Origin of the sequence: Streptomyces sp. Ru73 (genome assembly GCF_002920575.1) — a bacterium.
Lineage (GTDB): Bacteria > Actinomycetota > Actinomycetes > Streptomycetales > Streptomycetaceae > Streptomyces.
Genome location: NZ_PQSQ01000015.1, coordinates 1 through 55517 on the forward strand (window position 1 = coordinate 1; position 55517 = coordinate 55517).

Below are 55517 nucleotides of genomic sequence, written 5' to 3' on the forward strand. Positions count from 1 at the left end.
GGGGCACACGGCTCGGCGTCCGCCTCTAGGGTGCGGTGATGCGATATGACATCAGACCGGTCAAGGCCGATCAATGGCGCAGTCTCAAGGAGCTGCGTCTGACGGCGCTTTCGGATCCGGCAGCATCCCTCGCCTTCCTCACGACCTACGCACAGGCGTCGGCGTACCCCGATGAGCGCTGGCAGGAGAATGCCCGGTCGAGTGAGCTGGGGCTCGGCGCCGTCACTTACGTGGGAGTGGCGCCCGACGGCAGCTGGGCCGGCATGGTGACCGTCCTTCTCGAGTCTCCCGACCAGCCGAAGGCCCAGATAGTGGGCCTTTACGTACGCCCTGAACACCGGCGGACGGGGCTGGCCGAAGAGTTGCTGCTCGCAGCGGTGGCACGGGCCATGGAGGGGCCGGCGGGTGCGGAGAACGTCTTTCTGTCGGTACACGAGCAGAACGTCCGTGCGCAGCGGCTGTACGAAGCCCAGGGGTTCGTACGTACCGGCGACGACGATGTGGACGACACGGGGCAGATCTGGGAGTACGCACGGAAGCGGCTGCCGTGAGCAGTTGTCGTGAACGGCTGAGGTGAGCGGCGGTTCGCCGGCTCAGGCCGGCAGCGTGGCGTGCGGCCAGCGGGCGCGGGCCTGTTCGGGGGAGCGGAGCGTGGCGAGCGTCAGGAGGCCCTGGGCGGCGCCTGTTTCGAGGAGCCCGGGAAGCGCCGGGAAGGGCGCGAGGGCCGCGATGTCGTCGAGGACGAGGGTGAGTGGTGGGTCGAGCCGACCGTCAGATGACCGTTCGGCCATGCGGCGGCCGTGCTCGACCACGCTCGAGACGAGTGCGGTGAGAAGAGGCATCGCACCCGGTGCGGTACGCGGGTCCTCGATCGACTCGCCCACAACATAAAGCGTTCCCCCTTCCGCCACGAATGATTCGAGCGCGAGCGCATCCGCTCGCCCCGGATTGCAAGCGTCGCGGATGTGCACGGAGGAGAGGGCCGCGAGCGCGCGGGCGACCAGTTGTTGTGCCATGTCCCGGCGTTCGGGGTGCGCGGTCAGTACGGACTCCAGCTCGCCGGCGCGGCCGGACGCGGCCTTGGAGTTCGTACGGAGGATGCGTACGGGCTCGTGCGCTGCACCGCTGCCCTGGGCCCAGCGGTGGATCTGCCGGAACGGCCGGCCGTCCACGGCGGCGGCGTGCAGCCAGCAGCGCAGCAGCGTTTCCGCGGCGTCGGCCAGGGCCGAGTCGAGGCTGCTCATCGGGCGGACGGGGGCGAGCAGCGCGCTCGCGCGGGAGCCCGCGACGGCGATGTCCGTACAGCCGGCCGTGGGGGACCAGCGGAGGCGGGCGGGGGTGTCGAGGAGGTGCTGCGGGTCGTACACGTGCACCGGGCCGAGCTTGGCGCGTGCGTCCTTGGTCTCGGCCCAGAGCGCCGCGTCGGTCGTCGCCACGAGGAGCGGGCCCTCGGCGCCATGGATCACGTCGAGCGCGGCGGCACGGGCGGCGGGGCGCTCGGCACGGTGGTGGTAGTGGACGCGGGGGAGGGCGGGACCGGCCGGGCCGGTGAGGCCCTCCACGGCAGCAGCCGCTCCTGCGAGGACGGCACTGGCCTCCGCAGGAACGTCTGTGCGGGTGTCTGTCGAGCGCTGAGGGCCTGGTGCGGGCGTGGCGGCGGGGGCGGCCTCAGTGGCGGCTGATGCGCCGTCCGAGGCCGTCCAGGTGGCCTCCACGGGCGCCGAGGCGCCGACCGTGGCGCTGGCCGCGGCGCTGGCTGTGGTGGCGGCCGGGGCCGCCGGAGCAGGTACGGAAGCGGCCGGCGGCGCCGTAGGCCGCTGCTCGGCAGGCACCTGCCCGGCAGTCATCTGCGCGGCCGAGGTGTCCTCGGCGGCTGCTTCCTCGACAGCCGCTTCCTTGGCCGGCGCTTCCTTGGTCATGCGTACGGAACTCTGCTGCTCCTGGCCGCCTTGCGGGGCCCGGGCAGCGCTCTGCGGCCGCTGAGCCCCCCGTTCCGTGGTCCGCCCCGCCCGGCGCTCCGCCCGACGTTCGGCGCGTACCGCGCGGAGGCGGGTGATCGTGCCGAGCGCGAAGACGGTGAGGACGGTCAGGACCATCAGCTCGCTGATGAAGACGCCCCAGAAGAGGCCGTAGCCGGAGAGCTGGCCCTTGGGGGTGGCGGGCCAGGCCGTGGCCAGGTCGTGCGGCTCGGTGGCCAGTTCCCGCATGGCGAGCGGTGTACGCGTGAAGGACAGGTTGGCCGGCCAGCCGCCGTGGGCGAAGAGGCCGGAGAGGCCCGTGGCGAGCCACACCAGCACGGTCAGGCCGAGGAGGAAGGCCAGTACGCCGACGAGCAGGGAGTCGGGGATCCCGCGCTCCCGCCGCCGGGGTGCGGGCCCGCCGCCCGGTCCCGCCGGCCCGCCGGGGCCGTGCTCTCCGTACGCGTGCCCCTGCCGGTCGTACCGGTCGTACCCGTCGTTCACGCCACCGACCCGTCCTTCGTGCTGCCGTGCTTCTCGTCCTCGCCCGAGGCCGTCCGACTCGTCCTCGTCCGCGGCCGTCCGGCTCGTCCTCGTCCGGGGCCGTCCGACCGTCAGACCGTCAGGCCACCGTCTCGCTCGACTCGTTGCTGAGCTGGCGGGCCATGGCCAGTGCTTCGGCGCGGGCTTCGGCCTCGGCGTCCGCCGCGCGCTCCAGGGCGCGGGCCTCGGCCGTGGGCTGGGCCGAGGCGTCCGCGATGGAGGATTCGGTCATGGCGCGGTCGGTGTAGACCAGCGGGCGTTCGGCCTCGGTGATCAGGTGCTTGACGACCTGGACGTTGCCGTTGACGTCCCAGACCGCGATGCCGGGGGTGAGGGTGGGGATGATCTCCACCGCCCAGCGTGGCAGGCCCAGTACCCGGCCCGTGGCCCGTGCCTCGTCGGCTTTCTGGGCGTAGATCGTCCTGGTGGACGCCATCTTGAGGATGGCGGCGGCCTCGCGTGCGGCCGCGCCGTCGACCACGTCGCTGAGGTGGTGGACGACGGCGACGAAGGAGAGGCCGAGCCGGCGGCCGAACTTCAGCAGCCGCTGGAAGAGCTGGGCCACGAACGGGGAGTTGATGATGTGCCAGGCCTCCTCGACCAGGAAGATCCGTTTCTTCCGGTCGGGGCGGATCCAGGTGTGCTCCAGCCAGACGCCCACGATCGCCATCAGGATCGGCATGGCGATGGAGTTGCGGTCGATGTGGGAGAGGTCGAAGACGATCAGCGGTGCGTCGAGGTCGATGCCCGCGGTCGTCGGGCCGTCGAACATGCCGCGCAGGTCACCGTCGACCAGGCGGTCCAGTACGAGGGCCACGTCCAGGCCCCAGGCCCGTACGTCGTCCAGGTCGACGTTCATCGCCTCGGCCGACTCGGGCTTGGGATGGCGGAGTTGCTCGACGATGTCGGTGAGGACCGGCTGGCGGTCGGTGATCGTCTCGTTGACATAGGCGTGCGCGACCTTGAGGGCGAAGCCCGAGCGCTCGTCGAGGCCGTGGCCCATGGCCACCTCGATGATCGTGCGGAGCAGCGCCAGCTGGCCGGTGGTGGTGATCGACGGGTCGAGCGGGTTGAGCCGGATGCCGCCGTTCAGCGCGGCGGTGGGGTCCAGCCGGATCGGGGTTATGCCGAGCTGTTCGGCGATGAGGTTCCACTCGCCGACGCCGTCCTCGCCCTGCGCGTCGAGCACCACGACCTGGCGGTCGCGGAAGCGGAGCTGGCGCAGGACGTACGTCTTCTCCAGTGCGGACTTGCCGTTGCCGGACTCGCCGAGGACGAGCCAGTGCGGGGCCGGCAGCTGCTGGCCGTACAGCTGGAAGGGGTCGTAGATGTACCCCTTGCCGCTGTACACCTCGCGGCCGATGATCACGCCGGAGTCGCCGAGGCCCGGTGCTGCGGTGGGCAGGTAGACGGCCTGGGCCTGCCCGGTGGAGGTCCGTACGGGCAGCCGGGTCGTCTCCACCTTCCCGAAGAGGAAGCTGGTGAAGGCCTCGGTGATCGCGACGAGCGGATCGAGCATGGCCATGACGTACGCGCCTCCCAGCGGCTTAGCGGCGGATCCCGGTCGCGAACGGAAGCGTGTTGACGAAGGCCCGGTGGTGCTCGCGGTCGCACCACTCCAGCTTGAGGTAGGACTTGCCGGCCGAGGCGCGGATGGTCCGCTTGTCGCGGGCCAGTGCCTCGGGGGAGCGGGACGAGACGGTGATGTAACCGACGAGGTTCACCCCTGCCGCGCCGGACGCCAGGTCCTCGCCGCGCTGGTCGACGCGGCCGTGGTGGGCCACGTCGCGCGGGTCCACCACGCGGTTCATCTTGGCGGCGCGGCTGGCTTCCGCGTCGTCGTTGGTCTTCTCGGTCAGCATGCGCTCGATCGCCACCTCGGTCGGCTCCAGGTCCATGGTGACGGCGACCGTGCGGATGACGTCGGGGGTGTGGACGAGGAGCGGGGCCAGGAAGTTGACGCCGACCGGGGTCAGCGGCCACTCCTTGACCCACGCGGTGGCGTGGCACCAGGGCGCGCGGGTCGCGGACTCGCGCGTCTTGGCCTGGAGGTAGGTGGGCTCCATCGCGTCCAGCTCGGCCGGCCAGGCGTTGCGCTTGCTCATGGCCTGGATGTGGTCGATGGGGTGGTCCGGGTCGTACATGGAGTGCACGAGGGAGGCGAGGCGGGCCTGGCCGAGGGGCTGGCGTACGCGGATGTCGGCCTCGGCGAGGCGGGCGCAGATGTCGGTCAGCTCGCGGGCCATGACGACGGCGAGGCCGGCGTCCTTGTCCAGGCGCTTCCGCAGCAGTCCGCCGTTGTGCATGCGCGCGGCCCGGGCCATGGTCTCGGCCTCGGTGGCCAGCTCGCGGTTGTAGTGCATGCAGGCGACGAGGTACGCGCGGTGCTGCTCGGAGGAGGTGGAGACCATGGACTGCAGCTGGTCGTAGGAGTCCTGCAGCCACTGGGGGGAGTTGCGGTCGCCGCGCTGGGCGACGTCCTTGGCGTGCGCGTCCGGGTCGGCGGGGAGGGTACGGGCCAGCATCTGCAGGCGCGTCACGAAGCCGTCGCCGTTCGCCACGTGCTTGAGCAGCGTGCCGAAACGGTCGACCAGGGCCTCCTGGTCCTCGCTGTCGCGCAGGCCGACGCCCGGGCCCTCGATCTCTATGGCCGCGGTGACCGTGCGGCGGTCGGCGTGCAGCAGAACCGCGATCTCGTCCGGGCCGAAGGGCGCGGAGAGCCAGTTGATCCGGCCGATGCCGGGCGGCGGGCCGATCTCGACCTCACGTCCGTCGAGGCTGATGCCTGCCTCCTGTGCGCCGGAGCGGTACGTCGCGCCCTGGCGCAGCGTCCGCTTGTAGCTGCGGTTGATCTCGAACCACTTGTAGAACGTCCGGCCGCGGTACGGGACGTACACGGCGGCCAGGGCCAGCAGCGGGAAGCCGGTGAGCGTCACGATGCGCAGCGGCAGGACGGGCACCAGCAGACCGCACATCATGCCGAGGAACGCGCCGGCGATGATCAGGGCGATCTCGCCGGTCTCGCGGTTCTTGCCGATGACGGCGTTGGGCCGGGCGCGGCCGATGAGATACGTGCGTCGGGGCGTGACCGGGTGGGACTGGGTACTCAACGCCCATCACCTCCTGCTGTCTTGCCGGTGCGGGCGGAACCGCCCGAGGCCGCGCCGGGGCGCGGGCCGGGGTTGGTACGGGGAGCGGGCGGGCCGGCCGGGCCGGAGCCGCCGCGGGAGCTGTGTGCGGCGACGCCGCCGGCGACGGCGTCGGCCGGGCGGGACTGGGCGCCGCTGCTGTTGTTGTCTCCGCTGTTGCCGCCGCTGCCGCGGGAGCTGTGGGTCTTGATGCCCTGCGAGACGAGGGCGGCGGGGGAGGAGACGAGAGCCGCGGCCTGGCTGCCGTCGGTCGCCGCCTTCTTGTTGGTACGGGCGGCCATGATCTCGTCGCCGAAGCCGGGGACGAAGCGGTAGATCATGGCGCTCGCGAAGATGGCGAGCAGGATGATGGCGAGGCCGGAGACGACGGCGGAGAAGGAGTCGGGGCCCTTTTCGGAGGAGAGGGCGCCGGCGATGCCGAGCACGATCACGATGACCGGTTTCACCATGATCACGGCGATCATGATGCCGGCCCAGCGGCGGACGTGGCCCCACATGTTCTTGTCGACGAGGCCGGCGTAGACGACCGTGCCGAGCAGGGCGCCGACGTAGAGCAGGGCGGCGCGGATGACCAGCTCCAGCCAGAGGATGCCGGCGGCGAGCACGGAGACGAGGGCGACGACGATCAGCATGATCGGGCCGCCGCCGATGTCCGTGCCCTTCTTCAGGGCTTCGGAGAACGACCCGAAGAAGATGTCGGTCTGGGCGCCCGTGCCCTTCGCGATGATCTCGGTGACGCCGTCGGTCGCGGAGACGACGGTGTAGAGGATCAGGGGGGTGAAGGCGGAGGCGAGGACGGTGAGCCAGAGGAAGCCGACCGCCTCACTGATCGCCTCGGTGAGGCGGACGCCGCGTACGGCGCGCTTGGCGACGGCGAGCAGCCAGAGCACGAGCGTGAGGACGGTGGAGGCGGCGAAGACGACGGCGTACTGCCGCAGGAACGCGGCGTTCGTGAAGTCGACCTGCGAGGTCGCCTTCACGGCATCGGACAGCTTCGTCACGATCCACGCGGCGGCGTCGGCACAACCCTTGGCCAGCGACTGCAGGGGGTCTAGGGGGTTGCTGTCGCCGATGCCGGACGGGGAGGTCGGGGAGCCGCCGCTGCCGCCCGAGCCGCGCTCCTCGCAGAGCTCCTTGGCCTTGTCGGTGAGGAGGTCGCAGGGGTTGTCGGTGGGCTTCGGGGACGGTGCGGCGAAGGCCCGTGAGGCGAAGAGGACGGCCCACGTCTGAAGGCCGGCGAAGACTGCCGCGAGTGAGAGGGTGCGGCGCCCGGACGGACCGGTGCGGGGAGACTTACCGGGCATAGGTGAACCCTCCGAACCCTTCGACGGCCTTGGACATCTCCTCGGCCGTCGCGGCGGCCTGGTCGCGGCCGACCGGGGCCGGCCCCTTCTTCTGCGAGACGCCGGTGACCTTCCAGTCACCCCCGACCCACTGCAGCTTCATGGTGGTCGTGTACCAGCTCTCCGTGACCGGGTTCTCCGAACCCTCGCCGGCGAGGCCGAAGAGGGAGGAGTTCCAGACGGCGACCGTCGCGGAGGTCCCCCCGAACTTCTCGGTCTTCGTCCCGACCGGGTTCGCCCGGGACACGAACGTCATGCCGTCCGGTGCGCTGCCGTCCTTGTCGAGGCCGACGCCGGCCAGGAACTTGGGATCGTCGTAGACCTTGGCCAGCTCTTTCTTGCGGTCGGCGGCGGCTGACGGGGCGTAGACCGCCTCGATGATCGCGTCCCGGGTGTCCGGGCGGTACATGCCGTCGCTGGCGAGCGCCACCGCGTAGTTCGCCGCCGCCGACTGGGCCCCCTGTTCGGTCTTGGGGAAGCCCGAGGGGATGGTGGGGGCGGTGGAGTTCTTGCCGGAGACCGGGCGTTGGCCCGTGGGGGTGGTGGGCTGGGCGGCCGGGGCGCCGGACTTGGCGTCGGGGGAGTCCGGACCGGAGCCGTCGCCGCCGCGGTTGGCGAAGGCGATGGCCGCGATGAGCAGGACGACGACGCCGACGATCGTGACCAGGTTGCGGCTGGACATGCCGCCGCGCGGGCGGCGGCCGGCGCCGTAGACGTCGCCCTCGCCGCCGGGAAGTCTGGTGCGTGTCTGGCCGGGGCCCTGGTCCCTGTACTCCCCGCCGTACGCTCCGTCGTCACCGAGACTCATCGTGCCCTGCCCCCTCAACCGGCATCGCTGCCGTCTTCGCCGTCGCCTTGCCGCAACCCGGGTACGACCGTAGCCGCGTGGGAGGCGGCCCGGACGTCCTGATACGAGTACACCCCACTGTGACGGAACGGCGAACCGGACCGCACCGCCTGTGGACAACTGTGCGGGCGGTGCGGAGCGGGCTGTGGACGAGTGGGCGGAGTGGGCATCAGCATGTGGCCTCGGGCAGGGATATGGGCCAGGTGTGGCGGCCGTGCACAGACGACGACCATGGGACGTGAGCCGGGCCGCGGCGCGGAAGAGCGCGCGGCGGGCGCGTGGACGGACGGGCGGGGCGTACGGACGGGCGTACGACGGATGTACGGATCGGCGGCGGCGGGCAGGCGTACGGCGTCGGCCGCGCGGCCCGGCGGGGTGACGTTTCGGCCCGGCTAGACCGCCATGCCGTAGACGATGGTGAAGAGGGTGCCCAGGGACCCGATGATGAAGACGCCGGTCAGGCCGGCGACGATCAGGCCCTTGCCCTGCTCGGCGCTGAAGGTGTCGCGGAGCGCCGTCGCGCCGATGCGCTGCTTCGCCGCGCCCCAGATCGCGATGGCGAGGCAGAGCAGGATGGCCACGGCCATCACCACTTCGACCATCACCCGCGCTTCGTTGCCCAGCGTCCCGAACGGGCCCCAGTCCGGGGCGATTCCGCCGATAATGGTGGTGATGTCGCCCTTTTCGGCCGCAATGAACATTTCTGAACTCACCGCCCCTTGATGGGTAGTTGTCTCCCGTACCACACGGCACGGCCGGTCTCTATCTTCGCTGACGATTGCCCGTGGCAGTGTCGACTTGGCGTCAAACTTTGGCGGATCCCGTGTGGGCGGCGAGGGCTGGGATGCGAACGTCGCCCACAGGGCCCAGTATTCTCACCGTGTGTACCATGCGCGGTCACTCTGAGCAATATTGGGGCGGGAAGTGAACACGCAGAGCGGTCGGCGCGTTGCCGACGTGCGGTTCGTGTACGCGCGGCGCCGGGCAGGCGCCGCCGCTCCCGGCGGGGCGGACACGCGCACGGTTCGTCGGTAGCCTGACGGGGGTCGACGTGGGGGTGAGGGGCGCGGTGCGCAAGGTCTGGGTGGGGACGGGGATCGGCGCAGGAGCCGGTGCCGGCTTTCTCGCGCTGCTGGTCATCGGCACGTACGCCGCGGCCGGCGGCATCGGCGGCGCTGCGGGACGGGCCGTAGGGCTGGCCAAGGGTGCGGTGCCGGCGGCGTACCAGCCGCTCGTGCAGAAGTGGGGCACGCTCTGTCCCGCCATCAACCCGGCGCTCCTGGCCGCGCAGTTGTACCAGGAGAGCGGCTGGAACCCGAAGGCGCAGAGCCCGGCGGCGGCGCAGGGGCTCGCGCAGTTCATCCCCGGCACCTGGGCCACGCACGGCGTGGACGGGGACGGCGACGGCGACAAGGACGTGTGGGACCCGGACGACGCGATCGCGTCGGCGGCCTCGTACGACTGCGAGCTGGCGAAGTACGTGAAGAACGTCCCCGGGGACGCCACGCACAACATGCTGGCCGCGTACAACGCCGGCGCCTACCGCGTCATCCAGCACAACGGCGTGCCGCCGTACCGGGAGACGCAGAATTACGTCAAGATCATCACGACCCTCGCCAAGAGCTTCGAGGCGCCGACGCAGCGCGTGGAGCCCTCGCGGCAGGCGGCCGGGGCCATTTACTACGCACAGAAGAAGCTCGGCACGCCGTACCTCTGGGGCGGCAACGGAACGGCGGACCAGGGCGGCAGATTCGACTGCTCGGGCCTCACGAAGGCCGCGTACAAGTCGGTCGGCATCGAGCTGCCCCGCGTGGCCAATGACCAGTGGAACGCGGGACCGCACCCGAAGCGGAACGAACTGCTCCCGGGCGACCTGGTGTTCTTCGCCAACAACCTGAACGACCCGCGGTCGATCCACCACGTGGGCATCTACGTCGGCGGCGGCTACATGATCAACGCTCCGTACACGGGAGCGGTGATCAGGTTCGACAAGATCGACACCCCGGACTACATCGGCGCCACCCGCGTCACCGAAGATGGCGCAAAAGCGCTCCCCCGTGAGAACGCTGCGTGAATATGGGGCCTGAGCTGCGGCGATGAGTCAAGCTTCGATAACGTCCTGGTGATCATCCGGTGGAAAGTGGAACGTCGTGCGGGTGCATGACGTTTCCTTGGAGTGGGTGTGAGAGGCACTGCGGAGCGGGCTGACGGAGGACGCGGCCGGCACGGCATTGCTCGACGACCACGGGGGTTGGCAGCACTCGGACGGCGCTCGCGCGCGCGAAAGGTTAGGGGCCGCGGCACATGGCTGGACTCGCACTGGACGGGTCGAACCCCGACGTTGGTCTCCTGTACGAGGTCAACGGCCTCGCCAAGGACGCTCCGCACTGGTTCGACCAGGTCATGAAGTACGTCGGCGAGTACGGCATCATCGCCGGGCTCGCGGTCCTCTGCCTGGCCGCCTGGTGGGGCGCACGCAAGCGGACCGACGCGCCCGCCGCGGTGGCGGGCCTCGTCTGGGCACCGCTGGCCGCCGGCATCGCCCTGCTGGCCAACATCCCCATCCGCGAATTCGTCGCGCGGCCACGCCCGTTCCGGGACCACACGGGCCTGGAAGTCCTCGTGCACGGGAAGAACGACTTCTCGTTCGTCAGCGACCACGCCACGCTCACCATGGCCGTCGGCGTCGGCCTCTTCATCGCGCACCGCAAGTACGGGCTGGCCGGCATCGCGCTGGCGCTGCTCGAAGGGCTGTGCCGGGTCTACATGGGGGTGCACTACCCGACGGACGTCATCGGCGGATTCGCGCTGGGGACGGCGGTCGCGCTGCTGTTCGCACCGCTCGCCCAGGCGCTGCTGGTGCCGCTGATGAAGGCGATCGCGGCCTCCCGCGTCGGGGCGCTGGTCCAGACGCCCCGGGCGGGGACGGCGCGCGCAGGCGGAGCGGGCGAGGGGGAGAGCGCGGCTGTGACGGACGCGTTCGGGCCCGCGGGGGCGGCCGGTGCCGTCGGGGCCGGGGGCCCCGGCGGATTCCCGGAGCCGCCCGGCGCGCCGCACGACGGTGTACGGGGCGGCCGCGCGGAGCGGGACGAGGACCTCGCGGCCTGACGGCTCCCGCCGCCCCACGGAGCACCTGAAGCGTCGGCCCCGCCCGGATCACCGGGCGGGGCCGACGCGTTCGTACCTACGGGGCGGCGCGGGCGCTGCGGTGGCGCCCCGCGCCCTCAGAGTGCCTGCGGGAACGTCCGGAAGAGGTGCTGCGGGTCGTACGCCTGCTTCACCTCGGCCAGCCGGCCGGCGGCCGCCCCGTAGTAAGCCTGCTTCCAGTCCTTCAGGGCCGGGTCGGCGTAGTTCTGGTAGGCGGCGCCGGAGGCGTGCCGGCGCATCGCGGTGTGCATCCCGGCCAGCCAGGCGTTCTGCGCCTTGCCCGTACCGCTCGGCGCCCAGGAGGCGAGGTACTGCGCCAGGAACCGCGAACGGCGGTGCACGAAGGCGGTGGCGGTCGGCTGCACCCGGTTGATCGCGCCGCCCAGGGCGGTGAAGGCGACGTTGCCGTTGACGCCGCCGCGCCCCGCGCGCTCGATCTGGTCGATGACCGTACGGATGCCCGCGGCGCTCAGCGAGCGGTCGAAGAAGTCCGAGCGGGCCGCGTAGGTCTCCCGGCCCAGCTGCCCGGACGGGGTGCGGCCGGGAACGCTGCCCGGCTGGTGGCACTGGGCGGTGGTCTTCGTCGAGCAGCCCGCGTACGCCTCCATCGCGTCCAGGTACGCCTTCGGCTTCAGCGAGACCGAGGACGCGGGGCCGGGGCCGCCCGCGCGGTCGGCGAGCCGGTCGACGGCGTTCTGCAGGTCACGGTAGGAGCCGAGGGAGAAGGCGGCGACCGACACGGTCGGCGTGGCGCCGGGGCGCGCGTCCAGGTGGCAGCTGGACCAGATCTCGTCGGCCTGGTCCGGGCCCCACTCCTGCCAGGACCGCAGCACGGCGGCCGCCTTGGACCACGGCCAGGTCAGGTACGTCATCACGGCCTTCGGGGCCCTGTGCGTACGGAAGCGCAGCTCGGTGACCACGCCGAAGTTGCCGTTGCCCGCGCCGCGCAGCGCCCAGAAGAGGTCGGCGTGCTCCTTCGCGTCGCAGTGCAGGGTCTTCCCCGCGGCCGTGACGAGCGTGGCGCCGACGAGGCTGTCGCAGGTCAGGCCGTACGCGCGGGAGACGACGCCATGGCCGCCGCCGAGGGTCAGGCCGGAGACGCCGACCGTCGGGCAGGAGCCGCCGGGGATGGTCACGCCGTGCTTGCCCAGCCCCTCGTAGACGTCGATGAGCTTGGCGCCGGCCCCTATGCGGGTGGTGCCGCCGGACGGCGCGGAGACCTTGGAGAGCGCGGAGACGTCGACGATCAGGCGGTGGTCGCCGCTGGACCAGCCGGCGTACGAATGCCCGCCGTTCCGTATGGCGACGGGCGTGCCGTTGCGGCGGGCGAAGGCCAGGCACTCGGCTATGTCCCCGGCGTGCTGGACGTACGCGACGGCCGCCGGCTTCAGGGTGTCGAAGCGGGTGTTGTACAGGCGGCGCGCGGTGGCGTACGCGGCGTCGCCCGGCCGTATCAGCCGCCCGTCCAGACCCTTGCGGAGCGCTTCCCAGGGGCTCTTTTCGGCCACGCCCCCGGCGGCCGCGAGGCCCGTTCCCGTACCGCCCGTGGCCAGCCAGGCCGCCGTGGTCGCCGCGAGCCCGCCGCCCGCCTGCAGAATTGTGCGCCGCTTCACGGCCGCCCCCTTGTCGCGCGGCGCCGTGGCGCCCTGCCGATGACCTTCGCCCAGCCAGATGCGGATGCGGGGCGTCAGGTTCCGCGGGGAAGCCGGCGCGTGAAGTGACAGGGGTGGCGGCGGAAGCGCGCGGCGCGCCCGGCCGGGGCGCGCGAGCCGGAGCCGGTGGCGTCAGCCGTCGTCGCCGGAGTGCCGCCCGGCGTCCGTACGGGCCTGCGAGCGGGCGCGGCGGGCCGGGCCCGACCAGCCGCAGCTGCACCGGGCGAGGCAGAAAGCGCCGCGCTCGACGGTGGTCGTGCGGTGGCCCCCGGCTCCGCCGTTCCCGGCGCCGTGGCCGCTCCCGGGGATGTGGGGGTCGGCGGTCTGCTGCGGGTCCTTGGTCAGGTACGGCACGTGTCCACGCTACTGCGGGTTGTACGGGGCGGGCGTGACGGGCCAGATGAACGGTCGTTGAACGAAATGGTTGCCCGATGCCGGCCGCGCCGTGCGGCGGTGGGACGGCGGCACGACAGCGGCAGGGGGCCCGTGGCGATGGTGGTGCAGGACAGACGGACCGGCGGAGCCGTCGCAGCCGCCACGGCGGCGGGACTGGCACTGGGAGCGGGCCTGCTGACCTCGGGGTGTACGACGGATGGCGCGGCGGCCGACGACGCCCCCGCGGGGCCGCCCGCCTCGGTGACGCTCCGGCAGGCCGCCGACGCGCTCGTGCGCGAGGCCACGTCACAGGTCCGTACGACGCTGGAGACCACCAGCGGCGGCACCCGCGTCGCCATCAGCGGCAGCGGCCACTACGACTACCGTCGCGGTACGGGCCGGCTGCGCCTGGTGCTGCCGGAGCCGGCCGGCCCGGACGGCCGGGTGCGCAAGCCGATCACGGAGATCTTCGCGCCAGGCGCGCTCTACATGAAGAACCGCGGCGCGGGCGTGCCGGCCGACAAGTGGGTGCGGGTGGACACCACGGCGCTGTCCGACGGCAATCTCGTCACGGGGGGCGCCACCGACCCGCTGGCGGCGGCCGAGCTGCTGCGCGGCACCCGCCGGGCGGCGTACGCGGGCGAGGAGCGGCTGCGGGGCGTGCGGGTGCGGCACTACCGGGGCACGGCCGACATCGGGGTGGCCGCCGACGCCGCCTCGAAGGGCGTGCGGCCCTCGCTGGCCGCGGCGGAGAAGGGTTTCACCACCGACGCCGTGCCCTTCGACGCCTACCTCGACGAGTCCGGCCGGCTCCGGAAGGTGCAGTACCGGTTCTCCTTCGCCAACGGCTCGCCGCGCGGCACGGAGGTGACGTCCACGGTCGGCTACGGCGGGTTCGGGACCGGGGAGCCGGTGGAGCTGCCGGACCGCGGGGACATCTTCACCGGCCGGATCGCGGCCCCGGGCAGCGGCTGACGACGCGGAGGGCCGGTACGGAGAGCCGTTGCCCAGGGCCGGTGCGGGCGGGTCGGCAAGCGGAGCCGGTATGGGGCCCGTACGGAGGGCCCGGACCGGCACGTGCCGACCGGTCTTGCCGGGCGGCGTAAATGGTCCATCCGTGCCATGCGCGGGGCGTGTGCCCGTCCCTACTCTTGGTGTAACCGCCAGAAGAGTGGCATGGGCCTCGAAGGAGGAGGTGTTGTACGTGGCGCCGCACCGCAGTCAGATGGCTCAGGACCACGTGGCCCTCGTCGAGATCGACCTGGCTGGTGAGTTGATGATCGCGGCGGCGACGTCCCCCGAGGACCGCCTCAGTCCGGACCGGATCGACGAAGTCCTGGACGTCGACGCGGACCGTGGTGGCAGAGGGACTGCGGCGGAAGCGGGGCCGGGCTCCGCAGCCGCCGAGCGGCCGTAGGGAACGGTCGTTTTCGGCCGTGGCCCGGGCGTGGGATTCCTCACGCCGGATCACTCACCCGCACGACCGGGAATCGGGGCCCGGACCCTGCCCCGCCCTCCGGCTGCCGGATGCAGGCCCTCAGGTCCGCAGCATGCGCTCGATGGCCTTGGTCGCTTCCCTGACCTTCTCGTCGATGGCCTCGGGCCCCTTCACGGCCGCGTCGGCGACGCAGTGCCGCAGGTGTTCCTCGAGAAGCTGCAGGCCAAAGCTCTGCAGGCCCTTGGTGCTGGCCGAGACCTGGGTGAGTATGTCGATGCAGTAGACGTCCTCCTCCAGCATCCGCTGGAGGCCCCTGATCTGCCCCTCGATGCGGCGCAGCCGCTTGATGTGGGCGTCCTTCTGCTGTGCGTACCCGTGAATGCCCAGGTCGTGGTTGGTCACGGCGTCCGGGTCGCCCTGGGGCACGCCCTGCGGCTCCACGCCGTGGCATGCGCCGGCGGTTGCGGTGCTGCCATTGGGCTCGGCGTCCGTGGTCGACATGGGCTTCTCCCCTGGTACGTAGCCGGTTTCATATACCCCTGGCGGGTATATGGTACAGAATTCCGCGCGCGAGAGAGATACCCCGCGCACCTCGCGGGGCAGGTACCCCGTGCAGAGCATGCTGCCCGATGGGCGACACTGAGGTAATGCCGGTTAGCAGTGGCTGGATGATGCGCCTAGCATCATCCCGACCGAATCCGATGCACCCCGAGGATTTCACGTGCGCTTTCGTCTGACCCCCAGGGAGACGAGCTTCTACGACATGTTCGCCGCGTCCGCGGACAACATCGTCACGGGCTCCAAACTCCTGATGGAACTGCTCGGGGCGGACGCCTCCGCGCGGGCAGAGATCGCCGAGAGGATGCGAGCGGCGGAGCACGCGGGGGACGACGCCACCCACGCGGTCTTCCACCAGTTGAACTCCTCGTTCATCACGCCGTTCGACCGCGAGGACATCTACAACCTCGCCTCGTCCCTCGACGACATCATGGACTTCATGGAGGAGGCCGTCGACCTGGTCGTCCTCTACAACGTCGAAGAGCTCCCCAAGGGCGTCGACCAGCAGATCGAGGTCCTGGCGCGGGCGGCCGAACTGACCGCCGAGGCCATGCCCAACCTGCGGACGATGTCGAACCTCACCGAGTACTGGATCGAGGTCAACCGCCTGGAGAACCAGGCCGACCAGATCCACCGCAAGCTGCTCGCCCACCTCTTCAACGGCAAGTACGACGCCATCGAGGTGCTCAAGCTCAAGCAGATCGTGGACATCCTCGAAGAGGCCGCCGACGCGTTCGAGCATGTGGCGAACACCGTCGAAACCATCGCGGTGAAGGAGTCCTGAGCCCCGGCCATGGACACCTTCGCGCTCGTCGTGACCATCGCGGTCGCGCTCGGATTCACGTACACCAACGGCTTTCACGACTCGGCGAACGCGATCGCGACCTCGGTCTCGACGCGTGCGCTGACGCCGCGGGCCGCGCTCGCGATGGCGGCGGTGATGAACCTCGCCGGCGCCTTCCTGGGCAGCGGGGTCGCCAAGACCGTCAGTGAGGGCCTGATCGAGACGCCCAGCGGCAAGCAGGGGATGATGATCCTCTTCTCCGCGCTGGTGGGCGCCATCGCGTGGAACATGGTCACGTGGTACTTCGGTCTGCCCTCGTCCTCCTCCCACGCGCTGTTCGGCGGCATGGTGGGCGCGGCACTGGCCGGGTCCTCGGTCGTCTACTGGTCGGGCGTCTGGGAGAAGATCGTCCTGCCGATGTTCCTGTCGCCGGTGGTCGGCCTGATCGTCGGCTACTTCGTCATGGTCGCCATCCTGTGGATGTTCAAGGGCACCAATCCGCACAAGGCCAAGCGCGGCTTCCGTATCGCGCAGACGGTCTCGGCGGCGGGCATGGCGCTCGGCCATGGTCTGCAGGACGCCCAGAAGACGATGGGCGTCGTGGTGATGGCGCTGGTCATCGGCGGTGTCGAGGGCCACGGCGACCCGATCCCGATCTGGGTGAAGATCGCCTGTGCCGCCATGCTGTCGCTCGGTACGTACGCGGGCGGCTGGCGCATCATGCGGACGCTCGGCCGCAAGATCATTGAGCTGGACCCGCCGCAGGGGTTCGCGGCCGAGGCGACCGGTGCGTCGATCATGTTCAGCACCGCGTTCCTCTTCCACGCGCCGATCTCCACCACGCATGTGATCACCTCGGCGATCATGGGCGTGGGCGCCACGAAGCGGGTGAGCGCGGTGCGGTGGGGCGTCGCGAAGAACATCATCCTTGGCTGGTTCATCACGATGCCGGCTGCCGCGGCGGTGGCCGCCGCGGCGTATTGGGTCGTGAACCTGGCGTTCGGCTGAGTTTCGGCTGCGGGCCGGTGCGCGCGGGGCTCCGCCCCGGGCCCCGGTCCTCAAACTCCCCCAGCTACCGCTGGGAGGTGCCCCCAGACGGGCTCGATTTTTGCTGGGCGCCGTTCGTGGAGGACAGGAAAGAGGGCCCGCCCCCGGTAGCTGGGGGCGGGCCCTTCGTCCTTGCGGTGGCACCGCCATGCAGCACCGCAGGACGTACGGGAGGTCGGTCGGCCGTCGCCGTACGGCGACTCAGCCGAAGCGGCCGGAGATGTAGTCCTCCGTGTCCTGGACCGACGGGTTGGAGAAGATGCGCTCGGTCTCGTCGATCTCGACGAGCTTGCCGGGCTGGCCGACGGCCGCCAGGTTGAAGAACGCCGTACGGTCCGAGACGCGCGCGGCCTGCTGCATGTTGTGCGTGACGATCACGATCGTGAAGCGCTCCTTCAGGTCCCCGATCAGGTCCTCGATGGCGAGGGTGGAGATCGGGTCGAGCGCGGAGCAGGGCTCGTCCATGAGCAGGACCTGCGGCTCGACCGCGATGGCGCGGGCGATGCACAGGCGCTGCTGCTGGCCGCCGGAGAGGCCGGAGCCGGGCTTGTTCAGCCGGTCCTTGACCTCGTTCCAGAGGTTGGCGCCCTTGAGGGACTTCTCGACGATGTCGTTCAGCTCGGACTTCTTCTTCACCGTGCCGTTCAGCCGCAGGCCGGCCGCCACGTTGTCGAAGATCGACATGGTGGGGAAGGGGTTGGGGCGCTGGAAGACCATGCCGACGGTGCGGCGGACGGCGACCGGGTCGACGCCCGAGCCGTAGAGGTTCTCGTCGTCCAGCATCACCTTGCCCTCGACGCGGCCACCGGGGGTGACCTCGTGCATGCGGTTCAGGGTCCGCAGGAAGGTGGACTTGCCGCAGCCGGAGGGGCCGATGAAGGCCGTCACCGAGCGGGGCTCGACGGTCATGGAGATGTCGTCGATGGCCTTGTGGCTGCCGTAGAAGGCGGAGAGGCCGCTGACGTCGATTCGCTTGGCCATGGGAATCACTGCTTCTTTCTGGTGGCCCCGATTCGGCGGAGCCGCATCATCGGGTGCCTTAACGGCCGGTCTTGGGGGCCTTCCAGCGGGCGATGCCGCGGGCCACCAGGTTGAGGATCATGACGAAGGCGATCAGGACCAGGGCCGCGGCCCAGGCGCGGTCGTAGCTGGCGTCGGAGCCCTGCTGCCACTGCTGGTACACGTACAGCGGCAGGGACTGCTGAGCGCCTTCGAAGGGGTTGTTGTTGATCGTCTTGGCGCCCCACACCAGGAGCAGCACCGGGGCCGTCTCGCCGGTGATCCGGGCGATGGCCAGCATGACGCCGGTGGTGATGCCGCCGATGGAGGTGGGCAGGACGACCTTGAGGATGGTGCGCCACTTCGGTACGCCGAGGGCGAGGGAGGCCTCGCGCAGCTCGTTCGGCACCAGCTTGAGCATCTCCTCGGTGGAGCGGACCACGACCGGCATCATCAGGATGGCCAGTGCCATGGCGCCGGCGAAGCCGGAGGGGCCGAAGCCGAGGATCAGGATCCACACCGAGAGGATGAAGAGGCCGGCGACGATCGAGGGGACGCCCGTCATGACGTCGACGAAGAAGGTGACGGCCTTGGCGAGCTTGCCGCGTCCGTACTCGACGAGGTAGATCGCGGTCAGCAGGCCGATCGGCGCGGCGATCAGGGTGGCCAGGCCGACCTGCTCCAGGGTGCCGATGATCGCGTGGTAGATGCCGCCGCCGGCCATCTGGTCCGGCAGGGTGCCCATGGAGTGGGAGAGGAAGTACCCGTCCAGGACCTTCTGGCCGCGGACGATGGTCTCCCAGATGAGCGAGGCGAGCGGGAGGACGGCGAGCAGGAAGGCGACCCAGACCAGGCTGGTGGCCAGCCGGTCCTTGGCCTGCCGGATGCCCTCGACGGCCGTGGCGACCGCGAAGGTGCCGGCGACGAAGAGGACCGCGGCGATCAGGCCCCACTGGATCTTGCTGTCCAGACCGGCGCCCAGGCCGATGCCGCAGCCCACGGCGAGCGCGGCGAGGGCGAAGAGCGGCGGGGTCCAGCGCGGCAGCCGGGCCTGCTTGAGGGTGACGGGGGGCAGCGGCGCGCTGTCCGCGACGGGGCGCTGCTCGGTGATGACGTTGCTCATGCGTTGGCCCCCGAGTACTCCTTGCGGCGGGCGATGATCAGCCGGGCCGCGCCGTTGACCAGCAGGGTGATGACGAAGAGGACGAGGCCGGAGGCGATCAGCGCGTCCTGGCCGAAGGTGTCCGCCTCACTGAACTTGCTGGCGATGTTCTGGGCGAAGGTGCCGCCGCCCGGGTCCAGCAGGCTGAGGCCGATGAGGAAGCTGGGGGAGAGGACGGTGGCGACGGCCATGGTCTCGCCGAGCGCGCGGCCCAGGCCCAGCATGGAGGCGCTGATGATGCCGGAGCGGCCGAAGGGCAGCACCGCCATGCGGATGACCTCCCAGCGCGTGGCGCCGAGGGCGAGCGCGGCCTCCTCGTGCATCTTCGGGGCCTGGAGGAAGACCTCGCGGCTGACGCTGGTGACGATCGGCAGGATCATGATCGCCAGCAGGATGCCGACGGTGAACAGCGAGCGCGCTGCGCCCTGGGAGTAGCTGAAGATCCCGGTCCAGCCGAGGTAGGTGTCCAGCCAGCTGTACAGGCCGCTCAGGTGCGGGACGAGGAAGAGCGCGCCCCAGAGGCCGTAGATGATGCTGGGGACCGCGGCGAGCAGGTCGATGACGTAACCCAGCGGCGAGGCCAGCCTGCGCGGCGCGTAGTGCGAGATGAAGAGCGCGATGCCGACCGCGACGGGGACCGCGATGACCATCGCGATGACCGAGCTGACGACGGTGCCGAAGGCGAGGACGGCGATGCCGAACTTGGGCTCGGCGCCGGTGGGGTCCCACTCGAAGGTGGTGAAGAAGTTGGCCTTGTCGCCCTGGATGGCGAGGACCGAGCGGTAGGTGAGGAAGGCCGCGATGGCGGCCATGATCACCAGAAGCGTGATGCCGGAGCCGCGGGAGAGTCCGAGGAAGACTCGGTCACCGGGGCGTACGGACTTGCCGCTGACCTCGGAGGTCTCGGCGGGTGCTGCGGGGGGTGGGTTCTGGGGTATCGCAGAGGTATCCATGGGGTTCTCCGGTCTGCGGAGCCCGGGAGGCTCCAGGCGGCGGTGCACCGGACGGGCGGCGGCCCGCGCATGTCGCGCCGGCCGCCGCCCGGTGGGTCAGGAGAGCGACGAGACGGCCTTGCGGACCTTGTCGGCGATCTCGGTCGGCAGCGGCGCGTAGCCCTGCTCCTTGAGCGTGGCCTGGCCGTCCTTGCTGGCCAGGTAGGTCAGGAAGGACTTGGTGGCGGGCAGCGTCGAGGCCTTGTTGCCCTTGTCGCAGGCGATCTCGTACGTCACCAGCGTGATCGGGTAGGCGCCCTCGGCCTTGCTCTTGTAGTTCAGCTCCAGGGCGAGGTCCTCGCCCTTGCCGACCTGCTTGGCCTCGGAGATGGCCTTGGAGGCGTTCTCCACGGTGGCGTCGACGGGCTTCTGGGCGCCGGTGTTCAGCTTGACCGTGTCGATCTTGCCGGCCGTCGCGTAGGACAGCTCGAAGTAGGAGATCGCGCCGGCGGTCTGCTTGACCTGCGAGGAGACGCCGGAGGAGCCGGAGGCCGCCTGGCCGCCCTTGCCCTCCCAGGTCTTCGCGGGCTCGTGCGGCCACGCCTGGGGCGCCGCGCCCTTGAGGTACTTGGTGAAGTTGTCGGTGGTGCCGGAGTCGTCCGAGCGGTGGAACGCCTGGATCTTCAGGTCCGGCAGCTTGGCGCCCGGGTTCAGCTTCTTGATCGCCGGGTCGTTCCAGTTGGTGATCTTCGAGTCGAAGATCTTGCCGAGGGTCTCGGCGTCCAGCACGAGGTTGTCCACGCCGGGGACGTTGTAGCCGACCGCGATCGGGCCGCCGACCATCGGCAGGTTGATCGCCTGGCCGCCCTTGCAGATCTTCTTGGACTTCTCTACCTCTTCGGGCTTGAGCGCCGAGTCGGAGCCCGCGAAGGCGGTCTGGCCCTGCAGGAAGGTGGTGATGCCGGCACCGGAGCCCGTGGGCTGGTAGTTGATCTCGGTGTCCTTGCAGGCGCCGGAGTAGTTCTGCACCCAGACGTCCATGGCGTTCTTCTGCGCCGAGGAGCCGGAGGCGAGGAGCTTGCCCTTGCCGTCGCACTTGATGTTCGCGGACTTGGCGGACGAGGCGCCGGGGCCGCCCGTGGTGTCGTCCGAGCCGCACGCCGAGAGGGCCAGGGCTCCGGAGACGGCGAGAGCGCCAACGGCGAGGGCGCGAACCCGGTTCTTGCGCTGAAGCTTCACTGTCGAGAGTTCCTTCCTGGGGCCCGCCGTGGTCAGTGGCGTGCTGGGCCGTGAAATGAATCAGATTGCGAGGTGTCCAGCTATCCGGTGCCGCGGCTGCCACAGGGCGTGCCACGCACTCGGTAAGGCCGAAATTAGGCACATCAGGTGAAGGCGCCGATGGGCGAGAGTGAACGAGGGGTGAACCTCGGCCGTCGGATGGGTGCGGCCGGTATTGCCCGGTCCGCACCGGAGCGGACGGTGATCTCCCGGAAGAAGTGCTGCGCTGCTCTTCTGTATTACCGGCCGGTATGCCAGTATCCGCGCCTGAGGTCCGCTGCGGGCGGGGCACGAGCGCCCCGGACGACGCGTACGGCGAGTGACCGGAGGTGGCCCGTGAGGAGCCCGGTGGAACGGCGGAACGTGGGACGCGGCGCGGTGGTGGCCTGCGCGGCCGCGGTGCTGTGCGCGACGGGCGGACTGGCACTGCCGGCCCCGGCGTACGCCGACCCGGCCCCCGCGGGCGGGCGCGACCTGGAAGCGGTACGCAAGAAGATCGACGACCTCTACCGCCGCGCCGAGCGGGCCACGGACGCGTACAACGCCGCCGAGGAGCGGGTGAAGCGCCAGCAGAAGGAGATCGTGAAGCTGGCGAAGAACATCGTCAGCACCCAGGAGGAGCGCAAGGAGCTCAAGCGGCGGGCCGGCTCGCTGGCCAGCGCCCAGTACCGCGGCGGCGGGCTGCCCGCCGAGGCGCAGCTGATGCTGAACAAGGACCCGGAGGGATTCCTCGACAACGCCACGCTCGCGCGCAAGGGCCAGCACGCCGTCCGCACCGTGCTCGGACAGCTGGCCCGTACCGAGAGTGACCTGCAGGACTACGCGAAGGACGCCACCGACCGCTGGGACCGGCTGGAGAAGGAACGCAAGAAGAAGGCCGCGGCGAAGAAGGACATCGAGAAGAAGATCGACGCCGCCGAACGGATCGAGTCACGCCTGAAGGCCGAGGAAAAGGCACGGCTGAAGAAACTGGAGGAGGACCGGGCCCAGCGGGAACAGGCGAAATGGCTGGACTCCGGAATTCTCCAGGAGATCGGCGGCACCGCGTCCGCGCAGGGAAAGAAGGCCATTTCCTATGCCACCGCACAGATCGGCAAGGATTACGTGTGGGGTGCCGAGGGACCGGACACCTTCGACTGCTCCGGACTCACCATGCGGGCCTGGCAGGCGGCCGGCCGCACCATCCCGCGCACCTCGCAGGAACAGTGGAAACAGCTGCCGCACATCGACGTCGAGGACATGCGCCCCGGCGACCTGATCATCTATCACGAGGACGCCAGCCACGTGGGGATGTACCTCGGCGACGGCGCGATCGTGCACGCCCCGCGCCCCGGCCGCCAGGTGACCATCGCCGGGGCCGGTTCCATGCGGATCCTGGGCGTCGTACGGCCGGACGCCGGGCGCTGAGTCGACGCGCCGTATCGCGCCGGATGCGCGCCGTGCCCGCGCGGCCGTGCGGCATCCGGCCGGGAACGCCCCCGTCACCGTCCCGTCGCCCAGCGTGCGCCCGGGGTGATGTTCGTCATTCCGCATTTCTCCCGGGGACGGCCAAAACGCTTCCTCACTTCGGCATATGACGAGTGCGACGCCCCGTCCGCCATTCCGTACGGGCCCGTACTGCCGCTAAGGTCGCTTCCCGGTGCCCGGTGGCGCACCGCTCGGACGACCACGAGCGGCGCGGAACCGGGCACGGTGGTGCGCCGGTCGGCCACCGCCGCCGCACCCTCGGGGGGAGGGAAGGAAACAGAGGACATGTCCGTACCCGGTCCGCGTGAGCGCACGGCCGTGCTGCCGCCGGCGGCAGGCCCGGCCAGTGGCGCGCCCGAGTCCGTGCGCCCGGCGCAGGGGGACGCCGCGCGCCCGCAGGACGGCACGCGCCCGGGAGACCCGGACCCCGCAGCGCCTGCCCCGGATCCGGCGGACGCGCTCCGCCCGGCCGCCCCGGGCACCGGCAGCCACGGGCTGACCCTGCTGGTGATCGGCGAGGACCCCACCAGCTCCGTACCGGAGATGTCCGACGGCCAGGGCCACAAGGTCCGGGTCCGCACCGCACGCAACCTCACCGAGGCCCAGCGGCTGCTCACCGACGACGTGCACTGCGTCCTGCTCGACCTGGCCGCCATGCCGGGGCAGGAGACGCGGGAGGCCGGGGACCGGGAGAGCCGCCCCGAGGCCGACGACGCCGGGGCGCCGGACGAGCTGGAGCCGCTGCGCGCGGTCCTGCGGCTCGCCCCGCGCCACGCCGTGCTCGCGCTGACCGCCGAGGCGGACGCGGAACGCGGTGCGGAGGCGGTACGCGTCGGGGCCCAGGACTACCTCTCGCGCGAGCAGCTGGACGGCGCGGTGCTCAGCCGGGTCGTGCGCTACGCCGTGGAGCGCAAGCGCGCCGACCTCGCGCAGCGCCAGCTCACCGAGTCCCGGCTGCGGGCCCAGGAGAACGCCAGGCTGGAGCGCGGGCTGCTGCCCACGCCGCTGCTGGACGGCTCCGACCTGCGGTTCGCCGCCCGGTACCGGCCGGGGCGCAGCCGGGCCCTGCTCGGCGGAGACTTCTACGACACGGTCCGCACGCCGGACGGCACGGTTCACGCCATGATCGGCGACGTCTGCGGCCACGGCCCCGACGAGGCGGCCCTCGGCGTCGAACTCCGCATCGCCTGGCGCGCGTTGACCTTCGCCGGCCTGTGCGGCGACGAACTGCTCTCCACGCTGCAGCGGGTGCTGGACAACGAGCGGGACAACGACGAGATCTTCGCGACGCTGTGCACCGTGGACATCGCGCCGGACGGGCGGCACGCGGGGGTCTGCCTGGCGGGCCATCCGGCGCCGCTGCTGGCCCGGGCCGGCCGCCCGCCGCGGCTGCTGCCGTTCGAGAGCGGCGGCCCCGCGCTCGGCCTGCTGCCGCGCGCCCGCTGGCCGCGCCACCAGGTGACGCTGGGCGGCGCCTGGAGCCTGCTGATGTACACCGACGGCCTGATCGAGGGCCGGGTCGGGGACGGCAACCAGCGCCTCGGCCAGGACGGCATGGTCGACCTGGTGGCCGCCAAGATGGCCGCGGGCCTGCGCGGCGAGGAGCTGCTGGACGCCGCCGTGACCGAGGTGCGGGACCTCAACGGCGGCGAGCTGACCGACGACCTCGCGGTCCTGCTGCTGGATCGCGGCGGCGAGCGGAGCTGAGGGTCAGCGGCCGCCGTTCCACGGGCCGTACGGGCCGTCGGAGCTGGAGCCGCCGCGGCGCCACTTCTTGCCGCCGCCGGACACCCGCTTGAGCGCGGGCCGCACGTCGACCATGTACACGATCGTCGCGATCAGCCCGATGATCGGCAGGAACGCCATGACCCCGAACAGCACGTTCACCAGGGTCGCGAGACCCAGGATGATCAGCCAGAACGGCTTGGACTGCTTGTCGGCGGCGCGGTACGCGTCCTCGCGGCGGAGGGCGGAGTCGACGAAGGCGAAGCCGCTGAACACCAGCATGGCCAGCGAAAGCAGCCACAGCAGATTGTTGAACCCCTGGATCAGCACGCCGTTCCACCACCCGTTGACTGTCGGACTGTCCCCGTCACCGTACCGGTAGAACGGGCCGGGCACGTCGTACGTGCCCGGCCCGCTCCCTGGTGCCCGTCGCTCACTTCGACGGCGGCGTGGTCTTCTTCGCCGTCGTCGTCTTCCGCGCCGCGGGCGCCGGCGCGGTCTTCTTCGCGGCCGGAGCCGACGCCGGCTTGGACTCGGTACCGGCCTTGGCGGCGGCCGGCTTGGTCTCGGCGGCCTTGGCCGGCTCGCTCTTCACCGCGCCGGCCTTCGGCTCCTCCTTGGCCTCGGGCTCCGGCTCGATCGCGACGGCCAGCTCCTCGACCTCGTCGGCGACCTCGCCGCGCCAGGTCTGCACGGCACGCTGGCCGCGCTCGGCCAGCTCCTTGTAGGTGTCGCCCGCCTTCACGGCGTACTCGGCGGCCTGGCCCACGCCGCGGAGCGCGAGGTCCTGGGCCTGCTCACGGATCTTCTTCAGGTCGGTGTCCAGCGAGCCGAGCAGCTCGTAGAACTTGTCCTGCGCCTCCTTGGCCTGCTTGGACACGCGGTCCTGCACGGCCTTGGCGTCGGTGGTGCGCACCTCCTCGAAGCGCTTGGGCGCCTCGGTACGGATCCGCTCCACCAGCGCCGGCACCTCCTTGAGCTTCTCGCTCGCGAGGTCGGCGGTGCCGGCCAGGGCGTACAGGGGGGTGGGGTCGGTCACCCTCTTGACGATGTCGTCGGTGATGGCCATGCCGTTCTTCCTCCTGGGATCGAATTGCTCAGGTGGCGTGCGGGTCGCCGTCGGCCCCACGGGTGTCCTTCTTGCTCTCGCCCGTACCGTCCTGCCGCCGCTCGTCGCCGTCGCCGTCCTCGCCGTCCGGCGCGGTCCGGTCGAGGTCCAGACCCTCGGCGCGGGCGATGTCCGAGCTGTAGCCGTTCTCCTTGCGGAACGACTCGTAGATCTGCAGCAGGACCTGCTTCTGCTTCTCGTTCAGTGCCGGGTCGGTCAGGATCGCGCTGTGCACTTCCAGCCCGTCCGGCTCCCGCCGTTCGTCGAGGATCCCCGCCTGGACGTACAGGGTCTCGGCCGAGATCCGCAGGGCCTTGGCCAGCTGCTGCAGGATCTCCGCGCTGGGCTTGCGCAGACCGCGTTCGATCTGGCTGAGGTACGGGTTGGACACCCCGGCGGCATCGGCGAGCTGCCGGAGGCTCAGCTGCGCGTTGCGCCGCTGCTCCCGCAGGAACTCCCCGAGATTGCCGACGTTGAGTGATGCCATGCACCCGATCCTGCCCCCGATTGCTAACTTTTGCAAGCACGCTGCTAGCAAAAGTGTTTCGTGTCGCGTGGGCCCTCTTCCGGGCGGCCGTACGGGGCCGTCGTGGGATCCTGGTCGGGTGATGCTGTCGGACCTGGTCCAGCTGCGGCGGGCCCGTGACCTGATGGACCGCGACTACGCGGAGCCGCTCGACGTCCCCGCGCTGGCCCGCGCCGCCCACATGTCGCCCGGCCACTTCTCCCGCAGCTTCCGCGCCGCCTTCGGCGAGACCCCGTACAGCTACCTGATGACCCGCCGCATCGAGCGCGCCAAGGCGCTGCTCCGGCGAGGCGACCTCTCGGTGACCGAGGTCTGCTTCGCCGTCGGATGTACGTCGCTGGGGTCCTTCAGCTCCCGGTTCACCGAGCTGGTGGGCGAGAGCCCGAGCGCGTACCGGGCCCGTCGGCACGAGGCGGGCGAGACCATCCCGGCCTGCGTCGCCAAGATCTTCACGCGCCCGGTCAGGACGGGCGGACCGGCGGAGAACGGGGGGCCTTCCGGCAGTGCCGAACCCGCCGCGGAAACGGAATCCCCGGCACCGGCGCAACCGGTCAGGAATGGAGAAGCGAAGCACACGGCACGCCCGTAGCGTGAGCTTCGTGGACATCAAACTCTCGCAGTGTTTCATCGCCGTCGACGACCACGACAAGGCGCTCGCCTTCTACCGGGACGTCCTCGGCTTCGAGGTACGGAACGACGTCGGGTTCGAGGGAATGCGCTGGGTGACGGTCGGCTCGCCGTCCCAGCCCGACGTGGAGATCGTGCTGGAACCGCCCGCCGCCGACCCGAACGCCTCACCGGCCGACAAGCAGGCCATGGCCGAGCTGCTGGCCAAGGGCATGCTGCGCGGCGTGATCTTCGCGACCGACGACGTCGACGCGGTCTTCGAACGCATCCAGGCATCGGGCGCCGAGGTTCTCCAGGAGCCGGTCGACCAGCCGTACGGCGTCCGCGACTGCGCCTTCCGCGACCCGGCGGGCAACATGCTGCGCTTCAATCAGCCCCGCAAGAAGTGACCCGGAAGCCGGCCGGGGGACATGGGGACCGCCCGCCGGCCGGCGGAACCGGGGCCGACCGACGGGACTGAATGAGCTACGCGGACGAGTGCCGCAGGGGGCGGTCCGCGCGACAGAGCGTGAGGGATCGTGACAGAGGGAGACAGGATGAGCAGGGCCAGCAGAGCGGACTCGCAGCCGTCCGAAGCGCACATCGCCGACAGCCATGACCTGATCCGCGTGCACGGTGCGCGCGAGAACAACCTCAAGGACGTCAGCATCGAGATACCGAAGCGCCGCCTGACGGTGTTCACCGGCGTCTCCGGCTCGGGCAAGAGCTCCCTGGTGTTCGACACGATCGCCGCCGAGTCACAGCGGCTCATCAACGAGACGTACAGCGCGTTCGTACAGGGCTTCATGCCCACCCTGGCCCGGCCCGAGGTCGACGTCCTCGACGGCCTCACCACCGCGATCAGCGTCGACCAGCAGCGGATGGGCGCCGACCCGCGCTCCACGGTCGGCACCGCCACCGACGCCAACGCCATGCTGCGCATCCTCTTCAGCCGGCTCGGCACACCGCACGTCGGCCCGCCCGGCGCCTTCGCCTTCAACGTGCCCTCCGTCTCGGCGTCCGGCGCGATCAAGGTGGAGCGCGGCGCCAAGAAGGCCGAGAAGGTCACCTTCAACCGGGTCGGCGGGATGTGCCCGCGCTGCGAGGGCCGCGGCTCGGTCTCCGAACTCGACCTGACCCAGCTCTACGACGACAGCAAGTCGATCAACGAGGGCGCGTTCACCGTCCCCGGCTACACCGGCGGCGGCTGGAACTCCCGCCTCTACGCCGAGTCCGGCTTCTTCGACCCGGACAAGCCGATCAGCAAGTTCACCAAGCGGGAACTGCACGACCTGCTGCACCGCGAGCCCACCCGCATGAAGATCGCGGGCATCAACATGACGTACGAAGGGCTCATCCCGCGCATCCAGAAGTCGATGCTCTCCAAGGACAAGGAGGCGATGCAGCCGCACATCCGCGCCTTCGTGGAGCGCGCGGTCACCTTCGCCACCTGCCCCGACTGCGACGGCACCCGGCTCGCCGCACACGCCCGCGCCTCGAAGATCGGCAAGATCTCCATCGCGGACGCCTGCGCCATGGAGATCAGGGACCTGGCCGACTGGGTACGCGGACTGACGGACCCCTCGGTCGCGCCCCTGCTCACCGCCCTCCAGCAGTCCCTCGACTCGTTCGTCGAGATCGGCCTCGGCTACCTCTCGCTCGACCGGCCCGCCGGCACCCTCTCCGGCGGCGAGGCACAGCGCGTCAAGATGATCCGCCACCTCGGCTCCTCGCTCACCGACGTCACGTACGTCTTCGACGAGCCGACCGCCGGCCTGCACCCGCACGACATCCAGCGGATGAACGACCTGCTCCGCCGGCTGCGGGACAAGGGCAACACCGTCCTCGTCGTGGAACACAAGCCCGAGGTCATCGAGATCGCCGACCACGTCGTCGACCTTGGCCCCGGCGCCGGCACGGCCGGCGGCACCGTCTGCTTCGAGGGCACCGTCGACGGGCTGCGCGCCAGCGGCACCGTCACCGGCCGCCACCTCGACGACCGGTCCGCGCTCAAGGACACCGTGCGCAAGCCCACCGGCGCCCTGGAGATCCGCGGCGCCTCGGCGAACAACCTGCAGGACGTCGACGTGGACATCCCGCTCGGCGTACTCACCGTGATCACCGGCGTCGCGGGCTCCGGCAAGAGCTCGCTGGTGCACCGGTCGATCCCCGCGGACCTCGGGGTCGTCACGGTCGACCAGACCCCGATCCGCGGCTCGCGGCGCAGCAACCCGGCGACCTACACCGGCCTGCTCGAACCGATCCGCAAGGCGTTCGCCAAGGTCAACGGCGTCAAGCCCGCGCTGTTCAGCGCCAACTCCGAGGGCGCCTGCCCCACTTGCAACGGCGCCGGCGTCATCTACACCGACCTGGCGATGATGGCCGGAGTCGCCAGCACCTGCGAGGACTGCGAGGGCCGGCGGTTCGACGCCTCGGTACTGGAGTACCACCTCGGCGGCCGCGACATCAGCGAGGTGCTCGCGATGCCGGTGAGCGAGGCGGAGGAGTTCTTCGGTACGGGCGAGGCGCGCACCCCGGCCGCGCACAAGATCCTCCAGCGGCTCGCCGACGTCGGCCTCGGCTACCTCACCCTCGGCCAGCCGCTCACCACGCTGTCCGGTGGCGAGCGGCAGCGGCTGAAGCTGGCCACGCACATGGGTGAGAAGGGCGGCGTCTACGTCCTCGACGAGCCGACCGCCGGCCTGCACCTCGCCGACGTCGAGCAGCTCCTCGGACTGCTCGACCGGCTCGTCGACGCGGGCAAGTCGGTGATCGTGGTCGAACACCACCAGGCGGTCATGGCACACGCCGACTGGCTCATCGACCTCGGCCCCGGCGCCGGCCACGACGGCGGCCGCATCGTCTTCGAAGGCACCCCCGCCGACCTCGTCGCCTCCCGCGCCACGCTGACGGGCGAGCACTTGGCGGCTTACGTCGGGGGGTGAGGAGACGGCCTGACGGTCTGCACGGTCCGGGCGCTCGCCCCTCCCCCCGACCGCGCGGGAAATCGTTTGCTGGGGTCGCGGGGGCGGGCGAGGATGCCCGTATGGTGCGCAGTTTCGATGACCTGGTGGCCGAGGCGGCGGAGGTGTCCGTCGCGGGCTGGGACTTCTCCTGGCTGGAAGGCCGGGCCACCGAGGCCCGGCCTTCCTGGGGTTACCAGCGGCTGATGGGCGAGCGGCTGGCGGGCGCCTCGGCCGCGCTGGACATCCAGACCGGCGGTGGCGAGGTGCTCGCCGGCGCACCGAAACTGCCGCCGCTCATGGCGGCCACCGAGTCCTGGCCGCCGAACGTCACCAAGGCGACCCGCCTGCTGCACCCGCTCGGCGCGGTGGTCGTCGCCGACCCGGACGAGCCGCCGCTGCCGTTCGCCGACGACGCCTTCGACCTGGTGACCAGCCGTCACCCGGCGACCGTGTGGTGGACGGAGATCGCCCGCGTACTCCGGCCCGGCGGGACGTACCTCGCGCAGCACGTCGGGCACGGCAGCGTGTTCGAACTGGTCGAGTACTTCCTCGGGCCGCAGTCCGAGAAGACCCGGCGGGCGCGCCACCCCGACGACGAGCGGGCGGCGGCCGAGGCGGCCGGGCTGGAGATCACGGACCTGCGGTTCGAGCGGCTGCGGATGGAGTTCTTCGACGTCGGCGCGGTCGTGTACTTCCTGCGCAAGGTGATCTGGATGGTGCCCGGCTTCACCGTCGACCAGTACCGTGACCGGCTGCGCGAGCTGCACGAAAAGATCCAGGACGAGGGCCCGTTCGTCGCCCACTCCACCCGCTCCCTCTTCGAGGCCCGCAAGCCGGAGTGAGGGCGCGGTCTGCGGCCGATGCGGCCTTTCGGCCGGTCGGTCGATGCGGTCGATCGGCGGGTGCTTCTGGGCCGGCCGACGCGTTCCGGAGCGCCGCCGCCTCGGCGCACCCCTCGGCGGGCGGCTTCTCCGAGTGCCGCCGCGAGCCGGTTCCGAAGTCCGTCCCCAGGGGTTTGACTTCGAGCCCACTCCAACTCCTACCGTCCCTGACGTGAGCCCGACACGGCCCTCACCCACGGGGGACGGGGTACTTCAGGAGGTAATGGCATGACCGGCATTCCCACTCGGCAGCTCGGCGATCTGACCGTCTCCGCGCAGGGACTGGGCTGCATGGGGATGAGTCACGGGTACGGCGCTTCGGACGACGCGCAGTCCATCGCGACCATCCACCGTGCGCTCGACCTCGGCGTCACCCTGCTGGACACCTCCGACTTCTACGGCTCCGGCCACAACGAGGAGCTGGTCGGACGGGCCGTGGCCGACCGCCGCGACCGGGCGGTGATCGCCACCAAGTTCGGCTTCGCCAACAAGCTCGGCGAGCCCACCGCGATCCGGGGCGACGCCGCGTACGTACGCGAGGCCTGCGACGCCTCGCTGCGGCGGCTCGGCGTCGACCACATCGACCTGTACTACCAGCACCGCGTCGACCCCGAGGTGCCGATCGAGGAGACCGTCGGGGCGATGGCGGAGCTGGTCGCGGCGGGCAAGGTACGGCACCTCGGCCTGTCCGAGGCGAGCGCGGAAACGATCCGGCGGGCACACGCGGTGCACCCGATCGCCGCGCTGCAGAGCGAGTGGTCGCTGTGGACGCGCGACCTGGAGGAGGAGATCGCGCCGGTCTGCCGGGAGCTCGGCATCGGCATCGTGCCGTTCTCGCCGCTGGGGCGGGGCTTCCTCACCGGCCGGTACACGTCCGTGGAGGGGATGGCGGAGGGTGACGTACGGCGCAGCCAGCCGCGCTTCGCCGACGGCAACCTGCAGCGGAACCTCGCCATCGTCGACAAGCTGAACGAGCTGGCCGCGGCGAAGGGCGTCACGGCGGGGCAGCTGGCGCTGGCCTGGGTGCAGCACCGGGGCGCGGACGTCGTGCCGATCCCGGGCACCCGGCGCGAGAAGTACCTGCTGGAGAACGTCGCCGCGGTCGCCATCGGACTGACCCCCGAGGACCTCGCCGCCATCGACGCGGCGGCCCCCGCCGAAGCGGTGGCCGGCACCCGCTACGACGCGTCGAGCCTGGCGTTCGTCAACAAGTGAGCCGGTGAGCTTACCGCCGGCCGGTGCCGCCCCCGCGGTTTTCCACAGCCGCGGGGGCGGCGGCCGTCCGGCCCTCCGGGGTTTTCCACAGGCCCCCTCGCCACTCGCCCGGCCGCCGTAAAGTCGGAGACATGAGTGAGGACGAGGGGAGCGTGCGGATCGACAGCTGGATCTGGTCCGTGCGGCTCATGAAGACGCGGTCGATGGCGGCCACGGCCTGCCGGGGCGGACACGTCCGGGTCAACGGCGAGCGCGTGAAGGCGGCGTACGCTGTGCGGCCCGGTGACGAGGTCCGGCTGCGGCACGCCGGACGCGAGCGGATCGTCGTCGTGAAGCGGCTCGTGAAGAAGCGGGTCGGGGCGCCGGTCGCGGTCGAGTGCTACGTCGACAACAGCCCGCCCCCGCCCCCGCGCGAGCTGGCCGTACAGGTCCCGGTCCGCGACCGCGGCGCGGGCCGCCCGACCAAGCGCGACCGCCGCGAAATGGAACGCCTCTGGGGCCGCCAGCCCGGCTCCCCGGGAGACAGACCGAGACCTTGAGCCGGGCGGAGCCGGGCAGGGCCGCGCAACGCCGGGCAGGGTCGCGCAAAGCCGGGCGGAGCCGGGTAGAGCCGCGCAAAGCCGGTCGGAGCTGGGTAGAGCCGGACGGGGCTGGGCGGAGCCGTACAAAGCAGGGCAGGGCCGCGCAACGCCGGGCGGAGCTAGGCAGAGCCGTGCCTTGTCGGTCTACTTCGTGAAATGGGGGTGGGGGAGGGGGAGGGGCGGGGCCCCCGGGGAGAGCACGGGAGCAAGGGGGAAGCTCAGGCTCACCCCGGCATCGGTATCAGGCTCATGCCGTTTGGGCCGGGGCTTGTCCCGTACGGGGCGCCACGCCCTGCCGTCCACGCGCGCCGGGCTTACCCCGTTCGGGTGGCCAGTTCCTCCAGGAGTTCTGAGGCTTCGGTGGGGGCATCGTGGGTGGCGAAGTCGGTGCGGAGGCGGGTGGCGGCTGCGCGGTAGGACGGTGTGGTGAGCACGGTGCGGACCGCGCGGCGCAGGGTGGGGGCGTCCGGGCGGTCGGTGCGGAGGTCCAGGCCCGCGCCGGACCAGGCGACCCGCGCGCTGACCGCCGTCTTGTCCTCCGTGCGGCCCGCGCAGATCAGCGGGACGCCGTGCGCCAGGGCGGTCAGTACGCCGTTGTAGCCCGCGTTGGTGATCATTACGGAGACGTGCGGCAGCAGGCGGGCGTGCGGGATGAACGGCGCCCAGCGGACGTTGTCCGGGAGCGCGCCGAGGGTCCCGGCCGGGTCCGGGCCGGTCGCGACGACCAGTACGTCCTCCTCGGCCAGCGCCTCGACGGCCGGGCGGAGGAGCGCCGTCGGGTCGGTGGCGACCGTGCCCTGGGTGACGTGGACGACGCGGCCCTCGTGAGCCGCCAGTTCGTCCCACCACTCCGGCGCGTCGAACGCGGCGGGCGGGTCCGGGAGCAGCGGGCCCACGAAGTGGATGTGCGGGGCCATCCGGCGGCGGGGGAATTCGAATGCCTCGGTGGTCGGCATCAGGTGCAGGTACGGGGAGCGGGTGATGTCCAGGGCGAGGCGGTCGCGGGGGAAGGGCGGCAGGCCGAGGCCGGCACGGTGGGTGTCGAGCGCGGCCCGCAGCTTCGGGTCCAGCACCCGGCGGGTCAGGAAGTGCGCCAGCCGGTTGGGCAGTTGTGCCACGAAGGAGGTGGCGGGCGGGCGGGACGAGGTGAAGGGCGGGATCTCGGGGTCGGTGGTCACGAGAGGGTTGATGCCGAGCGTGGCGTAGGCGGGGCCGCCCTTGTCGCGCAGCGTGGCGGCGCCCACCGCGCACATGTCGGTGACGAGGAGGTCGGCGGGGAAGTCCGCGAGTATCGCCTCGTAGTCGGCGAGTTGGCCGGGCATCCGGTCGATCAGCAGCTTGCGCAGGGCGGAGACGCCGGCCGCCATGCCCTTGGTGCCCGGGTCCGGTTCGGCGGGCAGTCGTCGCAGGTCGGCGGCCTGGTCGTACGGTACGAAGCGGGCGCCCGTGGCTTTCACCTGCGGTGCGTACGCCTCGCCGGTGTGCCACAGGACCTCGTGGCCGCGCTCGACGAGGCGGGCGGCCAGGGGAAGCGCCGGGTTGACGTGTCCGGTCGCGGGCAGGGTGCTGATCAGCAGCTTCATGGGGATATCTCAGCACCATGGTCTGGGTGGCTGTACGGCAACCCCCTTGATACGGCGGCTGGTTGAGTCCGTGGCAGCGGGTGGGGGCGGGGCTCGCGCCCCTCGCCGTACGCCAACCCGCGCGCCGCCGCACCAGCCCGTCTGCCCGCCCCCGCGTCAACCCGCCTCCCCCCCCGCCAGGCCGTCTGCCCCCGTACCGGCCCGCGCCGCGCCTCCCCCTGTCACCCCATGTGCTCCGCCAGCCACTTCGGGTCCGGGTCGATGGTCTGGAGTACTTCGATCAGCATGCCTTCCGGGCTTTCGACGTTGAAGCGGCGCTGGCCCCAGGGCTCGTCGCGCAGGGGCTCCGTGATGCGGACGCCGGCGGCGCGCAGGGCGGTCTCCTCGGCGGCCGCGTCCTCGACGAGGAAGGCGAGGCAGAGGCCCGCCGTGTCCTGGGTGCGGAAGCCCGCCGGCATGGACTCGTGGCCGCGCTGGACGAAGTCGAGTACGTAGGCGGGATGTTCGGGGTGGTGCAGGCTGACGTACCAGCCGAGGTCGGCGACCTGAGTGAAGCCGAAGTGGTCGGTGTAGAAGCGGCTGCTGGCGGTCGTGTCGTCGGTGAGTACGGCGAGGCCGAGCTTCTCGAAACGCATACGGTTCCCTCCCTGGTCGGCGGTCCGGCCGCCAACCACTGCATGTGTAGTACGTCGAAGCACTTTATTTGTAGTACGTTGGCTGTAGTGGTTGCAAGTGCTTTGTGGGAGGGCTTTCGGTGGTGCGCAATCCGGAGCGGCGAACGGCGCTGGTGGACGCGGCGATCGAGGTACTGGCGCGGGACGGGGCGCGCGGGCTGACGTTCCGCGCGGTGGACGCGGAGGCAGGCGTACCGAAGGGCACCGCCTCCAACTACTTCGCGCGCAGGGACGAGTTGCTCGCGCAGGTCACCGGGCAGATCCACCAGCGGATCGCGCCGGACCCTGACGAGGTCGCGGAGGTCATGAAGGCGCCGCACGGGCGTGAGCTGGTGACCGAGCTGATGGGCTGGATCAACCGCCGGGTCACCGCGAACCGCACCGGTTACCTCGCGATGCTGGAGCTGCGCCTGGAGGCCACCCGGCGGCCCGAGCTGCGCGCGGAGCTGACCGCCACGATGCGGGCGGCCCTGGAGGACGACCTCCGCTTCCACGAGGAGGGCGGGCTGCCGGGTGACCGTACGGCGGTGATGCTGATGTATCTCGCGATGACCGGGCTGATGCTGGAACAGCTCACGCTGCCGGGCGTGGTGCCGGCGGAGGAGACGGACGAGCTGATCGCCGCGCTGGTGGACCGGGTGACGCGGGAGGAGCCTCGCTAGCTGCTCTGGTGGACCGGGAGATCCCGGCCGGGCCCCGCTGGCCGCCCTGACGGCCAGGGGAATCCCACCGGGCCCCGCTGGCCGCCGTGGTGTTCCGGCCGGCCCCGTCGGCCGCCCCGCCGTCTCACCCCGCGTACGGACGGGCCAGTCGGGCGTCGCGCAGGGCGTGGCCCCACCAGGTGAGCTGGTTCAGCAGGGCGTCGGCCGCGCGGTCCGGGCCCTCCGGGGCGCGCAGCCGGCCCTCGGCGTCGAAGAGCTGCCCGGCCATGGGGAGGCTGACGGTCTCGCGCACCGTCGTCGCGTGGAGTTCCGCGAAGACCAGGCGCAGTTGCTCGACGGCGCGCAGGCCGCCGGAGATCCCGCCGTACGAGACGAAGCCGACCGGCTTGGCCTGCCATTCCGCGTGCAGCAGGTCGATGGCGTGCTTCAGCGGCGCGGGGAAGGAGTGGTTGTACTCCGGGGTGATCACGACGAAGGCGTCCGCCGCGTCGACCCGCTTGGCGAACGCCTCCGCCTCGGGGCCGCCGCGCAGCGCGTACGGCTGGATCTCGGCGAGGTCCAGGACGTCCACGCCGAGGTCCGGGCGGGCGGTCGCGTGCCGGGTGAACCAGTCGGCGACGATGGGCGCGAACCGGCCCTCCCGGGTGCTCGCGACGATGACGGCGAGGTTGAGGGTCTCTGCAGACATGGGCATGCCTCTCTGGAACGGGATGCGGTGGCGAATGCAGAGATGACGCTAGGACCTCAACAAAACTTGAGGTCAAGCATGGCCGGGGCACCGAGGTCGGCGCCGCCCTCGGAACGCGGACGGCGCACCGGCCACGGGCCGGGGGGACTGTCGCTGACGAACCCCAACCGCTCACCTCGCCAACAGCCACCGCACACGGCCACCGCATACGACCACCGCATACGACCACCGCACACGGCCATCGCGTCGCCTCCCGGCGCCCCGCCTCCCGCCTCCCGGCGCCCCGCCTCCCGCCTCCCGGCACCCGGCACCCGGCACCCGGCGCCCCGGCACCCGGCGCCCCCGCACACGCCGTCCCTCACTCCTCCCCGAACAGCTGCAGCAGCTCCTTCTTCTCGAACATGCGGGCGGTGTCCAGGGCCGACGGGGTGCCCGCCTTCGGGTCGGCGCCGTGGCTCAGCAGCAGCCGTACGATCGCGTCCTCGCCCTTGAAGACGGCGCCCGCGAGCGGCGTCTGGCCGCGGTCGTTGGGCCGGTCGGCGTCCGCGCCGCGCTGCAGCAGGGCCTCGACGGTCGCCGCGTGGCCGTGGTACGCGGCCAGCATGACGAGCGAATCGCCCTTGTCGTTGGTGAGGTTGGCGGGTACGCCCGCGTCGACGTACGCGGCGACGGTGTCGGTGTCGCCCTGCCGGGCCAGGTCGAAGACCTTGGCCGCCAGCTGCAGCACCTCGGGGTCGTGTGCGTGCTCGATCGACTCGGGGCCCTGTGCGCCCGGGCTCTGCTCGCTCATGCCGTCGGCCTCCTGCTCTCGTGGTGTGCGCCTGCACTCGCCACTTTATGCAGGCCAGGGCCGCGAACGGCGAGTCGGCGGCAAGACGCCTCAGAACATGTCCGGGCACCAGGGCCGCCGCGCGGCCCGCAGCAGCGCGTCCGCCGTGGCCGGCGCGCCGGGCCGGTCCTCCTGGACCCGGCCGAGCGCCGCGAGCCGCGTGGCGGACTCGTCGCCCAGGTACAGCGAGCCCAGCTCCGCCACGTCCAGGGTGAGGTCGGCGGAGCGGGTGGTGCGGGTGCACGTGGCGCCGTCGGGCCCGGCGTCGAGGTGGTAGCGCCCCGCGGCGTACCCGGCGGCGTCCCGTACCTCCAGGACCAGCGACCCCGGCACCGCGTACGTCCGCGCCTCCAGCAGCCGCGGCACGTCCAGCGGCCGGATCCACAGGTAGTCGGCGTGCTCCTCGATGCTCGCGGCGCGCGGGTCGCCGAGCAGCAGCGGCAGAACGTCGTCCGGGGCGCGCGCCCCGGTCTTCACGTGCAGCGCCCAGTCGATCGAGTACAGAAAGTGCCACAGGGCGCGCTCCGCCTCCGGGGAGACCGCGATCAACTTGCTGACCTGGACGGTCTGCTCGGGCCGCTTGTGCTCCCAGTGGTCGTCCATGGTGTACGTGACCAGGCCGTCGACCGCACCGGCCGGGGAGCGGTACAGGGCGTGGAAGGGCTCCTTCCACTCCATCGCCGGCCACTGGACCTCACCGGTCGCCAGCTGCCACCAGCGCTCGTCACGCGTGACCGCGCCGTGCTGCCGGGTCCGGAAGCGGTCGTGGAGGGCCGGGCCGAGGGCGCGCACCTCCGCGGGGCTCGCGAAGTCCACCCGGCCGCCGCACTCGGGGCCGGAGTACCGGGAGCCGAGCTGGGCCCGGGCCACGTCGACGCGCCACTCCGTGAACCAGGTGGCGGGCCCGAAGCCGTACCGTCCGTAGATCGGGTACTCCGCGGCGATCAGCGTGGCCACCGCCTCGCCGCGCTCCTTCGCCGCCGCCAGGTCCTGCGCCATCATCCGGCTGAGCAGACCGCGGCGGCGGTGCGTGGGGGAGACGGTCACCTGGGAGACGGCGTCGGCCGGCACCCGGGCGCCGCCCACGACCGTCAGCTCCTGGGGGAAGCTGCGGAAGGTCGCGATGCAGTGCCCGTCGTCGAAGCCGCCCTGCGTGCGGGTGAAGTCGGTGCCGGCCCGGCGGAATTCGACCTCTTCCTTGGTCAGCGTTCCCGGCGAGCGGGTGAAGCCGGTGGCCACCGCCTCCATCCAGCCGGAGAACTCCTCCTCGCCGACTGTGCGCACCTCAAGGCTCATACCCGTACGCTAGCCACACTCCTGACGGGTTGTCGCTCGGATTTCTGAGCCCGGCCGGCTGCCCGGCTCCCCCGGCCCGCTTCCCCGGCTGCCCGGCTCCTCGGTCCGCTGCCCGGCCCGGCCAGGTGCCGAAGACGCGGTCGCCCGCCCCCCCCTGGTGGCGCCGTTTCAGAACGCCGCCGCCCGGATCTCTCCCACGCGCTCGGCGCCGCCCGTCAGCGGGACGTCCGCGATGCGGTCGAGTACCGGGGCGTCGACGCCCATGAGGCGCAGCGTGCGGGCCAGGATCGGGCCGAGCGTGCGGGTCGCGCCGTCGTCGACCTTGAAGGCCAGCGCGCGGCCGTCGGGCAGCGCGAGCGCCTGTACGGCCTCGGCGCCCATCTTCGACAGCACGCCCGGCAGCTCCTGCATCAGCCAGGTGTCGGGGCGGCGGGTCCCGGCGACGTACTCCGGGTGGGCGCGCATCGCGTCGGCGACCCGGCGCTCGGGGGTGCCGGGCGCGGCCACGACGAAGTGCCGGTACGCGCGCGCCAGGCCGGTCAGCGAGAGGGCCATCAGGGGCGCGCCGCAGCCGTCGGTGCCGATGTGGTCGACGGCCTCGCCGCTGGCGTCCCGTACGGCCTGCAGGACCAGCTGCTGGAGCGGGTGGTGCTGGTCGAGGTAGCTCTCCAGGGGCCAGCCGTTCTGCGCGCAGGCGGCGAGCATCGCGGTGTGCTTGCCGGAGCAGTTCATGGTCAGCGGCTCGCGGACCTTGCCGGCGGCGAGGTAGTGCTCCGCCTCGACGGGGTCGAGCGGCAGGTCGGGCGGGGTCTGCAGCTGCTCGGGCGCGAGGTCGTACTCGGCGAGCATCTTCTGCACGAGATCGAGGTGAAAGCTTTCTCCGGAGTGGCTGGCGGCGGCCAGGGCCAGGCGCTCGCCGGAGAGGTCCAGGCCCGCGCGGAGGATCGCGGCGGCCTGCATCGGCTTGTTCGTGGAGCGCGGGAAGACCGGCGAGGCGACGTCACCGAGCGCCAGGTCCACGCTGCCGTCGGCGGCCAGCACGACCAGCGAGCCGCGGTGCACGCCCTCGACGAAGCCGGAGCGGACGACCTCGGCGAGCACGGGCGGGAGGGACGGCTGCTGCTCGGTTATCGCACCGGGGGTGTCGGCGGAGGAGGTCATCGCGGGCCTTCCGGGGTCGCGGACCCGCCTCCCGCGGGGACCGCAGGGCCGAGGGCCGCGGGTCAGGAGAGCAGGTCGTCTACTTGTGCTTCCCCTTCACGGTACCTGCGGGCGATCTCCGCGCTGCAATCGTCGGCCGTACGCTGGAGCGACTGGCGGCGCAGCGAGACCTGCTGCTCGTACTGGACCAGCCGGCCCATCGCCTCCCGCAGCTCGGCATCCGTGCGCGCTCCCAGGTCGGAGAGCTCGACCTCGCCGAGCATGTCCTCGGCCAGCCGGCGGTACTCCTCGCTGTGCGGCGTCCCGACCGTCACGTGCCGGGCCGAGGAGCGGTGCCGCGAGGGCTCGTCCGTCAGGATCTCCGGCAGCCGGTCCAGGACGGTGGTCTCCGGCGCGGCACGGCGGGCCGCCTCCGCGCGGAGGATGTCGATCCGGCCCTGGAGCAGCCGCCGTACGTAGCTGAGGTCGGCCTCCTCCTGCTGCGCGTCCCGGCGCAGTTTGCGGATCTCGGGCAGGCCGAGCCCGGAGAGGTCGGGCCGGGGGGCCGGACGGAAGCGGTCGCGTTGCAGCGGGGGGCGGGGCTGTGCCGGTCCAGCGGGGAGCATGGGGCCATCCTCGGTGCGGTCGCCGGGCCGGTTCCGGCGCCCGGACGGGGGCGCCGGCTCGGGCCGGGACGTGGACGTCGTCGTCGGCGGGGGCAGGGGCCCGCGGGCGGAGGCCGCCGCTGCCCCTTGGGCGGATGTACGGGCAAATGGTACGGAACCGGAGGGTGTCTGCCCGGCGCCGGCGGTGCTCATGCGTGTGTCCGTCCCCTCGTGCGGCGCGGTCCGGAGCCACGTGGTCCCCGTGTCCCCGCGCACCGCGTGCACGCATCGTGCCACCACCGGCGGTGCGCGCGCAGGGTCATTGACCGGCGAACGGTCCGTGTGGGGGTAAGACGCGTGCCGCGGTTGGGCTGTCCGGGTGGTGCCGGCGCGTCGCACCCGCCGGGGTGGCCTGGGGTGGCGACCCGGCATCATGGCGGTATGCGAGCAGTGGTGCAGAGGGTGAACGGTGCACGCGTCGACGTGGCGGGCGAGACGGTCGGCGAGATCGTGGGGGAGGGGCTGTGCGTCCTGGTCGGCGTGACGCACGACGACACCCCGGAGAAGGCCGCGCAGCTGGCACGCAAGCTGTGGTCGGTGCGCATCCTCGACGGTGAGAAGTCCTGCTCGGACACGGGCGCCGGGCTGCTGGTGATCAGCCAGTTCACGCTCTACGGGGACGCCCGCAAGGGCCGCCGCCCCACCTGGAACGCGGCGGCGCCGGGGCCGGTCGCCGAGCCGCTGGTCGACGAGGTCGTCACGCAGCTGCGGGCGCTCGGCGCGCACGTGGAAACGGGCCGGTTCGGCGCGGACATGAAGGTCTCGCTGACGAACGACGGCCCGTTCACGGTGCTCCTGGAGGTCTGACGCGCCTCCTGCGGCCCGGGCCCGTCGGGACGGGCCCGGCGCGGCCCGGCGCGGCCTAAGGCTCGACCACGGCCTCCTGGGCCGCCGCCGTGGCGTCCGCCAGCAGCTCGGCGTCCACCGGCACGTTCCGCTTGACCAGGGCCAGCGCGATCGGCCCCAGCTCGTAGTGGCGGGCCGAGGTCGTGACGAAGCCGATCTGGCGCCCCTCGGGGCCGTCGGCCGCCAGCCGGACCGGCGCGCCGTGCCCCGGCAGCTTCACCTCGCTGCCGTCCAGGTGCAGGAAGACCAGCCGGCGCGGCGGCTTCCCCAGGTTGTGGACGCGGGCGACGGTCTCCTGGCCGCGGTAGCAGCCCTTCTGGAGGTGCACGGCCGTGCCGATCCAGCCCAGCTCGTGCGGGATGGTGCGGTGGTCGGTCTCCAGGCCGAGCCGCGGCCGGTGCGCCTCGACGCGCAGCGCCTCCAGGGCCAGCACGCCGATCGCGGGGCCGTGCGCGGCCGCGAAGTCCTCCAGGGAGGCGCGCGGCAGGAACAGGTCGCGGCCGTGCGGGGTCTCCCGTACGGCGGCGGCGTCCGCGGGCGTCTCGGTGATGGAGCCGGCCGGCAGGTGCACGACGGCCAGCTCGTCCGTCCGGTCGGCCACCTCGACCCGGTAGAAGAACTTCATGCTCTCCAGGTACGCGACCAGCGCTTCCTGGGTGCCGGGCTCGGTGTGCAGCCAGGTGGTCTCGCCGTCGTCGACGAGGTAGAGCGCGTGCTCGATGTGGCCGTTGGCGGAGAGGATCAGGGCCTCGGTGGCGTGGCCCGGCGCCAGCTCGCTGACGTGCTGGGTGAGCAGCAGGTGCAGCCAGCTCAGCCGTTCGGGGCCGGAGACGGCGACCACGCCGCGGTGCGAGAGGTCCACGAAGCCGGCGCCGTCGGCGAGGGCGCGTTGCTCACGGAAGAGGTCGCCGTAGTGCGCGGCGACGCCTTCGTCGGGGGCCTCGGCGGGGACGGCACCGGGGAGCGACAGCAAAGGGCTCTTCATGCCGACCAGCCTACGTCCCGGTAGTACCGGGAGGTCAGTCCGTACCGGGTGCCGCGGAGTCCTCGGTGCCGGCCGCTTCCCCGGCGTCCGCCGCCCCGGCGGCTTCGGCGGTGCACTTGCGGCACCGGCCGAAGATCGCGAAGTGCTTCAGGTCCGTGTCGAAGCCGAACGTCTCCTGCAGCGTCTCCCGGAAGGGCGCCGCCACCGCGAGGTCGGCCTCGATCACGTCCGTGCAGTCCCGGCACACCAGGTGGATGTGGTGGTGCCGGTCGGCGAGGTGGTAGGTGGGCGCGCCGTGCCCGAGGTGGGCATGGCTGACCAGTCCGATCTCCTCCAGCAGCTCCAGCGTGCGGTAGACCGTGGAGATGTTGACCCCGCCCGCCGTCCTGCGCACCTCGGTGAGGATCTCGTCGGGCGTGGCGTGCTCCAGCCGGTCGACGGCCTCCAGCACCAGTTGCCGCTGGGGCGTCAGACGGTACCCGCGCTTGCGGAGGTCGCTCTGCCAGTCGGTGGTCACCACGCCCCCAGTGTAGGTACGCCCGTCGGCGGGCCGTTACGGCTTGTAGGGCGTGCCGTCGGGGTTGAAGAAGGAGACGCCGTCGGGCATGTCGTCGGGCAGGTTCTCCGCCCACTCCTTGAGCTCGGCGCCGGAGTCGGCGACCTTCTTCAGGTGGGCCGACATGTACGGGCGCAGCGGGACGTCCGGGGTGGCCTTCTCGCCGACCCACATCAGGTCGCTGTTGACGTAGCCGTACAGCCGCTTGCCGCCGCTGTACGGGCCGGCCGCCTCGGTACGCGCCACGGCGTCCGTGACCAGGTCGATCTGCGGCTTCTGGTCGGCCAGCTCGCCGTACCAGACCTCCACGACGCCCTGGTCGCGGATCATGACGATCTCGACCTTGCGGTCCTTGTCGACGCGCCAGTAGCCGCTCTCGGTCTCCAGCGGGCGGACCTTCTTGCCCTCGCTGTCGAGCACCCAGCTGTGCGAGGTGTACTCCAGGAAGTCACGGCCGTCGTGGGTGAACGTCACCTGCTGCCCGAAATTGCACTTCTCGGTGCCGGGGAAGTCGGCGACGCCCGCGCCCTCCCAGTTGCCCAGGAGGAAGGCCAGCGGGACGAGGGCCGGGTTCAGGTCGGACGGGATCTCGATCATGAGAGCTCAGGCGATCTATAGGAGGTGGACAGTCTCGGTCCGTACGCGTCAGCGCTGGCCCTGGTACAGCTTCTTCCAGGTCAGACCGGCGAACGCGACGACGGCCACGGCGACCAGGACGAGCAGGGTGGTGAAGAATGCCTCAAGCACGAGCGCGCTCCTCGGACGGAGTGAGGGTGTACGGACCAGGGGTGAGTCTAGTCGCCGCAGGGAGCGGCGGCGCTGTGAGGTCCGCCCCAGCGGACCCGGCGGGGCTCACCGGTGGTCCTTGTCGTCCAGCTCGCGCCACCAGCGGTCGGACTCCGGATCACCGGACTCGTCCCACCAGCGCTCACCCGGATCCCTGCGATTGGCCACGATCGCGGCGAACGGCGGGATGACCATGGCGACGACGCACATCGCCACCGCCGCGGGAACGGACCACAGCCGCACGACGCCCCACGCCAGGACGAAGAGCGCGATGCAGGTGGCCATCATGGCGTAGTACCTGCGATGCCGGCGCTGGACGGACATACCTCCACGGTAGATCCGCCGGGCGGGCCTGAACAGCGCTGCGCCCTCCGTACGGGAAACCGTACGGAGGGCACAGCGAAGCGGGGAGGGCCGCACCCCCAGCCAAGGCGTCCAAACCCCTGGAGTGCGGCCCCCGGCCGTGTGCGGACCGTCGGGGACGGCCTGCGTCAGACGGCGATGGCGACCTCGGCGAGACCGCCCTTCTGGGCGACCACGGTGCGGTCGGCGGTACCGCCCGGGACGAGCGCGCGCAGCGTCCAGGTGCCCTCGGCCGCGTAGAAGCGGAACTGTCCGGTCGCCGAGGTGGGGACCTCGGCGGTGAACTCGCCGGTGCTGTCCAGCAGGCGCACGTAACCGGTGACGGGCTCGCCGTCCTTGGTCACGCTGCCCTGGATCGTGGTCTCACCGGGCTTGATGGTCGACGCGTCGGGGCCGCCGGCCTGTGCTCCACACATGGGTATTCCTTGAGGGGTGTAGGGAAGGGTCGGGGCTTACTTGTTGGCGCCGAGCTCGATCGGCACGCCCACCAGCGAGCCGTACTCGGTCCAGGAGCCGTCGTAGTTCTTGACGTTCTCCTGGCCCAGGAGCTCGTGCAGCACGAACCAGGTCAGCGCGGAGCGCTCACCGATGCGGCAGTAGGCGATGGTGTCCTTGGCCAGGTCGACCTGCTCGTCCTCGTAGAGGGCCTTGAGCTCCTCGTCGGACTTGAAGGTGCCGTCGTCGTTGGCGTTCTTCGACCACGGGATGTTGCGGGCGCTCGGCACGTGGCCGGGACGCTGCGACTGCTCCTGCGGGAGGTGCGCCGGGGCGAGCAGCTTGCCGCTGAACTCGTCGGGGGAGCGGACGTCCACCAGGTTCTTGTTGCCGATCGCGTTCACGACGTCGTCGCGGAAGGCGCGGATCGAGGTGTCCTGCGGCTTGGCCTTGTACTCGGTCTTCGGGCGGTTCGGCACCTGCGAGCCGTCGACCAGGTCGCGGGAGTCCAGCTCCCACTTCTTGCGGCCGCCGTCGAGGAGCTTGACGTCCTGGTGGCCGTAGAGCTTGAAGTACCAGTACGCGTAGGAGGCGAACCAGTTGTTGTTGCCGCCGTAGAGGACGACGGTGTCGTCGTTGGCGATGCCCTTCTCCGACAGGAGCTTCTCGAAGCCCTCCTGGTCGACGAAGTCACGGCGCACCGGGTCCTGCAGGTCCTGCTGCCAGTCGATGCGGACCGCGTTCTTGATGTGGTTCTTGTCGTAGGCCGAGGTGTCCTCGTCCACCTCGACGATGACCACCTTGGGGTCGTCGATGTGGGCCTCGACCCAGTCGGCGTCGACGAGGACGTCGCTACGGCTCATGAGTTTCTCCTCCGGGGCAGTTGCGGATGCGCGGGTACGCCGGGTTGCGCGCGGCGGCATCGGAAGGCGCGCGGCGCTGCGCGGGAATACAAGCGGAATGGCCTCGCGGGCCGGGAGAACGGGTGGCAGAACCCGTCAGACAGAACGACAGAGCATGGCGGCGACGCGGCACAGGTCGACTGCCCGCCGCTTCGTGAGATCCGCCTGTCCCCGCGTACGGGAACGGCTCATCAGGCTCTGCATGCCACCGATCGTAAAGAGGGACGGCGGGGCGTGTCACCGGTGTGTCGAATGGTGAGACGAGTATGTCCGTGATGTGAAACCGGAGGGCGGGGCCGACCGTGCGCGGGCCGTCCGGCGGCGGGCGGGACGGCCTCGGCGGGTCGCGGTACGGACAGCGCTGTCTCAGCTACTGGACGCTCCCGCCCCGGCGCTCGGCCCGGAGGGCCGGCCCGGGGGCGTCAGGCCAGGAGCACGGCCGGCCCGGGAGCCCGGCGGATCAGCCCGTGAGCTTGACGTCCGTGCCGGTCGCGGAGATCGCTATGCCGTCCCGGGTGGTCGTCACCTTGTCCAGCTTCAGCCCGGCCGGCAGCTCGCCCAGCTTCCAGTCGTGGTCCGTACGGGCCCGGACCTTGTCCTCGCAGCCGGGGATCGCGGTGCACAGCGTCGGCAGCTTGTCGGCACGCAGCCGTATCGTGTCGCCGCCCACCGTGGAGACCGTGCCGACCACGTCGAGGGAGTCCAGCACGGGAACGTCCGGGGAGATCTTGACCTGGCTCTTGCCGCCGCCCGCGCCGCCGTAGGAGATACGGACGCCGTCCCCGGCCGCCCGCGTCAGGTCGTCGTACCCGATCCGGGCCTCGCCGGTCGCCGAGGCCGCGCTCTCGACGGAGGTGTAGTCGCCGCTGAGCCGTACGTCGTGGAACTGTGCCGACAGCTCCTTGACCCGCAGGCGGTGGCCCTCGGCGCTGGCCTCGATGGCGCCGAGCGAGGCGTCGACCTCGGTGAGGCTGTGGCCCGCGACCTGGGTGAGGAAGGGGAAGCCCTTGATCGACACCTGTGGCGCCTCGGCCAGGCCCAGGCTGCCGCGGATCTTCTCGGCGGCCTTGTCCTCGGCGAAGTTCACCGCGAGCCGGTCGGCGGCCACGAACAGCCCGCCGAGCACGACCAGCAGCACCAAGAGCCCTCTCAGAGCACGCATCGAACCCCTTCCCCCCATGCTTCGGTGTGACGCCGAGCCTAACCGGGCACCTCGCGCGACGGCACGAACCGGCCGGTCACCCTCCCCCCTAGGGAGCGTGACCGGCCGGATGAGGTTCCCGTGACCGCCGGGAAAGTTGTCCGTCCGCGGACGGAGGGGGGTCAGCCCAGGACGCGGCCCAGCACGTAGACCGCGGGGGCGGCGAGCGCCAGCGGCAGCGCGACGCCGGCCGTCAGGTGCACGAACCGCGAGGGGTAGTCGTAGCTGGCGACCCGCAGGCCGATGAGCGCGCAGCCGCCGGCCGCGAGGCCGAGGAACGCGCCGGCCGCGCCGTGGCCGCCGAACTGACCGGCCGCGATGCCCGCGCCGGTCGCGGCCAGCAGCGCCAGCACCAGCGAGACGGGGCCCGGCAGCGGCAGCGCCCGGGCGAGCACAGCCACCGCCACCGCCGCGGCACCGGTCACCGTGGCGTGCGGTGCGGCCGCCAGGTGGCCGGCGGCGAGCACCGCCAGCGCGGAGGAGGCCAGCCCCGCCGTCAGCGCGTACATCCGCTCGTCCGCGCTCTGGCGGTTGCGCAGCTGCAGGACGAGGACGAGCAGGCACCAGACGCCGAGCGTGCCGATGCCCACCACGGGCGCGTCAGCGCGGTCGGTGACCAGCAGCGCCACATCGGTGACCAGACCGCCCAGGAACGCCAGCGCGATGCCCTGGCGGGCCGGCCACATGCCGTTCAGCCGGAACCAGCCGGCCGCCGTGACCGCCTGCAGGACCGCGACCACAGCGGCCGGGAACAGCCGGGGCAGCGGCGCCGCCAGCGCGAGCAGCACGGCGAGGCCCGCGGTGAGCACGGCCGGCTGGAAGCCCGGCGGGATGACCGGCGAGAGGCCGAGGGCACGGGCGCGCTGGTTCGGCGCGAGGTGCGAGAGGTCGTCGTCGGCCGGCGCGGGCTCCTCGTGCGCGGCGGGCTGCGGCGCCGGTGCCGGCTGGGCCGGGAACCGGTCGGTCGCCGCCGCGGCCGAGGCATGCGCCGGCTGACCCGCCTCGGTCTCCCAGGTCGCTCCGTCCCAGGTCTGGGTCTGCGGCGCGGCGTACGACGCCTGCGGCTGGGCGTACGGAGCCTGCGGCTCGCCGTAGGAAGGCTGCTGCGGCCGGTCGTACGGCGCCTGGGGATCGGCGTACGGCGCCTGCGGCTGCGCGTAAGGGTCGGTGTACGGGGCGGGCGCGCCGGCGTACGGGTCCTGGGCGTGGCCGTACGGGGCCTGCGGCGCTCCGCCGCCCTGCCCGTAGCCGTACCCGTGACCGCCGTACGCACCGTCGTCCTGCACCGGGCCCCCGTAGGAGCCGTACCGCTGTCCGTAAGGGTCGTGCTGCTGGTCGCTCATCTCGGCGCTCATCCTCCCGCGAACGGCGGGAGGACCTCGACGGTGCCGCCCTGGGACAGTGGGACCGCGGCGTGGTCGCGGCTGCCGACGGCGGTGCCGTCGACGAGGAACGAACAGCGCGCGAGGACGCGGGCGAACTCCGGGTTCCCGGCGTGTGCCGCGCGCGCCGCCTCCAGTGCCTCGGCGAGCGTGCTCGCGGCGTACGGCTCCTCGGCCGTGCCGGCCGCGGCCTTCGCCGCCGCCCAGTAGCGCACGGTGCCTGTTGTTGTCACGGACGGCCCCTTCTCGTTCGTTGCCGCCTCCATGATGGCGTACGCGGGCGGGCGCGCGGCTCCGGGCAAGCCTTGGCAAAGCCTCGGACCGGGACCTTCGTATGACAGAAATATCGGTTGCTGCGACGAAACGCTCGCATAGGCTTCGGCGGGTGCTGGTCCGACTCGCCATGGCGCATTTGCGCCCCCACAGACGCTCGATATCCCTGATCGTGCTGCTCCAGCTCGTCCAGACGCTGGCCACGCTCTATCTGCCGACCCTCAACGCCGAGATCATTGACAACGGTGTCGTCCAAGGCGACACCGGCTACATCCTGCAGACCGGCGGCCTCATGATCGCCGTGACGCTGCTGCAGATCGTCTGCGCGATCGGCGCCGTCTACTTCGGCGCCCGCACCGCCATGGCCCTGGGCCGGGACATCCGGGCCGCGGTCTTCGACCGGGTGCAGTCCTTCTCCGCGCGCGAGCTGGGCTCCTTCGGCGCGCCCTCGCTCATCACCCGCACCACCAACGACGTCCAGCAGGTCCAGATGCTGGTGCTGATGACCTTCACCATGATGGTCGCCGCGCCCATCATGATGATCGGCGGCGTCGTCATGGCCCTCAACCAGGACGTGCCGCTCTCCGGACTGCTCCTGGTCATCGTCCCCGTACTCGGCGTCCTGGTGGCGCTGATCGTACGGCGGATGCGCCCGCTCTTCCGGGGCGTGCAGGAGCGCATCGACACCGTCAACCGCGTACTGCGCGAACAGATCACCGGCATCCGGGTCATCCGCGCCTTCGTCCGCGACCAGCACGAGCGGACCCGCTTCGAGGGCGCCAACACCGACCTCTACGACGTCTCGCTGCGCGCAGGGCGTCTGATGTCCATGATGTTCCCGCTGGTCATGCTGATCGTGAACGTCTCCAGCGTGGCCGTCGTCTGGTTCGGCGGCCACCGCATCGACAGCGGCGGCATGGAGATCGGCGCGCTGACCGCCTTCCTCAGCTACCTCATGTACATCCTGATGTCGATCATGATGGCGACGTTCATGGTCATGATGCTGCCGCGCGCCGAGGTCTGCGCCGAACGCATCCAGGAAGTGCTCGCCACCGACACCAGCGTCACCCCGCCCGCCGCCGGCGTCACCGAACTGCGCCGCCACGGCGAGCTGGAACTGCGGGACGTCGAATTCCGCTACCCCGGCGCCGAAGAACCCGTCCTCAAGGACGTGTCCCTCGTGGCCCGCCCCGGCGAGACCACCGCCGTCATCGGCTCCACCGGCAGCGGCAAGTCCACCCTCCTCGGCCTGGTGCCCCGGCTGTTCGACGCGACCGGCGGCACCGTGCTGGTGGACGGCGAGGACGTACGCGACCTCGACCCGCGCACCCTCTCCGACGCCATCGGCCTCGTACCGCAGAAGCCGTACCTCTTCTCCGGGACCGTCGCGAGCAACCTGCGCTACGGCAAGCCCGACGCCACCGACGAGGAACTCTGGCACGCGCTGGAGACCGCGCAGGCCCGCGACTTCGTCGAGCGCATGGACGGCGGCCTCGACGCCGAGATCGCGCAGGGCGGCACCAACGTCTCCGGCGGCCAGCGGCAGCGCCTGGCCATCGCCCGCGCGCTGGTCCGCAGGCCCGAGATCTACCTCTTCGACGACTCCTTCTCCGCGCTGGACTACGCCACCGACGCCGCCCTGCGGGCCGCGCTGGCCCGCGAGACCGGCCGGGCGACCGTGGTGATCGTCGCGCAGCGGGTGTCGACCATCCGCAACGCCGACCGGATCGTGGTGCTCGACGAGGGCCGCGTCGTCGGCACCGGCACGCACACCGAACTGATGGCGGACAACGAGACGTACCGGGAGATCGTGCTCTCCCAGCTCACCGAGCAGGAGGCGGCGTGAGTACCCCGGCCAAGGGCGGCACCCCGGACAAGGGCGCGGCCCCGCAGCGGACGGCGGGCCCCAGACCCGGCGCGGGCCCGGCCCGCTTCATGGGCGGCCAGCCCACCGAGAAGTCCATGGACTTCAAGGGCTCGGGCAAGCGGCTGCTGCGCCAGATACGGCCCGAGCGCGGCATCGTCACGGTCGCGCTCGTGCTCGGCACGATCAGCGTGGCCCTGACCGTCGCCGGACCCAAGGTGCTCGGCCACGCCACCGACCTGATCATGGCCGGCATCGTCGGCCGTCAGCTCCCCGCCGGCATCACCAAGGAACAGGCCGTCGAGGCCCTGCGCCACCAGGGCAAGGACGGGCTCGCCGACATCCTCGGCACGATGCCGGTGAACCCCGGCCACGGCATCGACTTCGGCGCGGTCGGCACCGTCCTGCTGTGGGTACTGCTGATCTACCTGGCCTCCTCGGCGTTCGGCTTCGTACAGGCCCGCATCGTCACCAAGGTCGTCCAGCGCACCGTCTTCCGGCTGCGCGAGCAGGTCGAGGAGAAGCTGGCCCGGCTGCCGCTGAGCTACTTCGACAAGCAGCCGCGCGGCGAGGTGCTCTCCCGCGCCACCAACGACATCGACAACATCCAGCAGACCTTCCAGCAGACGTTCAGCCAGGTCGTCGCCTCGCTGCTGACCATCGTCGGCGTGCTGGCGATGATGTTCTGGATCTCGCCGCTGCTGGCCCTGGTCGCGCTGGTCACCGTGCCGGTCTCGGTGGTCGTCGCGACCCGGATCGGCAAGCGGGCGCAGCCGCAGTTCGTCCAGCAGTGGAAGACCACCGGCAAGCTGAACGCGCACATCGAGGAGATGTACACCGGCCACTCGCTGGTCAAGGTCTTCGGCCGGCAGCAGGAGTCCGCCGAGCTCTTCCGCAAGGAGAACGAGGCGCTCTACGAGGCGGGCTTCCGGGCGCAGTTCATCTCGGGCGTCATCCAGCCCGCGATGATGTTCATCGGCAACCTCAACTACGTCCTGGTGGCCGTGGTCGGCGGCCTCCGCGTCGCGGCCGGCGCGCTCTCCATCGGCGACGTGCAGGCGTTCATCCAGTACTCCCGGCAGTTCAGCCAGCCGCTCACCCAGGTCGCCTCGATGGCCAACCTGGTGCAGTCCGGCGTCGCCTCGGCCGAGCGGGTCTTCGAGCTGCTGGACGCCGACGAGCAGGAGCCGGACGCGAAGGAGGCCCCGCGCCCCGGCCACGTGTCGGGCAGGGTCGCCTTCGAGCACGTCTCCTTCCGGTACGACCCCGAGAAGCCGCTCATCGAGGACCTGTCGCTCGCGGTCAGCCCCGGCCAGACGGTGGCCATCGTCGGCCCCACCGGCGCCGGCAAGACGACGCTGGTCAACCTGCTCATGCGGTTCTACGAGGTGACCGGCGGCCGGATCACACTGGACGGCGTGGACATCGCCGCGATGGCCCGCGAGGAGCTGCGCGCGAACATCGGGATGGTGCTCCAGGACACCTGGCTCTTCGGCGGGACCATCGCCGAGAACATCGCGTACGGCGCGCCCGAGGGCACCTCGATGGACAAGATCGTGGAGGCCGCGAAGGCCACCCACGTGGACCGCTTCGTACGCACCCTCCCGGACGGCTACGACACCGTCATCGACGAGGAGGGCGGCAACGTCTCGGTCGGCGAGAAGCAGCTGATCACCATCGCCCGCGCGTTCCTCGCCGAGCCCGCGATCCTGGTGCTGGACGAGGCGACCAGCTCGGTGGACACCCGTACCGAGCTGCTCATCCAGCAGGCCATGGCGCAGCTGCGCGCGGGCCGGACGAGCTTCGTGATCGCGCACCGCCTGTCCACGATCCGCGACGCCGACCTGATCCTGGTCATGGAGTCCGGCACGATCGTCGAACAGGGCACGCACGACGCCCTGCTGGCCGCCGACGGCGCCTACGCGCGCCTGTACGCGGCCCAGTTCGCCGAGGCGGTCGCGGAGACGGACTGAGACCTCTGCCGCGCCCGCCCGCCGCTGTCAGACCCTCCCCGTACTGTGTTGAGAAGGGGACCCCAAAAATCCCCCATGGGGGAGAAGGCGGGGGAAACGGTACGGCTGAGGGGGAGGCGGCGGGGGGGGGGAGCGGTACGCCGCTGGGCAGGGGGGACAGGTGCGTACCCCGCGTCGTGATGGAGTCGGGGAAGCCGCCCCTCACCCGTGTTCGTTGAGCCAGCTCGCGATGCGGGTCAGGAGTTCTGGGGGTGCGGCGTTTTCCGCGTGGCCGTAGCCGGGTTCGATCCAGAGGTCGGTGGAGTCGGGGGCGGCGGCGGCCGCGAGGGCGCGGGGGTGGTCGAGCGGGAAGTACGGGTCGCGGTCGCCGTGCACGATCAGCAGCGGGGTCGGGGCGATCAGCGGCGCCGCCTCGGTGGGGGAGAGGGGCACCGGGTCCCAGCCGCGGGAGTGGATGCGGGTGTGCAGCCCGAGCCGGCCCACCAGGCGGCCCAGCGGCCGCTCCACCACCCAGTGCAGCCGCCGCATCGCCGCGGTACCCCGGTAGTACCAGCGAGCAGGGGCGCTCACCGCCACCACCATGTCGGTGTGCGCACCTGTGCGCCCCTCGTGCGCCTGGCGGTACTCGGCGGCGTGCCGGATCACCACCGAGCCGCCCATCGAGAAGCCCACGGTCGCCACCCGGGTGTGGCCCAGGATGCGCGCCCAGCGCACCGCGGCCGCCAGGTCCAGCACCTCCCGGTCGCCCACCGTGGACCGCCCGCCCGATCGGCCGTGCCCCCGGAAGGAGAACGTGACCACGGGGCTGTGCTGCGCGAACACGGCGGCGGCGCGGCGCAGCGCGGGGCGGTCGAGGGAGCCGGTGAAGCCGTGCGCGAGGACCACGACGAGGCCGTCGGGGGCGGCGGCCGGGGCGCCGGCGCGGGCCGGGCGCCGGGGGGTGTACTCGGCCTCGATGCACACGCCGTCGTCCGTCAACAAGGACACGCGCCGACCACTCGAAGTGATCGAAGGAACACAAGATCGCGCAAAGTCGGCCGACGGCTGGGAAGACATGTGGGCTATTCTGGCGGGCATGAAGGATCCGGGCAGCGTAGCCCCCGGATCCTTTTGTGCTTTCAGACGCGCCGCGCGCGGATGAGCGCAGGTGTGCTCCTTGGGCGCGGAGCGTACCGAAGCGCTCACGTTCCGGAGGCACGCGAACCTCGCAACGGCGCGGGGCCCGCGATGTGAGAAGCAGTGCCGCAAACGTCCTCGCAGGCAGGGACCGAGGAGGAACCGATGGGCGAGCGAAGCGTGCAGGAACACCGAACGGACAGGCAACGACGGACGACCCGGACGGGCGGTGAGCGACGATGAGCTCGCTGCTCCTCCTGACCAACGCTCTCCAGCCCTCCACGGAAGTGCTGCCCGCGCTCGGCCTCCTGCTGCACAGCGTGCGCGTCGCTCCGGCCGAGGGCCCGGCCCTGGTGGACACCCCCGGCGCCGACGTCATCCTCATCGACGGCCGCCGCGACCTCCCGCAGGTCCGGTCGCTCTGCCAGCTGCTGCGCTCCACCGGCCCCGGCTGTCCCCTCGTCCTCGTCGTGACCGAGGGCGGCCTCGCCGCCGTCACCGCCGACTGGGGCATCGACGACGTCCTGCTCGACACCGCGGGGCCCGCCGAGGTCGAGGCGCGGCTCCGGCTCGCCATGGGCCGCCAGCAGATCTCCACGGACGACAGCCCGATGGAGATCCGCACCGGTGACCTGTCCGTGGACGAGGCGACCTACAGCGCCAAGCTCAAGGGCCGGGTGCTGGACCTGACCTTCAAGGAGTTCGAGCTCCTGAAGTACCTCGCGCAGCACCCGGGCCGGGTCTTCACCCGCGCCCAGCTGCTGCAGGAGGTCTGGGGGTACGACTACTTCGGCGGTACGCGCACCGTCGACGTGCACGTACGGCGGCTGCGCGCCAAGCTCGGCCCGGAGCACGAGTCGCTCATCGGCACCGTGCGCAATGTCGGCTACCGCTTCGTCGTACCGGAGAAGGTCGAGCGGGCCGCCGAGGAGGCCAAGGGGAAGGCCGCGCAGCAGGCCGCGCAGCAGACCGGGCGCCCGGCCGCCGGGGCCGCGGACGAGGCCCGCGAGCACGCCGCCGACCGGAGCGCGGCGACCAGCGGCGCACGCCCTGCCGACCGCTAGCACCACCCGCGTAGACTGCCGCGCGTGGCCAAGGTGACGCGGGATGATGTGGCGAGGCTGGCGGGGACGTCCACCGCCGTGGTGAGTTACGTCATCAACAACGGACCGAGGCCGGTCGCCCCGGCCACGCGCGAGCGGGTGCTCGCCGCGATCAAGGAGCTGGGCTACCGGCCGGACCGCGTCGCGCAGGCCATGGCCTCCCGGCGTACCGACCTCATAGGGCTCATCGTTCCCGACACCCGGCAGCCGTTCTTCGCGGAGATGGCGCACGCGGTGGAGCGTGCCGCCTCCGAGCGCGGCAAGATGGTGCTGGTCGGCAACGCCAACTACGAGGACGAGCGCGAGGTCCACTACCTCCGCGCCTTCCTCGGGATGCGGGTCGCGGGGCTCATCCTGATCAGCCAGGGCCCTAGTGAGCACGCCGCCGCCGAGATCGACACCTGGGACGCCCGTGTGGTGCTGCTGCACCGCCGGCCGGACGCGATCGACGACGTCGCCGTCATGGCGGACGACATCGGCGGCGCCCAGCTCGCCACCCGCCACCTGCTGGAGCACGGCCACCCCTACGTCGCGTTCTTCGGCGGTCTGGAGGAGACGCCGAAGTCCGGCGACCCGGTCACCGACCACGTCAAGGGCTGGCAGCGGGCCATGCAGGAGGCCGGCCGCTCGACCGAGGGCCGGTACTTCCAGGCTCCGTACAACCGCTACGAGGCGTATCCGCTCGCGCTGAAGCTGCTCGACGGCCCGGACCGGCCGCCGGCGATCATGTGCGCCACCGACGACCAGGCCATCGCCGTGCTGCGCGCGGCGCGTGAGCTGCGCATCGACGTGCCGGGCGAGCTGGCGGTGGCGGGCTTCGACGACGTGAAGGAGGCGGCGCTGACCGATCCGCCGCTCACCACGATCGGCTCGGACCGTGAGGCGATGGCCCGTACGGCGGTGGACCTGGTGCTGGACGACGCGCTGCGGCTGGCCGGGTCGCGCCGGGAGCGGCTGCGCCAGTACCCGTCCCGGCTGGTGGTCCGCCGGTCCTGCGGCTGCGGGGGCTGACCTCCGCGCGGGGGCGTCTTTATACCGGGCATACCGACTTCTGCCGGACCTCTCAGGGTGCTCTCAGCTCCTTCTCATGCACGGCTCGCAGAGTGGTGGACATGACCGAGAGCTACCGCCGAAGCGGCGAAGAGACCCCGCAGTACGACACCCGTCGGTCGACCCCGTACGCGTCCTTCGGCCCGTACGGCCAGGGGCAGGCGGCCTGTCCGCCGCCGCCCCCGTACGCTCCGCCGGGCGCGCCCGCCGACGGTGGTCCCGAGGACGCCCCGCGCCGCCGGATGCGCCGCCCCGTCGCGCTGATCGCGGCGGTCGCGCTGGCCTCCGGTCTGATCGGCGGCGGCAGTGCCGCGCTCATCGAGGGCGCCACGCAGGGCGCCGGCAGCAGCGGCCAGAGCACCGCCGTGGTCAACGCGGGCGCCACCACCGGCAACGGGGTCTCCTCGGTGGCGAAGGCGGTCAGCCCCGCCATCGTCGAGATCAAGGCCCGGACCGCCGACGGCCGGTCCACCGGCTCCGGCGTCGTCCTCACCGGCGACGGCGAGATCATCACCAACAACCACGTGGTCTCCGGCGCGGACACCGTCTCCGTCTCCTTCAGCGACGGCTCGACCAGGACCGCGCGGGTCGTGGGCACCGACCCGGACAAGGACCTGGCGCTGATCAAGGTCAAGGGCGCCAAGGACCTCACGCACGCCACCCTCGGCGACTCCAGCAAGCTGGCGGTCGGCGACCAGGTCGTCGCGATCGGCTCGCCCGAGGGGCTCACCGGCTCGGTGACCAGCGGCATCGTCTCCGCGCTCAACCGCGACGTGACCGTGCCCAAGGAGGACCAGGGCCAGCAGCAACAGCAGCAGGGCCAGGGCGACATACCGTGGCCGTTCGAGTTCGGCGGCA

At 71.7% G+C, this 55517-nt stretch carries 56 protein-coding genes (1 of these 56 running past the window's edge); 22 read left to right on the forward strand and 34 right to left on the reverse strand.

Annotated features, from left to right (window positions below):
- The first annotated feature begins 38 nt into the window (after positions 1-38).
- Positions 39-551: a GNAT family N-acetyltransferase gene (locus tag C3486_RS09610; RefSeq protein WP_146074980.1), complete on the forward strand. Its 513-nt coding sequence runs from the start codon at positions 39-41 to the stop codon at positions 549-551.
- 42 nt (positions 552-593) lie between these two features.
- On the opposite strand, the gene C3486_RS09615 is transcribed toward C3486_RS09610, so the two are convergent.
- The 6 genes from C3486_RS09615 to C3486_RS09640 all read right to left on the reverse strand — a co-directional run bounded on the left by C3486_RS09615 (position 594) and on the right by C3486_RS09640 (position 8541).
- Positions 594-2207 carry a type IV secretory system conjugative DNA transfer family protein gene (locus C3486_RS09615; protein ID WP_374936848.1) on the reverse strand — a complete coding sequence of 538 codons (1614 nt, stop codon included), beginning with the start codon at positions 2205-2207 and terminating at the stop codon, positions 594-596.
- 373 nt (positions 2208-2580) lie between these two features.
- Positions 2581-4020 (reverse strand): ATP-binding protein, encoded by a 1440-nt coding sequence (locus C3486_RS09620; protein ID WP_103832283.1) that lies wholly within the window; start codon positions 4018-4020, stop codon positions 2581-2583.
- A gap of 28 nt (positions 4021-4048) precedes the next feature.
- Positions 4049-5611 (reverse strand): SCO6880 family protein, encoded by a 1563-nt coding sequence (locus C3486_RS09625; RefSeq protein WP_103832192.1) that lies wholly within the window; start codon positions 5609-5611, stop codon positions 4049-4051.
- Positions 5608-6954: a hypothetical protein gene (locus tag C3486_RS09630; RefSeq protein WP_103832193.1), complete on the reverse strand. Its 1347-nt coding sequence runs from the start codon at positions 6952-6954 to the stop codon at positions 5608-5610. Before C3486_RS09630 ends, C3486_RS09625 begins: the two co-directional genes overlap by 4 nt.
- Positions 6944-7801 (reverse strand): hypothetical protein, encoded by an 858-nt coding sequence (locus C3486_RS09635; protein WP_103832194.1) that lies wholly within the window; start codon positions 7799-7801, stop codon positions 6944-6946. The genes C3486_RS09630 and C3486_RS09635 overlap by 11 nt, the downstream gene beginning before the upstream one ends.
- Before the next feature lie 431 nt (positions 7802-8232).
- Entirely contained in the window at positions 8233-8541 is a 309-nt protein-coding gene (locus tag C3486_RS09640) for a hypothetical protein (RefSeq protein ID WP_103832195.1), read from the reverse strand.
- Between the two features lie 368 nt (positions 8542-8909).
- Here C3486_RS09640 and C3486_RS09645 point away from each other — a divergent pair, with 368 nt between their 5' ends.
- Both C3486_RS09645 and C3486_RS09650 read left to right on the forward strand, forming a co-directional pair.
- Positions 8910-9914 (forward strand): bifunctional lytic transglycosylase/C40 family peptidase, encoded by a 1005-nt coding sequence (locus C3486_RS09645; RefSeq protein WP_103832196.1) that lies wholly within the window; start codon positions 8910-8912, stop codon positions 9912-9914.
- A gap of 230 nt (positions 9915-10144) precedes the next feature.
- Positions 10145-10948 (forward strand): phosphatase PAP2 family protein, encoded by an 804-nt coding sequence (locus C3486_RS09650; RefSeq protein WP_103832197.1) that lies wholly within the window; start codon positions 10145-10147, stop codon positions 10946-10948.
- A gap of 116 nt (positions 10949-11064) precedes the next feature.
- Here C3486_RS09650 and C3486_RS09655 read toward each other — a convergent pair whose 3' ends face one another.
- Positions 11065-12600, reverse strand: coding sequence for an FAD-binding oxidoreductase (locus C3486_RS09655; RefSeq protein WP_103832198.1), 1536 nt, complete (start codon positions 12598-12600; stop codon positions 11065-11067).
- Positions 12601-12771: 171 nt separating this feature from the next.
- Positions 12772-12993, reverse strand: a complete 222-nt coding sequence (locus C3486_RS09660; RefSeq protein ID WP_103832199.1) for a hypothetical protein — start codon at positions 12991-12993, stop codon at positions 12772-12774.
- A gap of 138 nt (positions 12994-13131) precedes the next feature.
- On the opposite strand from C3486_RS09660, the gene C3486_RS09665 reads away from it, so the two are divergent.
- Complete coding sequence (locus tag C3486_RS09665) at positions 13132-13989, forward strand: hypothetical protein (RefSeq protein WP_103832200.1); 858 nt, start codon at positions 13132-13134, stop codon at positions 13987-13989.
- A 250-nt stretch (positions 13990-14239) separates the two neighbouring features.
- Entirely contained in the window at positions 14240-14431 is a 192-nt protein-coding gene (locus tag C3486_RS09670; RefSeq protein ID WP_103832284.1) for a hypothetical protein, read from the forward strand.
- A gap of 120 nt (positions 14432-14551) precedes the next feature.
- On the opposite strand, the gene C3486_RS09675 is transcribed toward C3486_RS09670, so the two are convergent.
- A complete protein-coding gene (locus C3486_RS09675) occupies positions 14552-14953 on the reverse strand; it encodes a metal-sensitive transcriptional regulator (RefSeq protein ID WP_103832201.1) in 402 nt (133 codons plus the stop codon).
- Between the two features lie 220 nt (positions 14954-15173).
- On the opposite strand from C3486_RS09675, the gene C3486_RS09680 reads away from it, so the two are divergent.
- A complete protein-coding gene (locus C3486_RS09680; RefSeq protein WP_030267458.1) occupies positions 15174-15794 on the forward strand; it encodes a DUF47 domain-containing protein in 621 nt (206 codons plus the stop codon).
- Between the two features lie 9 nt (positions 15795-15803).
- Positions 15804-16802: an inorganic phosphate transporter gene (locus C3486_RS09685; RefSeq protein WP_103832202.1), complete on the forward strand. Its 999-nt coding sequence runs from the start codon at positions 15804-15806 to the stop codon at positions 16800-16802.
- A gap of 240 nt (positions 16803-17042) precedes the next feature.
- On the opposite strand, the gene pstB is transcribed toward C3486_RS09685, so the two are convergent.
- From pstB to pstS, 4 genes are all read right to left on the reverse strand, one after another.
- Positions 17043-17822 (reverse strand): phosphate ABC transporter ATP-binding protein PstB, encoded by a 780-nt coding sequence (pstB, locus tag C3486_RS09690; protein ID WP_103832203.1) that lies wholly within the window; start codon positions 17820-17822, stop codon positions 17043-17045.
- 58 nt (positions 17823-17880) lie between these two features.
- Entirely contained in the window at positions 17881-18963 is a 1083-nt protein-coding gene (pstA, locus tag C3486_RS09695; RefSeq protein ID WP_103832204.1) for a phosphate ABC transporter permease PstA, read from the reverse strand.
- Positions 18960-19955, reverse strand: a complete 996-nt coding sequence (gene pstC, locus C3486_RS09700) for a phosphate ABC transporter permease subunit PstC (RefSeq protein ID WP_103832205.1) — start codon at positions 19953-19955, stop codon at positions 18960-18962. The genes pstA and pstC overlap by 4 nt, the downstream gene beginning before the upstream one ends.
- Before the next feature lie 96 nt (positions 19956-20051).
- Positions 20052-21173 (reverse strand): phosphate ABC transporter substrate-binding protein PstS, encoded by a 1122-nt coding sequence (gene pstS / locus C3486_RS09705; protein WP_103832206.1) that lies wholly within the window; start codon positions 21171-21173, stop codon positions 20052-20054.
- A 387-nt stretch (positions 21174-21560) separates the two neighbouring features.
- Between pstS and C3486_RS09710 the strand changes: the two genes are divergently transcribed.
- Both C3486_RS09710 and C3486_RS09715 read left to right on the forward strand, forming a co-directional pair.
- Positions 21561-22619 carry a C40 family peptidase gene (locus C3486_RS09710; protein WP_258052690.1) on the forward strand — a complete coding sequence of 353 codons (1059 nt, stop codon included), beginning with the start codon at positions 21561-21563 and terminating at the stop codon, positions 22617-22619.
- A 345-nt stretch (positions 22620-22964) separates the two neighbouring features.
- A complete protein-coding gene (locus tag C3486_RS09715) occupies positions 22965-24386 on the forward strand; it encodes a PP2C family protein-serine/threonine phosphatase (protein ID WP_103832208.1) in 1422 nt (473 codons plus the stop codon).
- 3 nt (positions 24387-24389) lie between these two features.
- Here the strand turns inward: C3486_RS09715 and C3486_RS09720 are convergent, their stop codons facing one another.
- The 3 genes from C3486_RS09720 to C3486_RS09730 all read right to left on the reverse strand — a co-directional run bounded on the left by C3486_RS09720 (position 24390) and on the right by C3486_RS09730 (position 25999).
- Positions 24390-24734, reverse strand: coding sequence for a DUF2516 family protein (locus tag C3486_RS09720; RefSeq protein WP_103832285.1), 345 nt, complete (start codon positions 24732-24734; stop codon positions 24390-24392).
- A gap of 103 nt (positions 24735-24837) precedes the next feature.
- On the reverse strand, positions 24838-25473 hold the full coding sequence (locus C3486_RS09725; protein WP_103832209.1) for a hypothetical protein: 636 nt from the start codon (positions 25471-25473) through the stop codon (positions 24838-24840).
- Positions 25474-25501: 28 nt separating this feature from the next.
- Positions 25502-25999, reverse strand: a complete 498-nt coding sequence (locus tag C3486_RS09730; RefSeq protein ID WP_103832210.1) for a helix-turn-helix domain-containing protein — start codon at positions 25997-25999, stop codon at positions 25502-25504.
- Positions 26000-26120: 121 nt separating this feature from the next.
- Between C3486_RS09730 and C3486_RS09735 the strand changes: the two genes are divergently transcribed.
- The 6 genes from C3486_RS09735 to C3486_RS09760 all read left to right on the forward strand — a co-directional run bounded on the left by C3486_RS09735 (position 26121) and on the right by C3486_RS09760 (position 32245).
- Positions 26121-26627, forward strand: coding sequence for a helix-turn-helix transcriptional regulator (locus C3486_RS09735; protein ID WP_103832286.1), 507 nt, complete (start codon positions 26121-26123; stop codon positions 26625-26627).
- A 10-nt stretch (positions 26628-26637) separates the two neighbouring features.
- The gene (locus tag C3486_RS09740) at positions 26638-27054 is read left to right on the forward strand and encodes a VOC family protein (RefSeq protein WP_181138502.1); all 417 of its coding nucleotides are present in this window, start codon (positions 26638-26640) and stop codon (positions 27052-27054) included.
- Positions 27055-27201: 147 nt separating this feature from the next.
- On the forward strand, positions 27202-29589 hold the full coding sequence (locus C3486_RS09745; RefSeq protein ID WP_103832212.1) for an excinuclease ABC subunit UvrA: 2388 nt from the start codon (positions 27202-27204) through the stop codon (positions 29587-29589).
- 101 nt (positions 29590-29690) lie between these two features.
- Complete coding sequence (locus C3486_RS09750) at positions 29691-30452, forward strand: class I SAM-dependent methyltransferase (RefSeq protein ID WP_103832213.1); 762 nt, start codon at positions 29691-29693, stop codon at positions 30450-30452.
- A gap of 267 nt (positions 30453-30719) precedes the next feature.
- Positions 30720-31706, forward strand: a complete 987-nt coding sequence (locus C3486_RS09755) for an aldo/keto reductase (protein WP_103832214.1) — start codon at positions 30720-30722, stop codon at positions 31704-31706.
- Between the two features lie 131 nt (positions 31707-31837).
- The gene (locus C3486_RS09760) at positions 31838-32245 is read left to right on the forward strand and encodes an RNA-binding S4 domain-containing protein (protein WP_103832215.1); all 408 of its coding nucleotides are present in this window, start codon (positions 31838-31840) and stop codon (positions 32243-32245) included.
- Positions 32246-32601: 356 nt separating this feature from the next.
- On the opposite strand, the gene C3486_RS09765 is transcribed toward C3486_RS09760, so the two are convergent.
- Both C3486_RS09765 and C3486_RS09770 read right to left on the reverse strand, forming a co-directional pair.
- A complete protein-coding gene (locus tag C3486_RS09765; protein WP_103832216.1) occupies positions 32602-33870 on the reverse strand; it encodes a glycosyltransferase in 1269 nt (422 codons plus the stop codon).
- A gap of 221 nt (positions 33871-34091) precedes the next feature.
- On the reverse strand, positions 34092-34505 hold the full coding sequence (locus C3486_RS09770) for a VOC family protein (RefSeq protein ID WP_103832217.1): 414 nt from the start codon (positions 34503-34505) through the stop codon (positions 34092-34094).
- Between the two features lie 119 nt (positions 34506-34624).
- Here C3486_RS09770 and C3486_RS09775 point away from each other — a divergent pair, with 119 nt between their 5' ends.
- A complete protein-coding gene (locus C3486_RS09775) occupies positions 34625-35206 on the forward strand; it encodes a TetR/AcrR family transcriptional regulator (protein WP_103832218.1) in 582 nt (193 codons plus the stop codon).
- Positions 35207-35330: 124 nt separating this feature from the next.
- Here C3486_RS09775 and C3486_RS09780 read toward each other — a convergent pair whose 3' ends face one another.
- The 5 genes from C3486_RS09780 to C3486_RS09800 all read right to left on the reverse strand — a co-directional run bounded on the left by C3486_RS09780 (position 35331) and on the right by C3486_RS09800 (position 39977).
- The gene (locus C3486_RS09780) at positions 35331-35894 is read right to left on the reverse strand and encodes an NADPH-dependent FMN reductase (protein ID WP_103832219.1); all 564 of its coding nucleotides are present in this window, start codon (positions 35892-35894) and stop codon (positions 35331-35333) included.
- A gap of 358 nt (positions 35895-36252) precedes the next feature.
- Positions 36253-36684 carry an ankyrin repeat domain-containing protein gene (locus tag C3486_RS09785; RefSeq protein WP_103832220.1) on the reverse strand — a complete coding sequence of 144 codons (432 nt, stop codon included), beginning with the start codon at positions 36682-36684 and terminating at the stop codon, positions 36253-36255.
- 90 nt (positions 36685-36774) lie between these two features.
- Positions 36775-38019 (reverse strand): GNAT family N-acetyltransferase, encoded by a 1245-nt coding sequence (locus C3486_RS09790; protein WP_103832221.1) that lies wholly within the window; start codon positions 38017-38019, stop codon positions 36775-36777.
- Positions 38020-38187: 168 nt separating this feature from the next.
- Complete coding sequence (locus tag C3486_RS09795; protein WP_103832222.1) at positions 38188-39180, reverse strand: asparaginase; 993 nt, start codon at positions 39178-39180, stop codon at positions 38188-38190.
- 62 nt (positions 39181-39242) lie between these two features.
- Entirely contained in the window at positions 39243-39977 is a 735-nt protein-coding gene (locus C3486_RS09800) for an ABC transporter substrate-binding protein (RefSeq protein WP_103832287.1), read from the reverse strand.
- A gap of 228 nt (positions 39978-40205) precedes the next feature.
- On the opposite strand from C3486_RS09800, the gene dtd reads away from it, so the two are divergent.
- Positions 40206-40631 (forward strand): D-aminoacyl-tRNA deacylase, encoded by a 426-nt coding sequence (gene dtd, locus C3486_RS09805; RefSeq protein ID WP_103832223.1) that lies wholly within the window; start codon positions 40206-40208, stop codon positions 40629-40631.
- 55 nt (positions 40632-40686) lie between these two features.
- Here the strand turns inward: dtd and C3486_RS09810 are convergent, their stop codons facing one another.
- From C3486_RS09810 to C3486_RS09850, 10 genes are all read right to left on the reverse strand, one after another.
- Complete coding sequence (locus tag C3486_RS09810) at positions 40687-41655, reverse strand: folate-binding protein YgfZ (RefSeq protein WP_103832224.1); 969 nt, start codon at positions 41653-41655, stop codon at positions 40687-40689.
- Positions 41656-41689: 34 nt separating this feature from the next.
- Positions 41690-42175, reverse strand: coding sequence for a Fur family transcriptional regulator (locus C3486_RS09815; protein ID WP_103832225.1), 486 nt, complete (start codon positions 42173-42175; stop codon positions 41690-41692).
- A gap of 33 nt (positions 42176-42208) precedes the next feature.
- Positions 42209-42808: an FABP family protein gene (locus C3486_RS09820; RefSeq protein ID WP_103832226.1), complete on the reverse strand. Its 600-nt coding sequence runs from the start codon at positions 42806-42808 to the stop codon at positions 42209-42211.
- Positions 42809-43063: 255 nt separating this feature from the next.
- A complete protein-coding gene (locus C3486_RS09825) occupies positions 43064-43321 on the reverse strand; it encodes a DUF3099 domain-containing protein (protein WP_103832227.1) in 258 nt (85 codons plus the stop codon).
- 167 nt (positions 43322-43488) lie between these two features.
- Positions 43489-43776, reverse strand: coding sequence for a DUF1416 domain-containing protein (locus C3486_RS09830; protein WP_030610252.1), 288 nt, complete (start codon positions 43774-43776; stop codon positions 43489-43491).
- A 36-nt stretch (positions 43777-43812) separates the two neighbouring features.
- Complete coding sequence (locus C3486_RS09835) at positions 43813-44658, reverse strand: sulfurtransferase (RefSeq protein ID WP_103832228.1); 846 nt, start codon at positions 44656-44658, stop codon at positions 43813-43815.
- 135 nt (positions 44659-44793) lie between these two features.
- Positions 44794-44901, reverse strand: coding sequence for a putative leader peptide (locus tag C3486_RS38750; RefSeq protein WP_361558979.1), 108 nt, complete (start codon positions 44899-44901; stop codon positions 44794-44796).
- Positions 44902-45157: 256 nt separating this feature from the next.
- Complete coding sequence (locus tag C3486_RS09840) at positions 45158-45859, reverse strand: DUF2993 domain-containing protein (protein WP_103832229.1); 702 nt, start codon at positions 45857-45859, stop codon at positions 45158-45160.
- Between the two features lie 161 nt (positions 45860-46020).
- Positions 46021-47241, reverse strand: a complete 1221-nt coding sequence (locus tag C3486_RS09845) for a hypothetical protein (RefSeq protein WP_181138503.1) — start codon at positions 47239-47241, stop codon at positions 46021-46023.
- A gap of 8 nt (positions 47242-47249) precedes the next feature.
- Positions 47250-47546 (reverse strand): MoaD/ThiS family protein, encoded by a 297-nt coding sequence (locus C3486_RS09850; protein ID WP_181138504.1) that lies wholly within the window; start codon positions 47544-47546, stop codon positions 47250-47252.
- A gap of 119 nt (positions 47547-47665) precedes the next feature.
- Here C3486_RS09850 and C3486_RS09855 point away from each other — a divergent pair, with 119 nt between their 5' ends.
- Positions 47666-49399, forward strand: coding sequence for an ABC transporter ATP-binding protein (locus C3486_RS09855; RefSeq protein WP_103832231.1), 1734 nt, complete (start codon positions 47666-47668; stop codon positions 49397-49399).
- Positions 49400-49488: 89 nt separating this feature from the next.
- Entirely contained in the window at positions 49489-51390 is a 1902-nt protein-coding gene (locus C3486_RS09860) for an ABC transporter ATP-binding protein (protein ID WP_103832289.1), read from the forward strand.
- Positions 51391-51591: 201 nt separating this feature from the next.
- Here C3486_RS09860 and C3486_RS09865 read toward each other — a convergent pair whose 3' ends face one another.
- On the reverse strand, positions 51592-52446 hold the full coding sequence (locus C3486_RS09865) for an alpha/beta hydrolase (RefSeq protein WP_103832232.1): 855 nt from the start codon (positions 52444-52446) through the stop codon (positions 51592-51594).
- A gap of 299 nt (positions 52447-52745) precedes the next feature.
- Here C3486_RS09865 and C3486_RS09870 point away from each other — a divergent pair, with 299 nt between their 5' ends.
- From C3486_RS09870 to C3486_RS09880, 3 genes are all read left to right on the forward strand, one after another.
- Complete coding sequence (locus C3486_RS09870; RefSeq protein WP_103832233.1) at positions 52746-53570, forward strand: response regulator transcription factor; 825 nt, start codon at positions 52746-52748, stop codon at positions 53568-53570.
- A gap of 24 nt (positions 53571-53594) precedes the next feature.
- The gene (locus C3486_RS09875) at positions 53595-54620 is read left to right on the forward strand and encodes a LacI family DNA-binding transcriptional regulator (protein ID WP_103832234.1); all 1026 of its coding nucleotides are present in this window, start codon (positions 53595-53597) and stop codon (positions 54618-54620) included.
- Between the two features lie 101 nt (positions 54621-54721).
- Positions 54722-55517, forward strand: the 5' portion of a protein-coding gene (locus tag C3486_RS09880) for a S1C family serine protease (RefSeq protein WP_103832290.1). It continues 257 nt past the right edge of the window; 796 of the gene's 1053 nt are visible here — the first part of the coding sequence; it begins with the start codon at positions 54722-54724; its stop codon lies beyond the right edge, outside the window.

Coding starts and splice junctions, on each gene's coding strand:
- C3486_RS09610 (WP_146074980.1), top strand. CDS start 39: ATGCGATATGACATCAGACCGGTCAAGGCCGATCAATGGCGCAGTCTC.
- C3486_RS09615 (WP_374936848.1), bottom strand. CDS start 2,207: ATGCGGGAACTGGCCACCGAGCCGCACGACCTGGCCACGGCCTGGCCC.
- C3486_RS09620 (WP_103832283.1), bottom strand. CDS start 4,020: ATGCTCGATCCGCTCGTCGCGATCACCGAGGCCTTCACCAGCTTCCTC.
- C3486_RS09630 (WP_103832193.1), bottom strand. CDS start 6,954: ATGCCCGGTAAGTCTCCCCGCACCGGTCCGTCCGGGCGCCGCACCCTC.
- C3486_RS09635 (WP_103832194.1), bottom strand. CDS start 7,801: ATGAGTCTCGGTGACGACGGAGCGTACGGCGGGGAGTACAGGGACCAG.
- C3486_RS09640 (WP_103832195.1), bottom strand. CDS start 8,541: ATGTTCATTGCGGCCGAAAAGGGCGACATCACCACCATTATCGGCGGA.
- C3486_RS09650 (WP_103832197.1), top strand. CDS start 10,145: ATGGCTGGACTCGCACTGGACGGGTCGAACCCCGACGTTGGTCTCCTG.
- C3486_RS09665 (WP_103832200.1), top strand. CDS start 13,132: ATGGTGGTGCAGGACAGACGGACCGGCGGAGCCGTCGCAGCCGCCACG.
- C3486_RS09670 (WP_103832284.1), top strand. CDS start 14,240: ATGGCTCAGGACCACGTGGCCCTCGTCGAGATCGACCTGGCTGGTGAG.
- C3486_RS09675 (WP_103832201.1), bottom strand. CDS start 14,953: ATGTCGACCACGGACGCCGAGCCCAATGGCAGCACCGCAACCGCCGGC.
- C3486_RS09685 (WP_103832202.1), top strand. CDS start 15,804: ATGGACACCTTCGCGCTCGTCGTGACCATCGCGGTCGCGCTCGGATTC.
- pstB (WP_103832203.1), bottom strand. CDS start 17,822: ATGGCCAAGCGAATCGACGTCAGCGGCCTCTCCGCCTTCTACGGCAGC.
- pstA (WP_103832204.1), bottom strand. CDS start 18,963: ATGAGCAACGTCATCACCGAGCAGCGCCCCGTCGCGGACAGCGCGCCG.
- pstC (WP_103832205.1), bottom strand. CDS start 19,955: ATGGATACCTCTGCGATACCCCAGAACCCACCCCCCGCAGCACCCGCC.
- C3486_RS09715 (WP_103832208.1), top strand. CDS start 22,965: ATGTCCGTACCCGGTCCGCGTGAGCGCACGGCCGTGCTGCCGCCGGCG.
- C3486_RS09725 (WP_103832209.1), bottom strand. CDS start 25,473: ATGGCCATCACCGACGACATCGTCAAGAGGGTGACCGACCCCACCCCC.
- C3486_RS09730 (WP_103832210.1), bottom strand. CDS start 25,999: ATGGCATCACTCAACGTCGGCAATCTCGGGGAGTTCCTGCGGGAGCAG.
- C3486_RS09735 (WP_103832286.1), top strand. CDS start 26,121: ATGCTGTCGGACCTGGTCCAGCTGCGGCGGGCCCGTGACCTGATGGAC.
- C3486_RS09745 (WP_103832212.1), top strand. CDS start 27,202: ATGAGCAGGGCCAGCAGAGCGGACTCGCAGCCGTCCGAAGCGCACATC.
- C3486_RS09750 (WP_103832213.1), top strand. CDS start 29,691: ATGGTGCGCAGTTTCGATGACCTGGTGGCCGAGGCGGCGGAGGTGTCC.
- C3486_RS09755 (WP_103832214.1), top strand. CDS start 30,720: ATGACCGGCATTCCCACTCGGCAGCTCGGCGATCTGACCGTCTCCGCG.
- C3486_RS09760 (WP_103832215.1), top strand. CDS start 31,838: ATGAGTGAGGACGAGGGGAGCGTGCGGATCGACAGCTGGATCTGGTCC.
- C3486_RS09765 (WP_103832216.1), bottom strand. CDS start 33,870: ATGAAGCTGCTGATCAGCACCCTGCCCGCGACCGGACACGTCAACCCG.
- C3486_RS09770 (WP_103832217.1), bottom strand. CDS start 34,505: ATGCGTTTCGAGAAGCTCGGCCTCGCCGTACTCACCGACGACACGACC.
- C3486_RS09780 (WP_103832219.1), bottom strand. CDS start 35,894: ATGTCTGCAGAGACCCTCAACCTCGCCGTCATCGTCGCGAGCACCCGG.
- C3486_RS09785 (WP_103832220.1), bottom strand. CDS start 36,684: ATGAGCGAGCAGAGCCCGGGCGCACAGGGCCCCGAGTCGATCGAGCAC.
- C3486_RS09790 (WP_103832221.1), bottom strand. CDS start 38,019: ATGAGCCTTGAGGTGCGCACAGTCGGCGAGGAGGAGTTCTCCGGCTGG.
- C3486_RS09795 (WP_103832222.1), bottom strand. CDS start 39,180: ATGACCTCCTCCGCCGACACCCCCGGTGCGATAACCGAGCAGCAGCCG.
- C3486_RS09800 (WP_103832287.1), bottom strand. CDS start 39,977: ATGAGCACCGCCGGCGCCGGGCAGACACCCTCCGGTTCCGTACCATTT.
- dtd (WP_103832223.1), top strand. CDS start 40,206: ATGCGAGCAGTGGTGCAGAGGGTGAACGGTGCACGCGTCGACGTGGCG.
- C3486_RS09810 (WP_103832224.1), bottom strand. CDS start 41,655: ATGAAGAGCCCTTTGCTGTCGCTCCCCGGTGCCGTCCCCGCCGAGGCC.
- C3486_RS09820 (WP_103832226.1), bottom strand. CDS start 42,808: ATGATCGAGATCCCGTCCGACCTGAACCCGGCCCTCGTCCCGCTGGCC.
- C3486_RS09825 (WP_103832227.1), bottom strand. CDS start 43,321: ATGTCCGTCCAGCGCCGGCATCGCAGGTACTACGCCATGATGGCCACC.
- C3486_RS09830 (WP_030610252.1), bottom strand. CDS start 43,776: ATGTGTGGAGCACAGGCCGGCGGCCCCGACGCGTCGACCATCAAGCCC.
- C3486_RS09835 (WP_103832228.1), bottom strand. CDS start 44,658: ATGAGCCGTAGCGACGTCCTCGTCGACGCCGACTGGGTCGAGGCCCAC.
- C3486_RS38750 (WP_361558979.1), bottom strand. CDS start 44,901: ATGCAGAGCCTGATGAGCCGTTCCCGTACGCGGGGACAGGCGGATCTC.
- C3486_RS09840 (WP_103832229.1), bottom strand. CDS start 45,859: ATGCGTGCTCTGAGAGGGCTCTTGGTGCTGCTGGTCGTGCTCGGCGGG.
- C3486_RS09845 (WP_181138503.1), bottom strand. CDS start 47,241: ATGAGCGACCAGCAGCACGACCCTTACGGACAGCGGTACGGCTCCTAC.
- C3486_RS09850 (WP_181138504.1), bottom strand. CDS start 47,546: ATGGAGGCGGCAACGAACGAGAAGGGGCCGTCCGTGACAACAACAGGC.
- C3486_RS09860 (WP_103832289.1), top strand. CDS start 49,489: ATGGGCGGCCAGCCCACCGAGAAGTCCATGGACTTCAAGGGCTCGGGC.
- C3486_RS09865 (WP_103832232.1), bottom strand. CDS start 52,446: ATGTCTTCCCAGCCGTCGGCCGACTTTGCGCGATCTTGTGTTCCTTCG.
- C3486_RS09870 (WP_103832233.1), top strand. CDS start 52,746: ATGAGCTCGCTGCTCCTCCTGACCAACGCTCTCCAGCCCTCCACGGAA.